The 57,490-nt window shown below is 74.3% G+C and carries 47 protein-coding genes, 1 tRNA gene and 3 pseudogenes (2 of these 51 only partly in view); 32 read left to right on the top strand and 19 right to left on the bottom strand.

The window, feature by feature from the left end:
- Window positions 1–345: the 5' end (the start) of a catalase gene (locus OO47_RS03840; protein WP_030212299.1), read on the bottom strand. It extends 1,929 nt beyond the left edge of the window; 345 of the gene's 2,274 nt are visible here — the first part of the coding sequence; it begins with the start codon at window positions 343–345; its stop codon lies beyond the left edge, outside the window.
- Between the two features lie 854 nt (window positions 346–1,199).
- On the bottom strand, window positions 1,200–2,168 hold the full coding sequence (locus OO47_RS03835; protein WP_030212293.1) for an NAD(P)H-quinone oxidoreductase: 969 nt from the start codon (window positions 2,166–2,168) through the stop codon (window positions 1,200–1,202).
- Between the two features lie 454 nt (window positions 2,169–2,622).
- Between OO47_RS03835 and OO47_RS03830 the strand changes: the two genes are divergently transcribed.
- Window positions 2,623–2,901, top strand: coding sequence for a hypothetical protein (locus tag OO47_RS03830; protein WP_030212290.1), 279 nt, complete (start codon window positions 2,623–2,625; stop codon window positions 2,899–2,901).
- Between the two features lie 135 nt (window positions 2,902–3,036).
- Here OO47_RS03830 and OO47_RS03825 read toward each other — a convergent pair whose 3' ends face one another.
- From OO47_RS03825 to OO47_RS03810, 5 genes and pseudogenes are all read right to left on the bottom strand, one after another.
- Window positions 3,037–3,321, bottom strand: a complete 285-nt coding sequence (locus OO47_RS03825) for a DUF6510 family protein (protein ID WP_030212287.1) — start codon at window positions 3,319–3,321, stop codon at window positions 3,037–3,039.
- A gap of 31 nt (window positions 3,322–3,352) precedes the next feature.
- Complete coding sequence (locus OO47_RS03820; RefSeq protein ID WP_030212284.1) at window positions 3,353–4,081, bottom strand: ferredoxin reductase; 729 nt, start codon at window positions 4,079–4,081, stop codon at window positions 3,353–3,355.
- Window positions 4,081–4,680, bottom strand: coding sequence for a sulfite oxidase-like oxidoreductase (locus tag OO47_RS03815; RefSeq protein WP_030212282.1), 600 nt, complete (start codon window positions 4,678–4,680; stop codon window positions 4,081–4,083). The genes OO47_RS03820 and OO47_RS03815 overlap by 1 nt, the downstream gene beginning before the upstream one ends.
- Window positions 4,681–4,684: 4 nt before the next feature.
- The gene (locus OO47_RS36755) at window positions 4,685–4,852 is read right to left on the bottom strand and encodes a hypothetical protein (RefSeq protein WP_158708626.1); all 168 of its coding nucleotides are present in this window, start codon (window positions 4,850–4,852) and stop codon (window positions 4,685–4,687) included.
- Window positions 4,853–5,083: 231 nt separating this feature from the next.
- Window positions 5,084–5,515, bottom strand: a pseudogene (locus tag OO47_RS03810) (type 1 glutamine amidotransferase domain-containing protein); the annotation flags it as partial.
- 260 nt (window positions 5,516–5,775) lie between these two features.
- On the opposite strand from OO47_RS03810, the gene OO47_RS03805 reads away from it, so the two are divergent.
- Entirely contained in the window at window positions 5,776–6,381 is a 606-nt protein-coding gene (locus OO47_RS03805; RefSeq protein WP_030212275.1) for a TetR/AcrR family transcriptional regulator, read from the top strand.
- Between the two features lie 472 nt (window positions 6,382–6,853).
- Here OO47_RS03805 and OO47_RS03800 read toward each other — a convergent pair whose 3' ends face one another.
- Window positions 6,854–7,963, bottom strand: a complete 1,110-nt coding sequence (locus OO47_RS03800; RefSeq protein ID WP_033208023.1) for a hypothetical protein — start codon at window positions 7,961–7,963, stop codon at window positions 6,854–6,856.
- A 236-nt stretch (window positions 7,964–8,199) separates the two neighbouring features.
- On the opposite strand from OO47_RS03800, the gene OO47_RS03795 reads away from it, so the two are divergent.
- The 3 genes from OO47_RS03795 (at window position 8,200) to crcB (OO47_RS03785) (ending at window position 10,593) form a co-directional block, all read left to right on the top strand.
- Entirely contained in the window at window positions 8,200–9,351 is a 1,152-nt protein-coding gene (locus OO47_RS03795) for a S1 family peptidase (RefSeq protein WP_030212269.1), read from the top strand.
- Between the two features lie 260 nt (window positions 9,352–9,611).
- Complete coding sequence (gene crcB / locus OO47_RS03790; protein WP_033207974.1) at window positions 9,612–10,130, top strand: fluoride efflux transporter CrcB; 519 nt, start codon at window positions 9,612–9,614, stop codon at window positions 10,128–10,130.
- 85 nt (window positions 10,131–10,215) lie between these two features.
- Window positions 10,216–10,593, top strand: a complete 378-nt coding sequence (gene crcB, locus OO47_RS03785; protein ID WP_030212264.1) for a fluoride efflux transporter CrcB — start codon at window positions 10,216–10,218, stop codon at window positions 10,591–10,593.
- 42 nt (window positions 10,594–10,635) lie between these two features.
- On the opposite strand, the gene OO47_RS03780 is transcribed toward crcB (OO47_RS03785), so the two are convergent.
- Window positions 10,636–11,739: a chitinase gene (locus tag OO47_RS03780; protein ID WP_030212262.1), complete on the bottom strand. Its 1,104-nt coding sequence runs from the start codon at window positions 11,737–11,739 to the stop codon at window positions 10,636–10,638.
- A 327-nt stretch (window positions 11,740–12,066) separates the two neighbouring features.
- Between OO47_RS03780 and OO47_RS03775 the strand changes: the two genes are divergently transcribed.
- From OO47_RS03775 to OO47_RS37595, 15 genes and pseudogenes are all read left to right on the top strand, one after another.
- On the top strand, window positions 12,067–14,307 hold the full coding sequence (locus OO47_RS03775; protein ID WP_030212261.1) for an alpha-N-acetylglucosaminidase: 2,241 nt from the start codon (window positions 12,067–12,069) through the stop codon (window positions 14,305–14,307).
- Between the two features lie 135 nt (window positions 14,308–14,442).
- Window positions 14,443–16,554, top strand: coding sequence for a DUF4139 domain-containing protein (locus OO47_RS03770; RefSeq protein WP_051715876.1), 2,112 nt, complete (start codon window positions 14,443–14,445; stop codon window positions 16,552–16,554).
- A gap of 6 nt (window positions 16,555–16,560) precedes the next feature.
- On the top strand, window positions 16,561–18,123 hold the full coding sequence (locus OO47_RS03765; protein WP_030212257.1) for a mucoidy inhibitor MuiA family protein: 1,563 nt from the start codon (window positions 16,561–16,563) through the stop codon (window positions 18,121–18,123).
- A 180-nt stretch (window positions 18,124–18,303) separates the two neighbouring features.
- Window positions 18,304–20,115 (top strand): ATP-binding SpoIIE family protein phosphatase, encoded by a 1,812-nt coding sequence (locus OO47_RS03760; RefSeq protein ID WP_033207971.1) that lies wholly within the window; start codon window positions 18,304–18,306, stop codon window positions 20,113–20,115.
- Window positions 20,116–20,222: 107 nt separating this feature from the next.
- On the top strand, window positions 20,223–21,419 hold the full coding sequence (locus OO47_RS03755) for a nitric oxide synthase oxygenase (RefSeq protein ID WP_030212251.1): 1,197 nt from the start codon (window positions 20,223–20,225) through the stop codon (window positions 21,417–21,419).
- 100 nt (window positions 21,420–21,519) lie between these two features.
- Entirely contained in the window at window positions 21,520–22,200 is a 681-nt protein-coding gene (locus OO47_RS03750; RefSeq protein WP_030212248.1) for a hypothetical protein, read from the top strand.
- Between the two features lie 200 nt (window positions 22,201–22,400).
- Window positions 22,401–24,083, top strand: coding sequence for an ATP-binding protein (locus OO47_RS03745; protein WP_063831875.1), 1,683 nt, complete (start codon window positions 22,401–22,403; stop codon window positions 24,081–24,083).
- Window positions 24,084–24,485, top strand: coding sequence for a roadblock/LC7 domain-containing protein (locus tag OO47_RS03740; protein ID WP_030212242.1), 402 nt, complete (start codon window positions 24,084–24,086; stop codon window positions 24,483–24,485).
- Window positions 24,482–24,835, top strand: coding sequence for a DUF742 domain-containing protein (locus OO47_RS03735; protein WP_030212240.1), 354 nt, complete (start codon window positions 24,482–24,484; stop codon window positions 24,833–24,835). The genes OO47_RS03740 and OO47_RS03735 overlap by 4 nt, the downstream gene beginning before the upstream one ends.
- Window positions 24,816–25,439: a GTP-binding protein gene (locus tag OO47_RS03730; RefSeq protein ID WP_030212237.1), complete on the top strand. Its 624-nt coding sequence runs from the start codon at window positions 24,816–24,818 to the stop codon at window positions 25,437–25,439. Before OO47_RS03735 ends, OO47_RS03730 begins: the two co-directional genes overlap by 20 nt.
- Window positions 25,436–26,677, top strand: a complete 1,242-nt coding sequence (locus tag OO47_RS03725; protein WP_051715874.1) for a cytochrome P450 — start codon at window positions 25,436–25,438, stop codon at window positions 26,675–26,677. Before OO47_RS03730 ends, OO47_RS03725 begins: the two co-directional genes overlap by 4 nt.
- Window positions 26,674–27,918: a cytochrome P450 family protein gene (locus OO47_RS03720; RefSeq protein WP_051715871.1), complete on the top strand. Its 1,245-nt coding sequence runs from the start codon at window positions 26,674–26,676 to the stop codon at window positions 27,916–27,918. Before OO47_RS03725 ends, OO47_RS03720 begins: the two co-directional genes overlap by 4 nt.
- 190 nt (window positions 27,919–28,108) lie before the next feature.
- Window positions 28,109–29,188, top strand: a complete 1,080-nt coding sequence (gene trpS / locus OO47_RS03715) for a tryptophan--tRNA ligase (protein WP_030212226.1) — start codon at window positions 28,109–28,111, stop codon at window positions 29,186–29,188.
- 135 nt (window positions 29,189–29,323) lie between these two features.
- Window positions 29,324–29,446, top strand: a complete 123-nt coding sequence (locus tag OO47_RS38370; protein ID WP_267883672.1) for a hypothetical protein — start codon at window positions 29,324–29,326, stop codon at window positions 29,444–29,446.
- Window positions 29,443–29,571: pseudogene (locus tag OO47_RS37595) on the top strand (substrate-binding domain-containing protein); the annotation flags it as partial. The gene OO47_RS38370 and the pseudogene OO47_RS37595, both read left to right, overlap by 4 nt.
- Window positions 29,572–29,685: 114 nt before the next feature.
- Here OO47_RS37595 and OO47_RS03710 read toward each other — a convergent pair.
- From OO47_RS03710 to OO47_RS03690, 4 genes are all read right to left on the bottom strand, one after another.
- A complete protein-coding gene (locus tag OO47_RS03710) occupies window positions 29,686–31,464 on the bottom strand; it encodes a BCCT family transporter (RefSeq protein ID WP_106969331.1) in 1,779 nt (592 codons plus the stop codon).
- A 132-nt stretch (window positions 31,465–31,596) separates the two neighbouring features.
- On the bottom strand, window positions 31,597–32,628 hold the full coding sequence (locus OO47_RS03705; RefSeq protein WP_030212220.1) for an aminoglycoside phosphotransferase family protein: 1,032 nt from the start codon (window positions 32,626–32,628) through the stop codon (window positions 31,597–31,599).
- A 363-nt stretch (window positions 32,629–32,991) separates the two neighbouring features.
- Window positions 32,992–33,366: a VOC family protein gene (locus OO47_RS03700; RefSeq protein ID WP_030212217.1), complete on the bottom strand. Its 375-nt coding sequence runs from the start codon at window positions 33,364–33,366 to the stop codon at window positions 32,992–32,994.
- A gap of 467 nt (window positions 33,367–33,833) precedes the next feature.
- Window positions 33,834–34,874, bottom strand: coding sequence for an NAD(P)-dependent alcohol dehydrogenase (locus tag OO47_RS03690; RefSeq protein WP_030212211.1), 1,041 nt, complete (start codon window positions 34,872–34,874; stop codon window positions 33,834–33,836).
- Window positions 34,875–35,330: 456 nt separating this feature from the next.
- Here OO47_RS03690 and OO47_RS03685 point away from each other — a divergent pair, with 456 nt between their 5' ends.
- Together OO47_RS03685 and OO47_RS03680 are read left to right on the top strand one after the other, a co-directional pair.
- The gene (locus tag OO47_RS03685; protein ID WP_030212209.1) at window positions 35,331–35,972 is read left to right on the top strand and encodes a LamG domain-containing protein; all 642 of its coding nucleotides are present in this window, start codon (window positions 35,331–35,333) and stop codon (window positions 35,970–35,972) included.
- 156 nt (window positions 35,973–36,128) lie between these two features.
- Complete coding sequence (locus OO47_RS03680) at window positions 36,129–36,860, top strand: hypothetical protein (protein ID WP_030212207.1); 732 nt, start codon at window positions 36,129–36,131, stop codon at window positions 36,858–36,860.
- Window positions 36,861–37,092: 232 nt separating this feature from the next.
- On the opposite strand, the gene OO47_RS03675 is transcribed toward OO47_RS03680, so the two are convergent.
- Complete coding sequence (locus OO47_RS03675) at window positions 37,093–39,081, bottom strand: SpoIIE family protein phosphatase (protein ID WP_051715868.1); 1,989 nt, start codon at window positions 39,079–39,081, stop codon at window positions 37,093–37,095.
- 390 nt (window positions 39,082–39,471) lie between these two features.
- Here OO47_RS03675 and OO47_RS03670 point away from each other — a divergent pair, with 390 nt between their 5' ends.
- From OO47_RS03670 to OO47_RS03660, 3 genes are read left to right on the top strand one after another with little or no spacing between them, the layout of a single operon-like run.
- Window positions 39,472–40,524 (top strand): iron-siderophore ABC transporter substrate-binding protein, encoded by a 1,053-nt coding sequence (locus OO47_RS03670; RefSeq protein ID WP_030212200.1) that lies wholly within the window; start codon window positions 39,472–39,474, stop codon window positions 40,522–40,524.
- Between the two features lie 14 nt (window positions 40,525–40,538).
- Window positions 40,539–41,573: a FecCD family ABC transporter permease gene (locus OO47_RS03665; protein WP_030212192.1), complete on the top strand. Its 1,035-nt coding sequence runs from the start codon at window positions 40,539–40,541 to the stop codon at window positions 41,571–41,573.
- Complete coding sequence (locus OO47_RS03660; RefSeq protein ID WP_033207968.1) at window positions 41,570–42,661, top strand: FecCD family ABC transporter permease; 1,092 nt, start codon at window positions 41,570–41,572, stop codon at window positions 42,659–42,661. Before OO47_RS03665 ends, OO47_RS03660 begins: the two co-directional genes overlap by 4 nt.
- Window positions 42,662–42,716: 55 nt before the next feature.
- On the opposite strand, the gene OO47_RS03655 is transcribed toward OO47_RS03660, so the two are convergent.
- Entirely contained in the window at window positions 42,717–43,286 is a 570-nt protein-coding gene (locus tag OO47_RS03655) for a histidine phosphatase family protein (protein ID WP_030212187.1), read from the bottom strand.
- A gap of 359 nt (window positions 43,287–43,645) precedes the next feature.
- Here OO47_RS03655 and OO47_RS03650 point away from each other — a divergent pair, with 359 nt between their 5' ends.
- Both OO47_RS03650 and OO47_RS03645 read left to right on the top strand, forming a co-directional pair.
- Window positions 43,646–43,873: a CbtB domain-containing protein gene (locus tag OO47_RS03650; protein WP_030212184.1), complete on the top strand. Its 228-nt coding sequence runs from the start codon at window positions 43,646–43,648 to the stop codon at window positions 43,871–43,873.
- Between the two features lie 14 nt (window positions 43,874–43,887).
- A complete protein-coding gene (locus tag OO47_RS03645) occupies window positions 43,888–44,685 on the top strand; it encodes a CbtA family protein (protein WP_030212181.1) in 798 nt (265 codons plus the stop codon).
- Between the two features lie 114 nt (window positions 44,686–44,799).
- Here OO47_RS03645 and OO47_RS33225 read toward each other — a convergent pair whose 3' ends face one another.
- Window positions 44,800–46,971, bottom strand: coding sequence for a hypothetical protein (locus OO47_RS33225; RefSeq protein ID WP_234323070.1), 2,172 nt, complete (start codon window positions 46,969–46,971; stop codon window positions 44,800–44,802).
- A 160-nt stretch (window positions 46,972–47,131) separates the two neighbouring features.
- Window positions 47,132–47,203, bottom strand: a tRNA-Pro gene (locus tag OO47_RS03635).
- 249 nt (window positions 47,204–47,452) lie between these two features.
- Between OO47_RS03635 and OO47_RS34640 the strand changes: the two are divergent.
- Window positions 47,453–48,466 (top strand): annotated as a pseudogene (locus tag OO47_RS34640) (LacI family DNA-binding transcriptional regulator); the annotation flags it as partial.
- 24 nt (window positions 48,467–48,490) lie between these two features.
- Here the strand turns inward: OO47_RS34640 and OO47_RS03620 are convergent.
- Window positions 48,491–51,268: a glycosyl hydrolase gene (locus OO47_RS03620; protein ID WP_033207965.1), complete on the bottom strand. Its 2,778-nt coding sequence runs from the start codon at window positions 51,266–51,268 to the stop codon at window positions 48,491–48,493.
- Window positions 51,269–51,609: 341 nt separating this feature from the next.
- Between OO47_RS03620 and OO47_RS03615 the strand changes: the two genes are divergently transcribed.
- From OO47_RS03615 to OO47_RS03600, 4 genes are all read left to right on the top strand, one after another.
- On the top strand, window positions 51,610–52,914 hold the full coding sequence (locus tag OO47_RS03615; protein ID WP_030212171.1) for an ABC transporter substrate-binding protein: 1,305 nt from the start codon (window positions 51,610–51,612) through the stop codon (window positions 52,912–52,914).
- 92 nt (window positions 52,915–53,006) lie between these two features.
- The gene (locus OO47_RS03610; RefSeq protein ID WP_030212169.1) at window positions 53,007–53,987 is read left to right on the top strand and encodes a carbohydrate ABC transporter permease; all 981 of its coding nucleotides are present in this window, start codon (window positions 53,007–53,009) and stop codon (window positions 53,985–53,987) included.
- Complete coding sequence (locus OO47_RS03605; RefSeq protein ID WP_030212167.1) at window positions 53,984–54,904, top strand: carbohydrate ABC transporter permease; 921 nt, start codon at window positions 53,984–53,986, stop codon at window positions 54,902–54,904. The genes OO47_RS03610 and OO47_RS03605 overlap by 4 nt, the downstream gene beginning before the upstream one ends.
- Before the next feature lie 63 nt (window positions 54,905–54,967).
- On the top strand, window positions 54,968–56,371 hold the full coding sequence (locus tag OO47_RS03600; protein WP_030212166.1) for a GH1 family beta-glucosidase: 1,404 nt from the start codon (window positions 54,968–54,970) through the stop codon (window positions 56,369–56,371).
- An 84-nt stretch (window positions 56,372–56,455) separates the two neighbouring features.
- Here OO47_RS03600 and OO47_RS03595 read toward each other — a convergent pair whose 3' ends face one another.
- Window positions 56,456–57,490, bottom strand: the 3' portion of a protein-coding gene (locus OO47_RS03595; protein WP_030212164.1) for a carbohydrate-binding protein. The gene runs 330 nt beyond the window's last position; the window shows 1,035 of its 1,365 coding nt (coding positions 331–1,365); its start codon lies off the right edge, out of view; its stop codon occupies window positions 56,456–56,458.

Raw genomic sequence — 57,490 nt, 5'->3', positions numbered from 1 at the left:
GATCTTCTCGCGCAGGTGGTGGTCCTGGAGGAGGACCGGCCCGCGGGGGCCCGCCTTGAGCGAGTGGTCGGTGTCGTACAGCCGGGTGCCCTGCGCGGTGGTCAGGTACGCGCCGCTCTGGGCGACCCGCGCCTGGTCCGCGCCGGTCGGCTGGCCGGTGGGGCTCACCGTCTCCGGGCCGGTCTGGTCCGGCTTCGGCGGCAGCGGGCCGTGCGGCTCGGTCGGCTCCTCGACTGTCACCGGCCCCGAGGAGGGGGCCCCGGGAACGCCCTCGGCGGGGCCGTTCTCGCGGAAAGGCTCGGTCAGCTTGTCGACGGCGGCTTTGAGGGGGTTCTCGTGGGACATCGTCTCTCCGAGGTCGGGGCAGGGGGCTCCATAGCCATGACCGGTCACCGGGGCGCCGTAACGGAGGCGCCGCCGATCTCCGCCCAACGGAACAACGCCGGTCGCACCGGCCTGCCGGCGGGCCGCTCGGACGCGACCCCTCCGGTGGCCGGGCACGGACGGGCCCGCCGGGTACGAGCGGAGGTCCCGGTGGCGTCACCCGCGGGGAAGGGAACCGCAGGTGACGGCCCGTACGGGAGCCGCTCGCTCACCCGCCGCCTGCCCCCTCGTCCGCACCCCACACCTGCTTTCCCGCTCCGCGCCCGAAAAGTATTTCCGGGCTCCGAGGCTGCAACGGGTGGACCAGGTGCCGGCCGGCGCCAGTCGTTCTCCGTCGGCCCGCGTGACGACGACTCCGTCCCTTCCGAGGGCGACGCGGTCGCCGGCGGCCAGGAAGAGCGGGCTCGCCAACGCGAAGGCGTATCCGTCGTCCGTCTCGAAGTCGTTCACCAGGACCGACCGGGAGACCGGTGTGGTTCCGTCGGCTGTCAGACGCATGCCGGAAGGGTCCCATGCGGCTCGGGCGGGGCGGTTCCTCAGGAGTGCGGTTTCGGCGTCTCGGCCCGGACGAGCCGGTCGAACGTCTCCTCCGTGGAGTGCTGCGCGGGCCGGTGGCGCACGCCGAGGAGCTTCCGGCTCTTGGTGGTGTCGCCCCGCAGCGCGAAGCCGATGTCGCGTCGCGGGTGGCCGCGTTCGAGCCCGGCCGCCGGCGCGAAGGCGACGGCGGCCCGGGGCGTTCGGGGCCGGGCGTCACGGGGTGTTCGCGCGCCGCGCCGAGCGACGCGGGACGGCCCCTCGGGCGCACGTCCGTCCCGTCACGCGTTCCCGTCGTTCACGAGCAGGATCTTGCCGAGGTGACCGCCCGCCTCCATGAGGCGGTGACCCTCGGCGGCCTCGGCCATGGGTACGGTCCGGTCGACGATCAGCCGCACGGCGCCGCTCTCGATCAGGGGCCAGACGTTCTCGCGGACCTGGGACACGACCTCGGCCTTGTACTCCTCGGAGCGGGTCCGCAGGGTGGTGCCGTGCACGGAGGCCCGCTTGAAGACGATCTCGGCGAGGTTCAGCTGCCCCTCGAGGCCCTTCTGCAGACCGATGACCACCAGCCGCCCGTCGGCCGCCAGGGAGCGGACGTTGCGCTCCAGGTAGTCGCCGCCGACGACGTCGAGGATCACGTCGTAGGGGCCGTGCTCGGTGAAGTCCTCGGTGCGGTGGTCGATCGCCGCGTCGGCCCCCAGCTCCCGGGCGCGCTCGGCCTTCTCGGGGCCGCCGACCGTCGTGACGACCCGGGCGCCCAGGGCCTTGGCGACCTGGATCGCCATCGTGCCGACACCGCCGGCGCCACCGTGCACCAGGAGCGTCTCGCCCGCCTTCAGGCCCGCGGTCATGACGAGGTTGGACCAGACGGTGGCGGTGATCTCGGGCAGGCCCGCCGCCTCCACCAGGCCGATCCCCTTCGGGACCGGCAGGAGCTGCCCGGCGGGGACGGCCACCTTCTGCGCGTAGCCGCCGCCGGTCAGCAGGGCGCAGACCTCGTCGCCCACCTGCCAGCCGGTGACCCCCTCGCCGACGGCGCCGACGCGGCCGGAGACCTCAAGGCCCGGGTACGGCGACCAGCCGGGCTGCAACGGGTAGAGGCCCCGGCGCTGCATGACGTCCGCCCGGTTCAGCGCACTGGCCGCCACGTCCACGACCACCTCGCCGGGGGCGGGCGTCGGGTCCTCGACCTCGATCCACTCCAGGACCTCGGGGCCGCCGTGCTCCCTGATCGACACAGCCTTCATGACAACTCCGTTCCCACAACCGAGGTGAAGGGCTCTCGCGGGGTCTCCGGGACGCGGTGTCCGCGGCGTCCCGCCGGGCCGGCGAACGCCGGGCGCGTGCCGCGCGCGACATCGAGCAGAGAGGAATGCCCGCACACATTCGAGAGCCAAATGTTTACATAACAAACATTACGTCCGGGACGTATGCACTGTCAACATTCGGCTGGCCGTGCTCGGCGCCCCGTCGGCGGACCCGGGCCGTCCGACCGCCCCGCCCCGAGGCGGGCGCACCCACCACTCCCCTGGAGCCGGCGCTGGCGACTCGGCCGCCCCACCGGGTTCAGCCGGCGGACCGCTACCGGTCCCGCACGGGCCTCGACCTCAGGCCGCTCCCTCGGTACCGAACCCTCGCTCTGCGGAAGGCCGCGATCTCCTGCGAGGCGATCCGCACCCGCCAGCGGCGCATCGAACGCCCATGCTGCGGTCGAGGCGCACGCCCCTCTTCTCCGGCACGGTCGGCAATGTCCTCGGGCAGTACGAGTGGAGCGCGTACGCGGTGTTCACACCCTTCGTCGCCACCATCACGTCCGACCCGTCCGAGCGGGTTTCGGCGCTGCTGTCGGCCCTGGCCGTCTTCGCGGCCGGCCTCCTGGTGCGCCCGCCGGGCGGCACCGTCCTCGGGCGGATCGCCGGCCGGCGGGTCCGCGCACTCCGTCTCCGTCGCCGCCTTCGGGGGCACCCGCGCCCCGTCTGAACCAGCTCTTCGCCGAATGGGGCGCGGACCGGCTTTCCGGCCTCTGCATCATGCTGCTGCGCTCCTTCACGGGGCTCGCGTGCCACCTCGTGCGGGAGAACCAGGGGCATCCGCCTGAAGGACGCCCAACGCGGCTCACGGCGCGGCGGGCGGCAGGGTGAAGCGGAAGGCGCCCGCGCCGCCGCCCAGTTGGAGCCAAAGGTACTCGGACTGGGTGACGACGCGCAGGGCGACGGCGGCGCAACCCGGACAGCGGGCGGTCAGGCCGGGCTCGGGGCCGTAGACGTGCAGTTGGGCCACGGTGGCGGGCAGGCGACAGGAGGGGCAGAGCCGCCAGGCCGTGGTCGGGTCGACGGCGAAGACCTCTCCGAGCGGGCCGGCCAGGGCGTTGCCGTCGAGGTACAGGGGGTGCTCGTTCATGGAAGGCTCCTCACCGTGCGGCGCGGGCGTGTCAGCCGAAGCGTTCGGTACGGATGCGGTCGGGCGCGTGTCCGGCGGCCAGGAGCAGAGCGCCGGCGTGCTCGACGAACCCGGTGGGGCCGCAGACGTAGCAGCGGGCCTGCGCCGGGGACGGCAGGACCGGCAGGTCGCGTTCCGTCATGCGCCCCGGGGGGCGTGCGGAGCCGTCCGGGGCGGTACGGGTGTAGAGGCGCCGCACATCGACGGTGCCGCCGACGCTTCCGGCGCTTCCGGCGCTTCCGACGGCGTCGAGTTCCGCGGCGTACCAGACCTCGTCCGGGTCGCGTACGGAGTAGAGGAGCGCGCAGGGGTCGTCCGACTCCGACGCGAGCCGCGCCCGCAGCATCGCCATCAGCGGCACGATGCCGGAGCCCCCGGCGATCAGGAGGAGCGGGCCGGGGTCCCCCGGTGTCCACACGAACCAGCCGCCGAGGGGCCCTTCGACCTCCACTTCGGCGCCCACGGGGAGGTCGTCGGCCAGGTACGGGGAGACCTCGCCGCCGAACGCCGCCTGGACGCCCAGTTCGATCACGTCGGCGTCGGCGGGAGCGGCGAGGGAGTAGCTCCGCACGGCCCGGTAGCCGTCGTCGGCGGTCAGTCGTACGTCGACGTGCTGGCCCGGCAGGTGCCCCGGCCATCGGGGGACCTCGAACCTCAGGGTGCGGCCGGTCGCGGTCTGCTTCGTCCGCTCCGCGAGGCGGGCCCGTCGCCACCCGTGCATCAGTCGCCCCGGTGGCGCTGCTCGCGCCAGGGGTCGCCGTAGTCGTGGTAGCCGGCGGACTCCCAGAATCCGGGTTCGTTCTCCCGGGTGAGGACGAGGCCCTTGACCCACTTGGCCGACTTCCAGAAGTACAGGTGGGGGATGACGAGCCGGGCCGGTCCGCCGTGGTCCGGGGAGAGCGCGTAACCGTCGAAGGAGTGGGCCAGCCAGGCCTTGCCGTCGGTGACGTCCTCCAGCGGGAGGTTGGTGGTGTAGCCGTCGAAGGACTCGGCGACGACGAAGTCGGCGGCGGTCCCGACCCCGTCGAGGAAGGCGTCGAGGGGGACGCCGCGCCAGCGGGTGTCGAACTTCGACCAGCGGGTGACGCAGTGGATGTCGACGGTGGGCTCCTCCTGCGGGAGCGCCATCATCTCCTCCCACGTCCACGTGCGGCTCTCGCCGGTCTCGGCGGTGACGGTGAACGACCACCGGTCGGTGGGGATGTGGGGGGTGGGGCCGGCCGACAGGACGGGGAACGATTCCGTCGGGTACTGCCCCGGCGGCAGCCGGGCCATGAGGTCGCGGGCCTTCCCCCGGAACCCCGGTGACAGGTCGCCCACGGGTTCACTCCTCCCGCTCGAAGTCGGCTTCCGCCCGTTCCTCGTCGCGGTCGGCCCGGGCCGCGGCGTACAGCTCGCGCACGAAGGTGCGGGCGTCCTCGGGAGGGATGCCGGTGCCGAGCCGGAGCGGGCGGTCCGTCCGGGGGGCGAGAGGGTCGCCGGGTTCGTTCACGGGGGCCTCCGCGCGGGAGTGGAGGGATGCGCCTGCCTGCCGGTGACAGGCCCGGCGGGGTGGTCGTCCCTGGGGGCCGCTCCTCGCCCTCCCTCCCATGGTCCCCGCCCCTCGTACGGGTGCAACCCGGCGCCCGGAGGCCCTGCGGTGTGTCCGGCGGCCGGACCACGGTGGGGGCGTGGCGGTGTGCCCCACCGGACAGTGGGGCGTGGCGGTGTGCCGTACCGGACTTCAGCGCGTCGCGGTGGCGTTCACGTCGGCGACGAGGCGTTCGGCGAGGCTCTCGGAGGACGGCGGGTTCTGCCCGGTGTACAGGTTGCGGTCGACCACCACGTACGGCCTGAGCGGGAGGCGGGCCTTGGAGTACTCCGCCCCGCTCTCCCGCAGCCGGTCCTCCAGGAGCCAGATCGCCTTGCGGCCGAAGCTGTTGAACTTCTCCTCCAGGTTCGACAGGCCCGTCATCCGGTAGCCGGTGAACGGCCACGACCCGTCCTCGTTCCTCGCCGCGAACGCGGCCGCCGGAGCGTGGCACAGCAGCGCCAGCGGCCTGCCCGACGCGAGGACCCGGGTCAGCAGCGCGCCGGAGACCGGGTCGACCGACAGGTCCTCCATCGGACCGTGTCCGCCCGGATAGAACACCACGTCGAAGTCGTCCGGGTCGATGCCGTCCGGCGCGGCGGCGAGCGTCTTGTCCGACCAGGTCACCGGCTCCGTCGTGCGCTCCGCCTCGTAGTGGTCCCGTCGGCACGGGGGGGGAGGTCCAGGGTGAGGCCATCCGGTTCCTCAGCACCTGGCCGGAGCAACAGAGAACGGTTCACCGGTCATCCCGAGTTCCCTCTTCCTTTTCGATCCTTTAGGATGTATGCACCATTTACATTTGACGGGCGAGCAAGCAGTGGACTCAGGAAGAGCGAGCGTGGCCCATGGCACAGAACAGTACGTACCATCACGGTGATCTGCGTGCCGCCTGCCTGCGGGCGGCACGGGAACTCCTCGAAGAGGACGGCAGCGCGGGCCTCTCGCTGCGCGCGGTCGCGCGCCGTGCCGGAGTCTCGGCGACCGCCCCCTACCGCCACTACGCGGACCGCGAGGCGCTCGTGTCCGCGGTGGCCGCCGAGGGCTACCGCGAGCTCGCCGAGCACCTGGCGACGGCCCACCCGGTCCCGTCGACGCCGGACGACCTGGCCGCCGTGGCCGTGGCCTACGTCCGGTTCGCCCTGGAGCACCCGGCCCTCTTCCGGGCGATGTTCGCCGAGCCCTGCGACCCCACAAGCGAGGAACGGGTCGCCGCGACCGCCGCCATCTCCGAGTACGTCCGGGGCATCGTCCGCGACGCCTTCCCCGGCGTCGAGGACACCGACGCCCTGGCGACCACGGTCTGGGCCCTCGTCCACGGCCTGGCGTTCCTGCACCTCGACGGCAAGCTCGACACCTCCACCCCCGAGGTCGTCGCCGACCGGGTCCGCGCCTCCGTGTTCGCCCTGTTCGCCGTCGCCCCCGCCCTGAGGGAGGCGATCGCAGCCCGCTGACGCGCGGCGGGCAGCTCGGCCAGCGCGACGCGGGCGCCCCCGGCAGGCTCGGGCCCTCCCTCCACGCCGCCAGGGCGTGGTCGAGCAGGGCCCTGCACGGACCGCTCCCCGTCGGGCGGCGGGGCGTAGCGGGCCGGCAGGGCGAGGTGGTCGCACTCGTTCCGGCGCGCGTCCCGGTGGAGCGGGCCCCGGAATTCGGCCGCCTCGGCGGCGATGCGGGCCGTGTCGCGCCGGCGGTTCGGGGTCTCGGAGACGAGGTGCGGATCGCGCAGGCCCCGTCGGGCGAGTTCCCGGCCGACGGCGGCGGCCGGGGCCGGACAGGACGTCGTCGTCCTCCGCTCCGGAGGAGGCCTGGCCGTGGCGGACGAGACAGATGAGGGGCATGGCGGCACTCAGGCCTGCCCAACCGCCGCGGGTGCGGCGGCTGGTGGTGCGGCAGCGGTGGTCGAGGTGGTGGGCGGCCGGCCAGTCCCTAGCGAGCCGTTCCGTGGGAGCGGACCGTGCCGGTGGCGGAGGCACGGGACAGCTTCACCGCCCTGCCCCGGGCGGTCTCGAAGGCCGCCTTCGGGCCCCCTTCCCTGCGCCAGGGCTCGGCACCGCACCACGGATCGATCAGACGGAACTGCTCCAGGGCGGGCCCGTACATCCTCGACCGGAGCATGTAGTGCGCGAGGAGGTGGCGCAGGGCGGGCAGGCGCTCGTCGGCGGGGTCCACCTCGGCGAACGAGGCCGCGACCCGCTTCAGGTGCCCCCTCACCAGGGGCGTGGAGGAGAACGCGGTGGCCGGGCGGCCGACCAGCTCCTCCAGGGCGTGCAGGTACATGCCGGCGAGCGGGCTGCCCTGCGGTGCCTCGCGGACCGCCCGCCCGGCGAAGCGCATCATCAGCCTGTCGCTGCCGTACCACTTGGCGCACCAGTACTGGAGTGCCTGCCAGTGCCCCTCGTAGTGGTGGGGCGCCCGGGCGACGAGGCCGTCCCAGAGCGGCCGGAACCGGGCACGGCCGTACTGGGCGCCCCGGGCGGCGGTGACCATCACGACCCAGGGGCCCGGGTTCGCGGGGTCGAGCAACGCGGCCCGCCGCGCTTCCTCGATCGCGGCCGGGAGCATCGCGCGGAAGCTCTTCATCCGGTCCTTGGAGACCTCGTGGGCGAAACCGCCGCCCCGGACCGCCCAGGCCCGCTGAACCATGATCCGGGCGCGGAGGGTCGCCGCGTCGCAGTTCCCGGGCTCGGCCGCGCGCCACGCCTCCAGCCAGGCGTCTTCCTCGCGGGCGACCTCCTGGAGGAGTTCGGTCCGGGACCAGCGCTCGTCCCAGTCCTCGCCGGCCGCCCGGACATAGGCCTCGGCGACCCGCCAGTCCCCGTTCCACGCCGCGTCGGCCACGGCCTGCCCTTCCCGGTGCCGGTGCGGCGGCGGGGGCGGGCCGGGGCGGCTGGAATCGAGCTGCCCACGGGGGGCGAGTCCGTAGTCGGAGGCCACGAAGTGCTTGCGAACCCAGCGGTCGGCGAGGTCGGGAACGATGACGCAGGGGTAGAGCCCACAGAGAAGCAGGCCGACCAGGACGGCGAGGAGGATCGTCACGGCCGGGATCATTCCCCACGCGATCACTCTCCGCAACAACCATGGTCGGCGACGAGAGGCGGTCGGGGGCGGGACGCACGGAAGTCGGCGCCCCGCACCGGTCCGCGCTCCTCTCCGTAGTCGCCGCCCCTCGTCTCGTTTTTGGTATGGACCTGCCAAGTCGGTGGCGCTAGCGTAACGGTCGGCGCTCGGTGAGAGCGCTCTCAAGCGTTCGGTCCCCCACACCAGGAGGCTTCGTGAAACGCACCACCCCCCTGGGCGCCGCCGTCGCGGCCCTGTTGCTGACCCTCGGCCTCGGCGCCGCCCACGCCGGGGCCGCGAACGCCGCCCCGCTCCCCGAACCGCCCGCCTCCCCCTCCGCGTCCGCCGGGCTCCTCGACGCCCTGCGGCAGGACCTCGGCCTGACCCCGGCTCAGGCCGAGGAGCGGCTGCGCGCCGAGAAGGCCGCGACCGAGGTCGAGAAGGCCGCCCGGCAGACGGCCGGGGGCGCGTACGGGGGCTCGTGGTTCGACCCCGCCTCGGGACGGCTCGTCGTCGCCCTCACCGACCGCGCCGAGGAGGCCGGGGTGCGGGCGCTCGGCGCCGACACCCGGGTGGTCCGCCACAGCGCCGCCGCCCTCGACCGGGCCAAGTCCCGCCTCGACGCGCTCTCCGCGCCGCGGGGCGTGGCCGGCTGGCACGTCGACCCGAAGGCCAACAGCGTCGTCGTCACGGTCGTACGGGCCGAGCGGGACGCCCCCGCCGTGCGCGCCTTCGTCGAGAAGGCGCGGGCGAACGGGCCCGTCACCGTCGCCGAGGCGGCCACCGCGCCCCGTACGTACGCGGCGGGGACCGTCGGCGGCGACCCGTACTACACCGGCAACGTGCGCTGTTCGATCGGCTTCTCCGTGCACGGCGGGTTCGTGACCGCAGGTCACTGCGGCCGGGCCGGGGCGGCGGTGCGCGGCTGGGACGGCTCCGCCATGGGCACCTTCCAGGGCTCCTCGTTCCCCGGGGACGACTACGCGTACGTGAGCATCCACAGCGGCTGGTGGACCGTGCCCGTCGTCCTCGGCTGGGGCGCCACCCCGGACCGGCTGGTGCGCGGCTCCGCCGAGGCGCCCGTCGGCGCGTCGATCTGCCGCTCGGGCTCCACCACGAAGTGGCACTGCGGCACCGTCCTCGCCAAGAACCAGACGGTCAACTACAGCCAGGGCGCCGTCCACCAGATGACGAAGACCAGCGTCTGCGCGGAGGGCGGCGACTCCGGCGGCGCGTTCATCAGCGGCGACCAGGCCCAGGGCGTCACCTCCGGCGGCTGGGGCAACTGCTCCTCCGGCGGCGAGACCTGGTTCCAGCCCGTGAACGAGATCCTCGGCCGCTACGGCCTCACCCTGCACACCGCCTGACGGAAGCCGGTGCGCGGCCGTTCCCGGCGGCCGCGCACCGGCGCTCCCGCGCGCCCCCACCCCTTCCCGCGTCTCGCTCCCCGTTCCGTGTCGGGCGGTGGTGTCCCGGCGGCGCCCGTTATCCTGGAGGCGCGACCGCCCCCGGGCGGTCGCGCGGCGGTGGGGCCCGCCGTCCCCGAACCGCGGCACGCGACGCCGCCAACGGTCCCTACTCGTGACCCGTCCCCGCCCGCGGCGGGGGACCACGCGTAGGGAGAGGTATGCGTTCCGACGAACCACCGCGGTCCGGGGCCTCCGAGCCGATCGATCCCGACCTGGGCCCCGTCGCCCCCGAGCCCGGCCCGACGGACAGCCGCCGGCGCCGGGAGTCCCCGCGCCACGGCGTCCCCGTGGTGGTCGCCGTCGTCGCGGTGGGCGGTTCGCTCGGCGCCCTGGCCCGTTTCGGGGCGTCGCTGCTGTGGCCCACGCCCGCGGGCGCCTTCCCCTGGACGACGCTGACGGTGAACGCCGCCGGCTGCCTGGCGATCGGCGTCCTCCTGGTCGCCGTCACCGAGGCCCTCACGGCCCATCCGCTCCTGCGCCCGTTCCTCGGGACCGGGTTCCTGGGCGGGTTCACCACCTTCTCCACGTACTGCGTGGACGTCGAACGCCTCGTCGCCGCCGACCGCGCCGCCACCGCGCTCGTCTACCTCGTGGCGACCGTCGCCGCCGCGTTGGCGGCGGTGACCGCCGGCGCCCGCGGCACACGGCGCCTCCTGGCGCACCGGAGCGCGCCATGACCTCCCGTACGCGACCGGCGGTCCGCCCGGCCGCCCCCGCAGACGACCTGCCCGTCCCCGCCGACGACGCCCGGGAGGGCCGGCCGTGAACGACTTCCTCCTGGTGGCCGCGGGCGGCGCCGTCGGCGCGCCCCTGCGTTATCTGGCCGACCGCGCCGTCCAGGCCCGCCACGGCACCGCCTTCCCGTGGGGCACCCTCACCGTGAACGTCGTGGGCTCCCTGGTCCTCGGCCTGCTCACGGGCGCCGCGCTGTCCGGCGCGGCCGGGCACACCGTGCAGCTGCTCCTCGGGACCGGGCTGTGCGGCGCGCTGACGACGTACTCGACGTTCTCCTACGAGACGCTGCGGCTGGCCGAGACCGGCGCGCGGTTCTCCGCCGCGGCCAACGTCGTCGCCTCCGTCCTCGCCGGGCTCGGCGCCGTCTTCGCCGGCCTCGCCCTCGCCAAGGTCCTGTTCCCCTGAGAGCCGCCGGACGGGCCCGGGGCCCGTCCGGCGGGTCGGGTTCTAGCGGCCCTGGAGCGCCTTGACGTTGTCGCCGAAGGTCCAGCCCTTCGAGCCGTCCCAGTTCGCCGACCAGGTCATCAGGCCCTTGAGGGCACCCTTGTAGTGGTTCCACGCCTGGGCCACGGCCGACGGCGCCATGTGGCCGCCGCCCGCGCCCGGCTGGGCGGGCAGGCCGGGGACCTGCTTGTCGTACGGGACCCTGATCGTGGTGCCCTGGATCACCAGGCCCCTGTTCAGGCAGTCGGTCTGGGCGACGAACCCGGCGACGGTGCCGGCGGAGTAGGAGTCGCCCGAGCAGCCGTACATGCTGCCGTTGTAGTACTGCATGTTGAGCCACCACAGGCGCCCGTTGTCCGCGTACTTCTTGATGATCGGCAGGTACGCGCCCCAGATCGAGCCGTAGACCACGCTGCCGCCGGTGACGTACGCGGTCTCCGGGGCCATCGTCAGGCCGAAGCCGGCGGGCATGCGGGCGAGGACGCCGTCGATGATGCGGATCAGGTTGGCCTGGGAGGTGGAGAGGGCGGTGATGGAGCCGCTGCCGACCAGACCGGTCTCGATGTCGATGTCGATGCCGTCGAAGTTGTACTTCTTGAGGATCGGGACGATCGTGTCGACGAAACGGTCGGCGACGGCGGTGGAGTTCAGGTCGATGCCCGCCGTGGCCCCGCCGATCGACATCAGGATCGTCGCCCCGGCCGCCTTGGCGCGGCACATCTCGGCGGGGGTGGCGACGCGGACGGTGCTGTCCATGCCGTCCTCCCACAGCACCGTGCCGTCCGAGCGGATCACGGGGAAGGCGGCGTTGAGGACGTTGTAGCCGTGGGCGGCGAAGCGCGGGTCGTCGATGGGGGCCCAGCCGAAGGGCGGGTGGACGCCGTTGGCCGCGCCGTCCCAGTTCTCCCAGTACCCCTGGAGGACCTTTCCGGCGGGCTTCGGCTTGAGGGCGCAGGTGTCGGCGGCTCCGGTGGTGGAGACGGGGGCGGACACGGCGGTCCTGGTGGGCTCCGCGCCTTCGGCGGCGGCGGGCGCGGCGAGGGCTGCGGCCGCGAGGAGGGCGGCGAGACCCGCTCCGAGGACACGGGGGATCCAGGGGCCTGGCATGCGTGCTCCTTGGGACGTGGGGGGATGGGTCCTGGGGTGGCGCGCGCTCCAGCAGACCGTAGGTTGGTCCAGACCATCCGTCAACCACTCCTACGGACGAGGGAGTTGACTCGTCCTTGCCGGAGCACCGCACGTGACCGGTGGCATCGTGCGCCCCCGGCCTCCCGCACCGGCGGCTTCGTACGCCGGTGGGTGCCGCGTACACCCGTCGGTGTACACCCGTAAGGATGAGACCCCGGCGGACCCCGCTCCGCTTCCCCTCCCCGCAAGGGGGCGCGTAGGAGAGTGGTCGGACGATCCGCCGGCCTCTTTCGAGCAGGGAACCACATGGGCAGTCGCCTGATCCTCCGATGCCGTCACGTCCTCGTCCTCGTGGTGCTCGTCGCCGCGGCGGCGGTGGCCCCCGGCGCGCTGTCCCCCGGGGGCGGGGCCGTCTCCGCCGCCGCGGCCCCCGCCGCGCCCGCCTTCGACGCGGCGCCCGCGCGGGCGAGCCTGGAGCGCCTGCTGTCCTCGCAGGCCCGGCAGTTCACCCTGGTCCCCGTCGCGCGCACGGAGTCCGGCGACCGCTTCGAGGTCTCCGGCACGGCCGGCCGGATCCAGGTGCGGGGCACCTCGCCGGCCACGCTGCTCGCCGGAGCGGGCTGGTACCTGGAGCGGGTCGCCAAGGTGGACATCGGCTGGCCCGGCGACAGCCTCGACCGGCTGCCCGCCGTGCTCCCCGCCGTCCCCGGGACCCTCACCAGGTCGGCGAGCGTGCCGCACCGCTACGCCCTGAACGACACCGACGAGGGCTACTCGGGCGCCTACCGGGACTTCGAGACGTACCGCCGCGACATCGACCTGATGGCGCTGCACGGCGTGAACGAGGTCTTCGTGCCGACCGGGGCCGAGTACCCGTACTACCGGGCCCTCCAGGAGTTCGGCTACAGCGCCGCCGAGCTGCGGGACTGGATCCCCGCCCCCGGCCACCAGGCCTGGTGGCTGCTGCAGAACATCTCCGGGTTCGCGGGCCCGGTCTCCGAGCAGCTGATCGAGGCCCGCGCCGCGCTCGGCGCCCGGATCGCGCGGCAGCTGCGCTCGCTCGGCATGACACCCGTCCTGCCGGGCTACTTCGGCACGGTGCCGCCGGGGTTCGCCGAGCGGAACCCGGGCGCGGTCACGGTCCCGCAGGGCAAGTGGGTGGAGTTCGACCGGCCCGACTGGCTGAACCCGACCGGCCCCGTCTTCGACCGCCTCGCCGCCGCCTACTACCGGGTCCAGCAGGAGCGGTTCGGCGACAGCGACATGTTCAAGATGGACCTGCTGCACGAGGGCGGCGCGGCGGGCGGGGTCGACGTCGCCGCGGCCGCCGGGGCCGTCCAGCGGGCCCTGGAGGCCTCCCGTCCCGGCGCCACCTGGGTCCTGCTCGGCTGGCAGCGGAACCCGACCCCCAAGCTCCTGAGCGGGGTGGACCGCGACCGGGTCCTGATCGTCGACGGCGTCTCCGACCGCTACAACGGCCTCGACCGCGAGAAGCAGTGGAACAGCACCCCCTACGCCTTCGGCACCATCCCCAACTTCGGCGGGCACACCAGCATCGGCGCCAACACCGCGCTGTGGGGCGAGCGCTTCCACACGTGGCTGACCAAGCCGGGCTCCAAGCTGCGCGGCATCGCCTACCTGCCGGAGGCCACCGGCGGCAACCCCGCCGTGTTCGACCTGTTCACCGCGCTCGCCTGGGAGCCGGGCCCGGTCGACCAGCGGGCCTGGTTCGCCGACTACGCCGCCCGCCGCTACGGGGGCGCCGACCCGCACGCCGCCGCCGCGTGGGAGCAGCTGCGCCTCGGTCCGTACAGCACGCCCGCGGGGACCTGGGGCGACCCGCAGGACAGCGTCTTCGCCGCCCGGCCGAGCCTCACGGCGACCACGGCCGCGCTCTGGAGCCCGCCGTTCGCCCGGTACGACGCCGCCACGGTGGAGCGGGCGCTGTCGGAACTGCTCCGGGTCCCGCCCGCGCTGCGGACCACCGACGCGTACCGCTACGACCTCGTGGACGTGGCGCGCCAGGCGCTCACCAACCGCGGCCGGGTGCTGCTGCCGAGGATCAAGGCCGCGTACGACGCCGAGGACCTGGAGCGCTTCCGGGCGCTGGTGCGCGAGTGGAACGCCGACACGGAGCTGCTGGGCCGGCTCGTCGGCTCCGACCGGCGCTTCCTGCTCGGCCCGTGGCTGGAGAGCGCCCGCTCCTGGGGCGCCGATCCGGCCGAGCGCGACCGGCTGGAGTACGACGTGCGCTCGATCCTGACCACCTGGGGCGGCCGGGGGCCGAGCGAGGGAGGGCTGCGCGACTACGCCAACCGCGAGTGGGACGGGCTCGTCCGCGACCTCTACGCGCCGCGCTGGGCCGCGTACTTCGAGGGCCTGGACACCGCCCTGGCCACCGGCGCCGCGCCGGCCGACGTCGACTGGTTCGCGACGGACGACGCCTGGGCCCGTAGCCACCGGCGCTACCCGACCGCGCCGGCCGGCGACCCCTACGCCCTGGCGGCGGAGGTGCGGGACGCCCTCGCGGCGGCGTCCACGGCCTGAGGCCCCCTCCCAGCGGCGTCCACGGCCTGAGGTCCCCCTCCCGGCCCCGGGCCGCGTTCCGGTCTCCGGCACCGGAACGCGGCCCGTCCGCGTAGGCTTCGGCCGGTACGACGGACGGGGCAGGGGGCGAGGCGCATGTCGGAGGAGACGGCCCGGAGGTGGGGGTCTACCCTCGATTCGGTCGTGGTGTACGCGGAGGGCGCGGTCTGCCGCCGCCTGGCCCGGGGCGCCGTGCCCCCGGACGGCCGGGTACGGGTCGCGGGACTGCCCCGCGCCCTGGAACCGGGCTCGCTGCGGGCCCGGGTCCTGGGACCGGCCGGAGTCCGGGTCACCGAGGCCCGGGTGGAGGTCGCGTCCGAGCCGCTCGGCGACGGCGCGCCCGACGCGCTGCGGCGCGAGGTCGAGCGGCTGCGCGACGCGTGCGCGGCGGCCCAGGGGCGCCGGGACCGGCAGCGGACCCTGATCGCGGAGGTCGAGGGCCTGCACCCGGTCTCCCCGGCCCGCAAGCGCGAGGACCCGTACCGCCGCACCGCGGTCGACGCCTGGCTGGAACTCGCCGACTTCGTCGACGAGCGGCTGGCCCGGCTGCACGCGCGCCTCGTCGAGCTGGAAGAGGAGCTGCGCGACGCCGAGCACGCGCTCTCCGTCGCCGCCGACCGGCTCGCCCGAGCCTCCACCGACGCCCCTTCGCCCCACGTCGGGACCACCGTCTCCGCCGTCCTGACCCTGGAGGGCGCGGTCGGCGGGGAGGCTCCGGCGGAAGTGGAACTGGAGCTGGAGCTGGAGTACGGGGTGCCGGGCGCCGTCTGGGTGCCGGCCTACCGCCTCTCGCACCACCGGGGCGACGACGGGGGGCGGTTGGTGCTGCGCGCCTCGGTCGCCCAGCGGACCGGCGAGGACTGGACCGGGGTGCGCCTCGCCCTGGCCACCGCCGACCTGCGGCGCCGCACCGACCTGCCCCGGCTGCGTTCCGTGCGGATCGGGCGCCGGCAGGCGGCCCCCGCGCCGTCCGGCTGGCGCGAGCCCCCGGCGGGCCTCTCCGACCTCTTCGCCGGGTACGAGGCGGCCGGACCCCGGCCCGTTCCGGCCTCCGCCTCCGGCGGTGCCGTGGCGGGCTCCGTCGCCGTGCCGGTCGCGGCCGCCCCCGCCCCGACGCCGCCTCCGGCACCGACGCCCCCGGCCTTCGCCGGGCCGCCGACCCTCACCGGGGCTCCCCCGCCGCCCGGCGGCGGGTACGGCTTCGCGCCCGAGCCCTACGGCGGGCCTCCGGCGCCGGCGCCGCAGGGCTACGGCGGGGCGCCCGGCGCCGCACCGGGCTCCGTCTCCCGGTCCCCCCGCCGTGCCATGGCGCCCGCCGCTCCCGGCGCTCCCGCCCCCGCCGCGGCGGCCCCGCCACCGCTCCCGGCACCGTCCGGTCCGCCGCGGCCGAGCGGCGACGAGCTGGACTACGCCTCCCTCGTCCTGTCCGGCCCCGACGACCGGGGCCCGCGCCGGGGACGCCTGTTCCCGGACTCCTCCTCCGACGCCGTGACGACCGAGTACCGCCGCCGCGCCGAGGGGGTGGCCGCGCTGCCGCTGCCCCGGCACGCCGTGCGCCCCCGGGAGTCGGCGGGCTCCTTCGACCACCGCTTCGACGCCGCCGCCCGCGCCGACGTCCCTTCGGACGGCACCTGGCACACCGTCACCGTCGGCGAGATCCCGGTCGGCCTGCGCACCGAGTACCTCTGCGTCCCGTCCGTGGAGGAGACCGTGTACACGACGCTCGTGGTCTCCAACGCCACCGGGCAGGCCCTCCTCGCGGGCCCGGTGGAGGTCACCGTCGACGACGAGTTCCTGCTGACGGCCGCGCTCCCCACGCTCGCCCCCGGCGGTGTCCGGCGGCTGGGCCTGGGCCCGGCCGAGGCGATCCGCGTGACCCGCCGCACCCACCTGCGGGAGTCGACCGCGGGCCTGCGCAACAACGTCACCGTCCTCGACCACCAGGTCCACGTGGAGCTGGTGAACCGCCTCGCGGCGCCCGCCGTCGTGGAGGTCCGCGAGCGGGTGCCGGTCACCTCCGAGCCCGACGTGCGGATCGAGGAACGGGCCGGCTGGGCGGTGCCCGAGGACGGGCCCGAGGAGCACGCGGCGGGCACCCGCGTCCGGCGGGTCGAACTCCCCGCCGGCGGCACCGCCGTCCTCGAAGGCGGCTACGAGATCCGCATCCCGGCCGGCAAGGCCCTGGTCGACGGCAACCGCAGGAGCTGACCCACCATGACCACGGAATCCCGGCCGATCCCCCTTCCCGTCACCGCCGTCACCTGTCTGGAGGACCGCGCCCACGTCGAGCGCGCCGCCGTCGTCGACCTCGCGGCCGGTGTCCAGCGGCTGCGCCTCGGCCCGGTCAGCGCCCTGGCCGTCGACCGCACCCTCCACGCCGAGCCGGCCTCCGACGCCCCGGTGACCGTGCTCGCCGCGCGGATCGTCCGCACCTGGACGCCGCGCGGTCCGGTCCCCTCCTCCGAGGACGGTTCCGCCCTGCGGCTGCGCGCGCACGCCCTCGAAAAGGAACGGCGCACCGCGGAGCAGGAGCGCGACCGGTTGCGCGTCCGGCTCGACCTGCTCGGCAGGCTCGCCGCCGACCTGCTGCGCGAGATCCGCGAGGGCAGCGGCTCCGGCGAGAGCGAGGGCGAGCGCTGGGGCCGGGAGCTGGACCGCGTGGACGCCGAGCGCGACGCGTACGCCGAACGGCTCCGGGCCGTCGAGGCCCGGCTGACCGGGCTCGACGCCGAGGACGACGCGATCCTGCGGGCCCTGGCCGAGGGCGAGCGGGAGCCCGCCGAGCTGGTCGCCCACGTGGAGCTGACCGTGGAGGCGGCGGAGGCGGGTCCGGCCCGGCTGCGGATCGGCCACCTCACCCCGTGCGCGCTGTGGCGGCCCGCCTACCGGGCCGTGCTCGACGGCGGTTCGCTGACCCTGGAGACCGAGGCCGTGGTCTGGCAGCGCACCGGCGAGGACTGGTCGGACGTGCGGCTGACGCTGTCGACGGCCCGCTCGGCGCTCGCCACCGAGCCGCCGGGCCTGGTCGAGGACCGGCTGACGCTCAGGGACCGCTCCGCCGCCGAGCGCCGCACGGTCGACGTCGAGGTGCGCGAGGAGCTGATCGGGGACCTCGGGCCGGCGCCGGTGCTCGGCCTGCCGGGGGTCGACGACGGCGGCGAGGCGCGCATCCTGCACGCCCCCGCGCCGGTCTCCGTCTCCTCCGACGGCCGGGCGCACCGGGTGCCGCTCTCGGTGTTCACGACCGGCGCGGGCGACGAGTACGCCTGCTCCCCCGAGTTGTCCCCGCTGGTCACGCAGGTGGTGCGGTTCGACAACCGGTCCGGGCACGCCCTGCTGGCCGGACCGGTGGACCTGGTGCGCGGCAGCGGTTTCATCGGCCGCGGCGCGCTGGAGTTCACCGCTCCCGGCGCCGCCGCGGAGCTGGCCTACGGCAGTCGCGACGACATCCGGGTCGTCCGGTACGCCGAGGAGTCCCACGGCGCCGCCGGGCTCACCCAGCGGACCGTGGTCACCCATACGGTCCGACTGCACCTGTCCCGGTTCTCCGCCCCCGGCGAGGACGGGGAGCGGGTGGTCGTCCTGCGGGAGCGGATCCCCGTCTCCGAGGTCTCGGCGGTGGAGGTGCGCCTGCGCGAGGAGTCCTGCTCCCCCGCGCCGGCCTCGGTCGACGCGGAGGGCATCGTCCGCTGGGACGTCTCCCTGCCGCCGGGCGGCCGCCGGACGGTCACCCTGGTGTACGAGGTGTCGGCGTCCGCCAAGGTCGTGGGGATCTGAGGGCGGGGCGCCCGGGCCGCCCCTCCTCCGGTCCCGTGTCGCGGAGGGTCGCCCCCGGGTGACTCCTCGTGGCCGTGGACGTACTTGCGCGGATTGCTTCCGCATGCCTGATGCACTGTGGCCTCTTCCGGTGCAGACTGTGCAACAGATGGCGTCACATCCTGTCTGGAGGCCGAAAGAGTGAACGGCGGGAGCGACAGGCGGCGCCTGACCGGCCGCGCCTCGGCCGGGAGCGGTCCGTCGGCCCGCCGGTCGGCCGGCGCGGGCGCGCGGTTCCGCAGGAGCAGGGGTCTGTTGCCGCCCGACCGGTTCACCACCCGCAGTCAGCTGGCGTGGCTGAATTCCGCCACCTCCAGGATCGGTACGACCCTGGACCTGGAGCGCACCGCGCAGGAGCTGGCCGAGTTCACGGTGCCCCGGTTCGCCGACGGCGCCGCCGTGGACGTCCTGGAGAGCGTGCTGCGCGGCGAGGAGGGGGCGCGGTGGACCGGGGAGGGCCTTCCTCCGCTGCGGGCCACGGCGCTGTGCGCCATCGAGGAGCTCGCCTCCCTGGAGCCGACCCCGGTGGGCGAGACCTACGTCCAGTCCGAGGAGCGGCACGAGACGCTGCTGCACCGGTACTGCCTCCGGCAGGGCAAGCCGGTCCTGCTGAGCCGGATGCGGGGCGACGACTTCGCCCGGGTGGCGCCGTCGGCGAGCGCGGCGGCGCAGATGCGGGCCGCCGGGGTGCACAGCTACCTGGCCGTTCCGCTGATCGCGCGCGGGCTGCTGCTCGGGAGCGCCGACTTCGTGCGCGGCCCGGGGACGCCGCCGTTCTCCTCCACGGACCTCGCGCTCGCGGAGCAGCTCGCCTCGAAGGCCGCCGTCTTCATCGACAACGCGCGCCTGTACGGGCGTGAGCGCGAGCACGTGGTGTCGTTGCAGCGCAGTCTGCTGCCGCGCGCGACGCCGGTGACGCCGGGGCTGCGGCTGCACTCGGAGTACGCGCCCTCGACGGCCGGCCACGGGGTGGGCGGGGACTGGTACGACGTGATGGCGCTGCCCGGCGGGCGGACGGCCCTGGTGGTGGGGGACGTGATGGGGCACGGGCTGCCCGCCGCCGCCACGATGGGGCGGCTGCGGGCCGTCGCCCGTACGCTGATGACCCTGGACATGGCTCCGGAACGGGTCCTGGCGCGGCTCGACCTGGCCACCCGCGACCTGGAGGACGAGCAGGTCGCCACGTGTCTGTGCGCGGTGTACGACCCGGCGGACTCCAGCTACACGCTGGCCAGTGCGGGGCACCTGCCGCCGCTGCTGCTCGACGGGCGGGGCGCGGCCGACTTCGCGGACGTGCCGGCCGGCGCTCCCCTGGGCGCGGGGGTGATCCCGTACGATCCGATCCGGCTGAAGGTGCCCGACGGCGGTCATCTGGTGATGTACACGGACGGGCTCATCAAGACCCGGACCGAGGATCTGGACGAGCAGTTGGAGCGGCTGCGGTCGGCCGCGCTCGGCCTCACCCCCGGGGCGCTGGAGGCGGGCGGTCTGGTGGAGCGCGCTCCGGCCGGGGCCGAGCGGTTCGACGAGGCGGTGCTGCTCGTCGCGACGGACGCGCCGTCCCCGCGCGACGACCTGCGGGTGTGGGAGCTGCCGAAGGACGGGCGGGCGGCCTCCGCCGCCCGGAAGCTGGTCACGGAGCAGCTCTCCGCGTGGGGTCTCGCGGAGCTCGCGGACGTCTGCGAGCTGGTCGTCTCCGAACTCGTGGGCAACGCGCTGCGGTACGGCAACGGGCCGGGCGAGCTGCGGCTCTGGCGCGGCGAGCGGCTGGTCGTGGAGGTCTCGGACACGGGCCCCGACCTGCCGCAGATCCAGCACGCGGACCTCAGCGACGAGGGCGGGCGGGGGCTCCAGCTCATCAACATGCTCTGCCGCCGCTGGGGTTCCTGCCGCACCGTCACCGGCAAGGCGGTCTGGGCGGAGCAGAACATGCCGGGCGCCCAGGAGTTGTAGCGGAACGGGGCAGAGTACCAGCGAGCCGCCGTTCCCGTACGCAGTACGCAGACTCTCCACACACGCGCGAACACACGGGGTAGTCATGGAGGCCAGGAGGGAACACCTTGGTCTTCAGTCTGCGTCTCCGACGGAAGTCGGCCCCCGTCGGCGTCTGTCCGTTCACGTCCGACGCCACCCCCGGCCCGCAAGGGCCCCCACGAACGCCGGAGGCGCCGCCGCGCGCCACCGACCGGCGGGAGGCGGAGCGCTTCGTCCGGCAGTTCCACCAGGAGGAGCCGCGGACGGGTGACGCGGAGCGCCGGGTCCGCGAGGTGCTCGCCGAGATCGACCGGACGGGCACGTACGCGCACACCCCGGAGGAGCTGGCGTTCGGCGCCCGTGTCGCGTGGCGCAACGCGGCCCGCTGCATCGGCAGGCTCTACTGGCGCAGCCTCGTGGTGCGCGACCTGCGGCACGTCGCCTCGGCCGACGGGGTCGCCGGGGCCTGCTTCGAGCATCTGCGCCTCGCGGGGAACGACGGCCGGATCCGGCCGGTGATCTCGGTCTTCGCACCGGACCGGCCGGGCCGTCCCGGGCCCCGGATCGTCAACGACCAGTTGGTGCGCTACGCGGGGCACCGCACCCCGGAGGGGGACTGGGTCGGCGATCCGCGCGGTGCGGAGCCGACCGCGCTCGCCCGCGAGCTGGGCTGGAAGCGGACCGACGACCCCTTCCAGGTACTGCCGTTGATGGTGCGGGAGCGTCCGGACGCGCGGCCGGAGTGGTACGAGCTGCCGGAGGGCTGCGTCATGGAGGTGCCGCTGCGGCACCCGGACCACCCGTGGTTCGCGGAGCTCGGCCTGCGCTGGTACGCGGTGCCGGCTATCAGCGACATGCCGCTGGAGATCGGCGGGGTGCGCTATCCGGCGGCGCCGTTCAACGGCTGGTACATGGGGGTGGAGATCGGCGCGCGGAACCTCGCCGACACCGACCGCTACGACCTGCTGCCGGTGGTCGCGGACCGGCTGGGCCTGGACCGCTCGTCGGAGCGGACGCTGTGGCGGGACCGGGCGCTGGTCGAGCTGAACGTGGCGGTGCTGCACTCCTTCGAGGAGGCCGGGGTGATGATGGCCGACCACCACACCGAGTCCGAGCGGTTCCTCCGGCACATCGACCGGGAGGCCCGCCACGGCAGGCCGACCCCGGCCGACTGGAGCTGGATCGTCCCGCCGGTCTCCGGCTCGGCCACCCCGGTCTTCCACCGCTACTACGACCCGGTCGACGACTCCCTGCGGCCCGCGTTCGTCGAGCGCGAGCGATAAGGGCTGCCGGCCCGCGGCGCCCGGCGCCCGGCGTGAACCCGGAGGCCGCGGCCCGGCGGCTCCGCCCAGGGCGGGCGGGACGACAGGGCGAAGGGGTCACGTGGAACAGCGGGTGCGGGTGCACAGGGTGCGACTCGGCGGGAGCGAGGTCCGGGTGGTGCGGTCGGCCCCCGGGCCCGGCGCGACGGGTCTGGCGCTCCGCGACGACGGGCACTGGCTGTCCATGTACGCCGACCGGGAGGGCGCCGACCGGCTCGCCGCCCTGTGGGCACTGGCGGCCAGGTCCCCCCGGTCGCTGGTCCACCTGCCCCTCCGGAACGGTCCGGCCCCCCGCGACGGCGCCGGTGACGGCGAGCCGGTCGCGCTCGACCTGGTCCTCCTCCACCACAGCCTGCAGTTTCCGACCTCGTCGTGGAAGGAGGTCCGGGCGCGGCTCGGCGCCGGCACGCCCCACACCGTCTCCCTGCCGGACGACGACCTCCCGGACGCGGACGCCGTCGACCACGAGCGGCGGCACCACCGGACGTACCGCGACCGCCTCGGCTTCGACGTCGCCGCGCACACCCTGTTCGTCGTCGGCAGCTCCACCGCCTTCCGCGAAGAGGGCGCCGCGCTGCGGGACTTCGCCGGCCGTGCCGCGGCCCACCGGCGGCGGTATCCGGCCTCCCCGCACTTCTGCGTGGAGCTCTTCCCCGGTCCGGGGGGCCGGGGGCGGACGCGCCGCCATGTGCCCGGGTCCTTGCACATCGAGTACCGCGACGACCGGGAACGGACGGCCTGAGCGCCCGCCAGGGGACGGACGCGCGCTGGCACTTCGGTGAACTCCGAGTAAATTCGATCACTTCTGATCGCATAAATAGGGCAGTTAAACCTTTACCTGGATGCCGATCCGATCAAGCCAGTTCCTAACTGATCAACAACGCATCTATAGTGCCGTCGTTACGACTCCCTTCCCGCGTGCCCGTTCTGAGAGTCTGGTTGATGTCGGCGCCGTCCACCCCCTTCCGCCCCGCCCTGCTCGCCTCGTTGCTGACAGCCGCCGCAGGTGGTGCGCTCGCCGCGGCGGCGACCGCCGCGGCGCCGGCCGGGGTCCGCCCCGCGCTCGCCTGGTTCGCCGTCTGCTGCGTCCTGCTGCTCGCCGCCTCGGCCTTCGCCGTCATCTGGTATGGACGCACCTCGCGCGCCCTCGGCCGCCGGGTCGAGACGCTGACCGCCGAACTCGCCTCCCGTGAGGCGTACGCCACCGCGGCCGCGGCCTCCGCCGAGCGGGAGACCGCGGCCCTGAGGGAGCGGTACGCGGCGGACACCGCGGCCGCCGAGGCGGCCCGCGCGGCGCGGACCGAGGAGCTGGTGCGCGCCCACGCGGCCGAGACGGCGGAGCTGACCCGGGCCCGGGCCGCCGACGTCGCGCGCCTGGAGGAGAGGCTGCGCCGCGCCGAGTCCGGCCGGTCCGCCGCCATGGCCGCCGCCGCCAACGCGGCCGGCCGCATGCAGGCGCTCGCCACGAGCATGCTGGCCGACCTGCGGGAGATGGAGCACCGGCACGCCGACGAGGACGTCCTGACCGACCTCCTCCACCTCGACCACCGCACCGCCCAGGCGGGCCGGCTCGCCGACTCCGTCGCCGTGCTGACCGGGGCGCGGTCCGGCCGCCGCTGGGCCCGCCCGATCGTCATGGAGTCGATCCTGCGCGGCGCCATGGGCCGGATCAGCGGCTACCAGCGGGTGCGGCTGCACTCCAGCAGCGACGCGGCCGTGGCGGGCCACGCCGCCGAGGGCGTCATGCACGCCCTGGCCGAACTCATGGACAACGCCGCCAACTTCTCCCCGCCCACCGCCGAGGTCCACGTCTACGTGGAGGAGGTCCCCGCCGGCGTCATCATCGCGGTGGAGGACAGCGGCCTGGTGATGAGCGACGTCCAGCTGCGCCGCGCCGAGGCGGCCGTGAGCGGGGAGAACCAGGACCTGGCCGGTCTGTCCGGGACCCGGCTCGGCCTGGCCGTCGTCGGCCGGCTGGCCCGCAAGCACGGCCTGACCGTGTCGTTCCGCCCCTCGGCGCGCGGCGGCACCGGCGCCCTGCTCATGCTGCCGCAGGAGCTGATCAGCCACGTGCCCGCGGAGACGCCGGCCGCGCCCGCCGCCGTACTGCCCCCCGTCTCCGGCCGCGGCCTGTCCGCCCCCGACCGCGCGCCGGCCGGGACCCCGGCGCCCGCCCCCGCCGCGGCACGGGCCGGGGAGCCCGAGACCGTGCACGAGCCCGACACCGACCGGGGCACCACCGGCGAGGGCACCGGTGAGCACCCGCAGTTCGGCGAGAGCGGCCTACCGCGCCGCCGCCGCGGCCGGGCGCTCGCCGCCGCCCACCCGGAGGGGCCCGACGCCGCCCCGAAGCCCCGCGCGGCCGGCCCGCGCAGCGGCGCGGCGGCCGGGGCCGCGTCCCGCTTCGGCACCTTCCGGCAGGCCGTCCGCGCCGCCGAACGGTCCGACGCCGGCACCGGAGCCGACGCCTCCCCGGCATCCGACGTCCCCCCGGCGTCCGAGACCTCCCCGGCGGCGGACGGCTCCCCCGCCGCCCCGCCCGTCCCGTCCGACCAGGCCGGCCGGACGTCCACCCCCCGGACGTCGCCGTCCTCGAACTCCCCGCACCCGGAAGGCACCCCGTAAATGACCGGCACCACCACCGACGAGAAGCTCAGCTGGCTCCTTGAGGGCCTGCTCGAACGCACCCCGGGCACCCGGCACGCCCTGGTGCTCTCCCGTGACGGCCTCAAGCTCTGCCGTACCCCCGAGCTCTCCGTCGACCAGGCGGACCAGCTCGCCGCGATCGCCGCCGGCATCCAGAGCCTGTCGCACGGGGCGTCCGTGGAGTTCGGCGACGGCACGGGCGGCGTCCGTTCCGCGATGGCCGAGTTCTACGGCGGCATCCTGTTCATCGTGGAGGCCGGCGAGGGCGCCCACCTCGCGCTCGTCGCCGACGAGGACGCCGACGCCGGGCTCGTCGGCCACAACATGTCCGAGCTGGTCGAGCAGCTCGGCGAGCATCTGGTCGCGAGGCCCCGGGGATGAGCCGACCCAGGCCGGGCCGGGACGACTCCCCCGACCGGCTCTACACCCTGACCGGCGGCCGCAGCCGTGCCGGGTCCGACGCCTTCGACCTGGTGACCCTCGTGGTCGCCGAGAGCGACCCGGTCCCCGGCATGCAGTCCGAGCACGCCTCGATCCTGCGCATGTGCCGCTTCCCCACGGCGGTGGTGGAGGTGGCGGCCGGACTCGGCCTGCCGGTGTCGATCACGCGGATCCTGCTGGCCGACCTCCACGACACCGGCCGGATCAGCGCACGGCACCCCCGCGCGTCGTACCGCCTTCCCGATCACGACATCCTGGAGCAGGTGCTCGTTGGACTCCGTAACCTCTGAACAGCGCCAGACCCTGCACAGCACCGCCGACAACGGACTGAAGATCGTCGTCGTCGGCGGTTTCGGCGTCGGCAAGACCACCCTGGTGCGCTCGGTCAGCGAGATCCGCCCGCTGAACACCGAGGAGACCATGACGCAGGCGGGCGAGGGCGTCGACGACACCGGCGGCGTCGCCGCGAAGACGGCCACCACCGTGGCCTTCGACTTCGGCCGGATCTCGCTGGACGCCCACAACGTCCTCTACCTGTTCGGGGCGCCGGGCCAGGAGCGGTTCTGGTTCCTCTGGGACCGGCTGTTCTCCGGGACGCTCGGCGCGGTCGTGCTCGTCGACACGCGCCGGCTCGCCGACTCCTGGTACGCGATCGACCGCCTGGAGCACCACGGCACGCCGTTCGTCGTCGCCTGCAACGACTTCGGCGGTCCCGTCCACACCGCCGGGCAGATCCGCGAGGCCCTCGACCTCGCCGACGAGGTCCCGCTGGTCTTCTGCGACGCCCGGTCGCGCGAGTCCAGCAAGCAGGTCCTGATCACGCTCGTCGAGCACCTGCAGTCCGTCGTCGCCCAGGACCCGACGCCGCAGCCCATTCCGGAGCCCGCCCCGTGACCTGCCCCGTGCCCCACTCCGAGCCCCGGCCCGTCCCGCTGGGCGGGCCCCGGTTCCAGACCGACCCCACCGAGCTGTACCGGCAGATGCGCCGGGAGCACGGGACGGTCGCCCCGGTCGTCCTGGACGGGGACATACCCGCCTGGCTGGTCCTCGGCTACCGCGAGCTGCACCAGGTCACCAGCGATCCGGTGCTCTTCTCGCGCGACTCCGACCTGTGGAACCAGTGGGACCGCATCCCGGCGGACTGGCCGCTGCTGCCCATGATCGGGCGCAAGCAGCCGTCCATCCTCTACACCGTCGGCGAACGGCACCGCGAGCGCGCGGACGTCGTCTCGGGCGCCCTGGAGGCGATCGACCCGTTCGTCCTGCGGGCGCGCGCCGAGCGGTTCGCCGACGAGCTGATCGACGCGCTGTGCGGCAAGGGCTCCTGCGACATCATCGCCGAGTACGCGATGCTGCTGCCGGTCCGGGTCCTCGCCAGCGTCTACGGCTTCGCCGACGAGCAGGGCCCCGGCCTCGTCAAGGCCATGAACGACATGATCAACGGCCAGGAGGGCGCCCTGGAGGGCCAGCGCCACCTGGGCGAGTCGATGTTCGGGCTGCTGGCCGCCAAGGCGGAGGCGCCGGGCGACGACGTCGCCTCGCGGATGCTCGCCAACACGGCCGGCTTCACGGTCGAGGAGGTCGCCCAGGACCTCATGGTGATGATGGCCGCCGGCCACCAGCCCACCGCCGACTGGATCGGCAACTCGCTGCGCCTGATGCTCACCGACGAACGGTTCGCGGCCTCGCTGTCCGGCGGCCGGCACAGCGTCGGCGAGGCGATGAACGAGGTCCTGTGGGAGGACACCCCCACCCAGAACGTCGCCGGGCGGTGGGCCTCGCGCGACACCCGCCTCGGCGGGCGCCGGATCGGCGCCGGGGACCTGCTGCTGCTCGGCCTGGCCGCCGCCAACTCCGACCCGCACGTACGGACCGACTCCGGCGCGCTCACCGGCGGCAACAACGCCTACCTGTCCTTCGGGCACGGCGAGCACCGCTGCCCGTTCCCCGCGCAGGAGGTCGCCGAGACCATCGCCCGGACGGGCATCGAGGTGCTGCTCGACCGGCTGCCGGACGTGGACCTCGCGGTGGCCCCGCAGGACCTCGCCCGCCGCCCCTCCCCCTGGCTGCGCGGTCTGACCGCGCTCCCCGTGACCTACACACCGACCCCCGCCCTTGGAGCCCTCGGATGAGCTGCCCGTACGACCACACCGCCGCGTCCGGCGCCGGCGTCATCGAACTCGACCCGTTCGTCACCGACCTCGACGGCGAGAGCGCCCGGCTGCGCGCCGCCGGTCCGCTCGCCCGGGTCGTCCTGCCGGGCGGGGTGCCCTGCTTCGCCGTCACCCACCACGCGGAGGCCCGGAAGCTGCTCACGGACCCGCGCCTGGTCAAGGACATCGATGTCTGGGGCGCCTGGCAGCGCGGCGAGATACCGCTGGACTGGCCGCTGATCGGCCTGGCCAACCCCGGGAAGTCGATGCTGACCGCGGACGGCGAGGAGCACCGGCGGCTGCGCGGTCTGGTCGCGCAGGCGCTGACCGCGCGCCGGGTGGAGCGGCTGCGCTCCGGCATCGAGGCCCTGACCACGGAGATGCTGGACCGGCTCGCCGAGCGCCCGGCGGGCGAGACCGTGGACCTGAAGGCGGAGTTCGCGTACCCGCTGCCGATGAACGTGGTCTGCGAGCTGATGGGCGTCGAGCGGGCCGACCAGCCGCGGATGAAGGAGCTGTTCGACAAGTTCTTCTCGACGCAGACCCCGCCCGAGGAGGTGCCGCAGATGATGGCGGACCTGGGCGCCCTGTTCTCGCGGATCGTGGCGGGCAAGAAGGAGGCGCCCGGCGACGACCTCACGAGCGCGCTGATCGAGGCGTCGGAGGACGGCGACCGGCTCACCACGGAGGAGATCACCAACACCCTCCAGCTGATGGTGGCCGCCGGTCACGAGACGACCATCAGCCTGATCGTGAACGCCGTGGTCGCCCTGAGCACCCACCCCGAGCAGCGCGACCTGGTGCTCAAGGGCGAGGTGCCGTGGGAGAACGTGATCGAGGAGACCCTGCGCTGGTCGACGCCCACCTCGCACGTCCTGATCCGGTTCGCCGCCGAGGACATCGAGGTCGGTGACCGGGTCCTGCCCAAGGGCGAGGGGCTGATCGTGTCGTTCGGCGCGATCGGCCGGGACGAGGCCCAGTTCGGCCCGACGGCGGGCGACTTCGACGTGACCCGCACGCCGAACCGGCACATCTCCTTCGGCCACGGCCCGCACGTCTGCCCGGGCGCGGCGCTGTCCCGCCTGGAGGCGTCGGTGGCGCTGCCCGCGCTGTACGCGCGCTTCCCCGAGCTGCGTCTCGCGGTGCCGCGCGAGGAACTGCGCAACAAGCCGGTCGTCACCCAGAACGACCTGTTCGACCTGCCGGTCGTCCTGGCCTGAGGATCGCACGGACCGGAAGGCTGTACGGTGGGCGCATGCGTTCTTCGTCGTGTCTGAGCCGGTGGCGCTCCTTTTAGGAGCGGCCACCCCTCACGCATGACCCAAGGGCCGTTCGGACGAACGGCCCTTTTCGCGTTTCCCGGACCGGGTCCTGTCGTTCGGCGGCGTCCTCGACCCACCAGGAGACCCCGTGAACACGACCGTCCTTCCCGACACCGCCCCCGCCGCCGTGACGACCGACGCGCGGGCCCGCAGCGCCGCCCTGGAGGAGGAGGTCCTCCGGAGTCCGGGGCGGTTCCGCGTCCTCACCGGCGACCGTCCCACCGGGCGGCTGCACCTGGGGCACTACTTCGGCACGCTCCACAACCGGGTCCGGCTCCAGGACCTCGGGGCGGAGCTGTTCGTGATCGTCGCGGACTACCAGGTCCTGACCGACCGGGACGTGGCGGACGACCTGCCCGGACACGTCGAGGAGCTGGTCCTGGACCACCTCGCGATCGGGGTGGACCCGGCGCGGAGCACGATCTTCGCCCACAGCGCGGTCCCCGCCCTCCACCAGTTGATGCTGCCCTTCCTCAGCCTGGTGTCCGTGGCCGAGCTGAACCGCAACCCCACGGTCAAGGACGAGATCGCCCACTCCCGGCAGTCCGCGGTCAGCGGCCTGATGTTCACCTATCCCGTCCACCAAGCGGCCGACATCCTCTTCTGCAAGGCGAACCTGGTCCCGGTCGGCCAGGACCAGCTGCCGCACCTGGAGGTCACGCGGACGGTCGCCCGCCGCTTCAACGCCCGTTACGGGGAGGGCGTGTTCCCCGAGCCCGAGGCGCTGCTCTCCCACGCGCCGCTGCTGCTCGGCACCGACGGCACCAAGATGAGCAAGAGCCGGGGCAACGCCGTCACCCTGGCGGCGAGCGCGGACGAGACCGCCCGGCTGCTGCGGGGCGCGAAGACCGACTCCGAGCGCCACATCGCGTACGACCCGGTCCACCGCCCCGAGGTGTCCTCCCTGCTGCTCCTGGCGGCCCTCTGCCAGGGCCGCACGCCCGAGGAGGTCGCCGCCGGGATCGGCTCCGGCGGGGCCGCCGCGCTGAAGGGGACCGTGACGGAGGCGGTCAACGAGCACCTGGCGCCGATCAGGGCCCGTCGCGCCGCGTACGCGCGGGACCGGACGTACCTGCGCGAGGTGCTGCGGGAGGGGAACGAGCGCGCCCGGGCGGTGGCCGACGCCACGCTCGCGGAGGTGCGCACGGTCATGAACAGCCGCTACTGAGGGGCGGGCGGGAGCCGTGTCCGAGGGGCACGCCCGGCCCCCTTCCGGGTCCGGTACTCATGCCGGGGCCGGTTCCGGCGGGACCACGACCACGAGGGCGCACCGGTCCGGAGGGGGAACGGCACGGGCAGGGTCGTGGGCGCGTTCGTGGTGGCGGGTCTCGCCGTCGGGGCGCTGGTCCTGGCGTACGCGGTGGGGGCGCCGCCCGGGGCGGTGCTCGCCGGCGGGTCCTCGTCCTGGACGCCGGGGAGGCCGTGAGCGCCGAGTCGATCCGGCCCTCCGTGCAGAAGGCCCGCGACGCGGGCGTCGAGGTCGTGGCGTACGACCGCCTCGCGCAGGGTCCGGTCGACGCGTACGTCTCGTACGACAACCGCAAGGTGGGCGAGCTCCAGGGCCGGGCGCTGCCCGATGCACTCGGCGACGAGGCGGGCAGCGGGCAGCGGGCAGCGGGCAGCGGGCAGCGGGCAGCGGGCAGCGGGCAGCGGGCAGATCGTGCCTCAGGCGCTTCCCCGGCCCGGCGCCCCGGGGCCGTCCTGCCCCGGTTCGCCGGGACCGATCCGCAGCTCGAAGTCCCCGGCGTACTTCTCGTGCCCGGCGATCACGGCGAGTTCGACGGCCTCCTCGCCCATCTCGCCGCGGACGATGAGCGGGTCCCTGCGCAGGTCCCGCATGAGCGCCACGCACATCCCGATCATGACGAGCACGAACGGCGCGGCGACCAGGATGGTGAGGTTCTGCAGGCCCGCGAGCGCGTCGCCCTGACCGTCGCCGATGAGGAGCATGATCGCGGCGACCGCGCCGGTCACCACGCCCCAGAAGACCACCACGGGCCGGGTGGGTTCGAAGGAGCCGCGCTGCGAGAGCGTCCCCATGACGATGGAGGCGGCGTCCGCGCCGGAGACGAAGAAGATGCCGACCAGGATCATCACGAGCAGGCTCATGGCGCCGGCGACCGGGAACTCCTGGAGGACGCCGAAGAGCTGCCCCTCGGGGGTGTCCTCCCCGGCCAGCGCGCCCTGCTCCCTGAGCTTCATCGCCGTGCCGCCGAAGATGGCGAACCAGATCAGGCTGACGGTGCTGGGGACCAGGATGACCCCGCCGACGAACTGCCGGATGGTGCGGCCCCGGCTGATGCGGGCGATGAACATGCCGACGAAGGGCGTCCAGGAGATCCACCACGCCCAGTAGAAGACGGTCCAGCTGCCCAGCCAGTCGTGGATGTTCTCGCCGCTGGTCGCCTCGGTGCGGCCGGCGAGCTGCGGCAGGTCTCCGATGTAGGCGGCGATCGAGGTGGGCAGCAGGTCGAGCACGATGATGGTGGGGCCCGCCACGAAGACGAAGACGGCGAGGATCGCCGCGAGCACCATGTTGGTGTTGGAGAGCCACTGGATGCCCTTCTCCACGCCGGAGACGGCGGAGAGGACGAAGGCCACGGTGAGGACCGCGATGATGGCGACGAGCAGGCCGGTGCCGGTCTTCTCCATCCAGTTCAGCTCCTCGAAGCCGCTGCCGATCTGGAGCGCGCCGAGGCCGAGGGAGGCGGCGGAGCCGAAGAGGGTGGCGAAGATGGCCAGGATGTCGATGACCCGGCCGGGACCGCCGTACGCCCGCTTCTCGCCCATCAGCGGGACGAAGACGGCGCTGATGGTCTGGCGGCGGCCGCGCCGGAAGCTGGAGTAGGCGATGGCGAGGCCGACGACGGCGTAGATCGCCCACGGGTGGAGCGTCCAGTGGAAGAGCGTGGTGGCCATGGCGGTCTGCATCCGCTCGGCCGAGTCGACGGGATGGGTGCCGGGCGGCGGGGTGCCGTAGTGGGCGAGCGGTTCGCTCACTCCGTAGAACATCAGGCCGATGCCCATGCCGGCGCTGAACATCATGGCGATCCAGGACACGGTCCGGAACTCGGGGCCCTCCTCCTCCCGGCCGAGGGTGATCCGGCCGTAGCGGCTGACGGCGAGCCACAGCGCGAAGACGACGAACCCGGAGGCGGCGAGCATGAACGCCCAGCCGCCGTCGCGGATCAGCCCGTCGAGGAGGGAGCTGGAGACGTCCTCCAGGCTCTCGGTGGCCGTGGCTCCCCAGACGACGAAGGCCAGGGTGAGGACGGCGGCGACCCCGAACACGATCCGGTCGGTACGGGCGTGGTGGCGGCGGTCGGAGCGGACGAGGAGCGTCGGCAGCACCGGCAGCCCCCGGCTCCTCGCCCGTGCGGCGCCCTTCCGGCGTCCTTCCGGCCTCTCTTCTTCCTGCGACACGGGCGGCACCTTTCGCGGCATTGCGCTGCATTACGGGGCAAACTTCACAACGTCTCCGTAAGGCAGTACCACAGGCGCGGCCCGTTCCGGTGGACCAACGGGCCTTCGCGTCCCCTCCGTCTTCCCCCCCTCCCTCCGCGGTCGGACCGCCGGTCAGACCGCCGCGTCCTCGAACGGCGTCGTCGGGACGAAGAGTTCCCGCAGCCAGTGGGCGCTCGCCTCGGCGCAGCCGGTGGTCGGGGTGCCGGGAAAGAGGCGGAACCACGAGGCCGCCCGGCCGAGGGCGGCGAGGCGGGTGGCGAGGGCCGCGGCCCGGCGCAGCTCCGGGAGGGTGGGGCCCAGGTCGGTCCAGGGCCCCAGATAGGCGTCGCGCAGCCGGCCCGCGTGCTCGGGTCCGTACCGTTCGAGGACGGCGCGGGCGGGGACGAGGAGGCTGCCGAAGGGATGGCCGACGGCGGCGTCGCCCCAGTCGAAGAAGGTGAAGCGGTCGGGGGCGGGGGCGAGCACCTGCCCGTCGTGCAGGTCGCAGTGGTCGAGCGAGTCCGGGACGCCGTACGCGTCGAGCTCCGCGCACCAGTCGAGCAGGCGGGGCCGGCCGGCCGCGAGGGCGCGGCGGGCGTCCGGGTCCAGGGTGGGGTTCTCCGCGACCAGGCCGTCGAAGAGGGCGGGCAGCCGGGCGGTGCGGGCGTCGGGCACGCCGAGGGCCGTCATGCGGTCCGTGTACGGGGCGAGCGCCCGCTGCATGCGCGCGTACTGGGCGAGGGCCCGGACCCAGGAGTCGGGGCCCGCGTCGCCGGCGTCCAGGACGTCCCGGAAGAGGGGGCCTCCGTCGGGGAGCAGCGACCAGGCCCGTGCGGCGTCGACCGCCAGCGGGGTCATGACGTGGCCGGGCACCCATCGCGCGAGGGCGTCGCCGAGCGGGGCCTCGAAGCCGTTGTCCGGCGCGCCGGCCTTGAACCAGACGGCGTCGCGCTCCCCGGGCCCGGTGCGGAAGCGCACGAGGACCGACCAGGGGCGGACCCTGACCTCGCGGGTCCCGGTCTCGCGCAGCCCGTGCCGGGCGAGGGCGCGCTCCGCCCACGCGAGGGCGGCCGCGCGCCAGTCCTCCTCCTCCCAGGGGGTGACCGCGTCCGCGAACTGCCCGCGGTCGACCGTCATGGGGATCGTGGATGTCTCTCGTCGCATCGGTCGATCCCATCATCGGGGTGGGCGGGGCGCACGCGAATATCCGGGACCGCCCGGGGCCCGGCGCATCCTCGCCCCGGACGCGCTCTCCCGCCGCACGACGCCGGCAGGGGCCGCCGCTCCGGCCGGGACGGCCGTGGTCTTCCGCGATGTGCGCCCGTCCGGCACGGCGAAGCCCGTGGACCCGGTGGTGGTCGACGGCCGGATCGCGGCCGGTCAGGCGCCCCGGCCGACCTCGTCCTCGTGCGGGGCGAGTGTCTGCCGCAGGTGGTGGTCGACGTGCCCCGCCGGGACGTGGTGGCCCACGGCGGGGTCGTCGTGGCGCGCGACGGGGAGCTCCTCGACCGACCCCGCCCGCGCGGACTACAGGTACGGGCGGGTGATCAGTTCCATCGCGTGGCCCGCGGGGTCCTTGAAGTAGACCCCGCGGCCGCCGTGCTCGGTGTTGGTCTCGCCGGGCCGCCGCATCTGCGGGTCGGCCCAGTGCTCGATCCCCCGCTCGCACAGGCGCCCGTAGGCGCGCTCGAACAGCTCGTCGTCGACGAGGAAGGCGTAGTGCTGCATCTGGATCTCCACCGGGGGCTCGGCGAACTGGATCAGTACGCCGTCGGGGAGCTGGACGTTGACGAACGGCCCCCAGGAGGGCGCTTCGGGGAGTTCCAGCAGCTCCCGGAGGAAACGGGCCGACTCGTGCCGGTCCTTGGCCGCGACGATGGTGTGGTTGAAGGTGACTGCCATGGGGATGACCTCGCTCTTGTTCGACAGGGAAGGGACTCGTCAGCGCGTGTGCACTGGGGGTCCTCGTGTCGAACGGCAGGGGTGCGCCCTGCGCACCCGCCGAGCCGTCAGTCGTCCACCGGGTCGCCCGTCCGTGTGTGGCGTATAGCCGGTCCGGTGTTCACGTCGCAGGACGTTACGTGATCGGCACGGGCCACGGCAAGGCCGCCGGAGGAGCCCGGTCGCTCGGACCCACGGCGTGCGCGGACGAGGAGCGGACCGGGACGGGGCGGGGCGGTCGACGGCTCTTCACGGATACGGACGGGGTTCTCCCCACGGACGGAGTCTCCCCTCCCCGGCAGGGACCTCCTCCCGGACAGGGCTTCTCCCGGCGCACCCCGTGGGTGCACCCGCCGGTGGGCGTCCTGCCGTACGCGGCCTCGCTCCCCGGCGCCTGGACGATCACGGTCTCGTGAGGGCGCGGGCGGTCAGCCGTTGGGCAGGATGACCGCGCGTCCGTCGACGCGCCCCTCGTGCAGCCGCTCGTAGGCCTTCGGGGCGTCGTCCAGGGCGTACGTCTCCACGTGGACGTCGACGGCTCCGGTGCGGGCCAGGTCGAGCACCTCGATCAGCTCGGCGCGGGTGCCCCAGTACGGGGAGGCCACGGAGACCTCGTACGCCGGGGAGCCGAAGCCGACGGGCAGGGCGCCGCCGCCGAGGCCGACGATCGTGACGTCGCCCTCGGCCGCGGCCATGGCGCCCGCCGAGCTCACCGTGGGCGGGGCTCCCACGAAGTCGAGGACGACCTCGGCGCCGCGGCCGCCGGTCAGTTCGCGGACCTCGGCGGCCGCCGACGCGTCGGAGAGCACGGCCTCGTGCGCGCCGACGGCACGGGCGAGGGCCAGCTTCTCCTCGGTGACGTCCAGGGCGACGACCCTGGCCGCGGTCATGGCGCGCAGCAGCTGGATGGCGACGTGGCCGAGCCCGCCCGTGCCGATGACGACGGCGGTGCTGCCGGGGACGAGCTTCGGCAGGGAGCGTTTGACGGCGTGGTACGGGGTGAGGCCCGCGTCCGTGAGCGGTGCGGCCCGCACGGGATCGAGGCCGCCGAGCGGGACGAGGTGGCGGGGGCTGTCGACGACCATGTACTCGGCGATGGCGCCGGGGGCGCCGAGGCCGGGCGGCCTGATGCCCAGCTCGTCGGCCCGCAGACAGTAGTTCTCCTTGCCCTGGGCGCACATGAAGCAGGCGCCGCAGCCCCAGGGGCCGTACACGGCGACCGCGTCGCCGACGGCGAACCCCTCGGCGCCCGCGCCGAGCGCCTCGACGGTGCCGACGCCCTCGTGCCCGAGGGTCAGGGGCAGCGGAAAGGGCAGCTGGTCGGCGGGCCGACTCATGACGGCGATGTCGGAGTGGCAGACGCCGGCGGCGGTGACCCTGAGGAGGACCTGGCCGGGGCCGGGCTCCGGGTCGGGAACGGTGACGACCTCGGGCGGGGCGCCCACCGTGCGGTACTGGAGTGCCTTCATGACGGTGCGTCCCCTGCTCTCTCGCTCTTTCCTGCGCCTCCCGACCGATTCCGGCGAAGAGGAGGTGTCGGTGCAGCCGGGTCCGACGCCGTTGATACGTACCCCCCGGGCGGCGTGTTCGAGTGCCGCCGTCCCGGTGAGGCCGACGAGGCCGTGCTCGGCCGCGGCGGGGGCGGTCCGGCCGCCCCCGCCTGCCGGGACGCGGTGAAACGCGGCGGAGCCAGGTGACGAGTTGTCGCCATCTGGTCACCCTCCGTGTCATCCCTGGTGGGGCGGGGCAGATCGTCGGTGGGCCGATGGACGCCCGTGTGACGAGAGGAGCGAGCCGTGCTGTCCGACTTCTTCGAACGACTGCTGCGCCGCGGCGCGGGTTCCGGTTCCGGCTCGGGGCCGCCCCCGGGGGCCGGGGCGCCGACGGGGACGGGGGTGCCCGGACAGGCGCGGCCCCCTCGGAACCTGGTCCTCGACGCCGACTTCTCCTCCGCCGAGCAGTGGGTCGCCGGTCGCTCCTGGGCCTATCCCCACGGCGGTCCGACCAACCCCGGCGACAACAAGCTCGACCACCTCACGGACGATCCCGCGTACAGCAGGAGCGGGGTCTTCCGGGCGACCCCCCGGCCCGACGGCCGCTGGACCGCCGGACTGCTCACCACCGAGGGCAGTGCCGAGGGGTTCCTCGTGCGCACGGGCGACGTCCTGGAGGCCCGGGTGCGGCTGCCGGTGGAGATCGGCGCCTGGCCGGCGATCTGGACCTGGCGCGACGGCGGCCAGGAGATCGACGTCTTCGAGTACCACCCCGACAACCCGGACCTCCTGGAGCTGTCGAACCGGGTCAGGGGACGCCACCACTACTTCCGGGACCCGGCGGTCCGCCCGGGGGCGTGGATCGACTTCCGGGTCGAGTTCGGCGCGCGCTCGGTGGTGTGGTGGGTGAACGGCGCGCGGGCCTTCGACGACCGCAGGGGGGTGGGCCGTTCCTGGCGCGCCTATCTGATCGTGAACCTCTCGGTGTGCGCGGGCCGCTACCACCCGGCGCCCGAGCCGGGCACGGCGGAGATGTCGTACGAGGTGACGGAGCTGCGCGTGTACCGGGGCTGAGCCGGGGCCGGTCCGCGTGCTCCTCCGCACGGCGAGCGGTGCGCCGACGCGCGCGAACGACGGGGGAAGCGTCGTCGGGGCAACGGGTGTTGCGTAGGCTCGAACGGAGCGTTCCGCGCACCCGCACCGTGCCGCCCGTACGACGAGGAGGACCCCATGACCACCGCCGAAGAGGGACGGCAGCGGCTCGACGCGGCCAGTGTGCTCAACGCGAAGAGGACGCTGCTCCAGCTCCTCGCCCGGGCCGGCGTCTGGTCCGGCGACGCGGAGGAGCTGATCGGGTTCGTCGAGGCGGGCGCCCTGGCCCTCGCGTACGAGGAGATCGGCGGGGCCGGGCGGAGCGCCCCGGACGGCAAGGGCGGGGAGTACGCGGCCGGTTGGCTCGACGGCGCCCGCGCCGTGGCCGACGAGCTCGGCGGGGTCGCCGAGCGGGCCCTGCGGCAGGCCCTCGCCGCCGATCCCACGGCCGACTCCCCCGACGACCGCCCTCCCGTGGGGCGCACGGAGATGGAGCGGACCAAGGTGGCGGTCACCCCGATCTACCTCTCGTTCACCGACGTCTCCGATCTGGACCCGGAGGTCACCGAGCAGGTGCTCGGCGCCGTCCTGCGCACGATGAGCTCCCGTCAGCGCTCGCGGTACGCGGGGCGGTTGGCGGAGTTCGCGACGACCCACCGGGAGCGCCTGGAGCGCCTGTACGCGGAGTACGGGCCGGGCAGCGCCATCGCGATCCACGGCCGCTACACCCTCGTCCACTCCCCCACCAGCGTCGCCGTCCTGGAGCGGCTCGCGGCGGCGTCCTCCGCCCTGCACGAGGAGTGGGACGCCGCCGAGCTGCCGCCCGCCTGGCTGGACGGTCTGACGAAGGCCTGGGGCGCGCCGTCCTGACCTCCTGCCGCCCGCCGTTCCCGAAGGGGCGGACGGGTAGGAGGGTGAACGTTTCTTCACAGGCTGTCGTCAGTCGGGGAAGGGGCGTTCCCCCGCCCCCGGCGGGCGTCGGTCCAGACGGCCTCGATGCCGAGGGGCCGGGGAAGCTCGCCGGAGCGCCAGGAGGAGGACGGGAAGGCCGCCGTCTCCTGCGCGTGCGCGGGGTGCGGGGACTCCGGCGGGACATCGCGCGTCAGCCGGCCGGTTCCGCGCGGAAGGCGATCATGGCGGTGTCGTCGCGGTGGTCGGAGAGGTCCTGCAGGAGGCGGAGCAGGTCGGGCAGGTCCTCGTCGCGGTGGAGCGCGGCCGCCTCCAGGAGGCGCCGCTGCCCGGTGTCGAGAGAGGTGCCGGGGGTCTCGATGAGCCCGTCGGTGTACTGCAGGAGGGTGTCGCCGGGGGCGAGGGCGTGCGTGTGGCTGATCCTGGGGAGCCCCGGGGCGACGCCGAGCGGCGGGTCCTCGCCGTTGCCGTCGAGGAAGCGGGGTTCGCCCCGCGCGGGGATCAGCAGGGGCGGCGGGTGCCCGGCGTTGGACCAGGTCATCCGCCAGGTGCCGTCGGGGCGCCGGCGCAGATGGGTGTGGACGACGGTGGTGAAGGAGCCGACGTCGAGCCCTTCGGCGGCGTCGTCCAGCATGCCGAGGACGGCCGCGGGCGTGCACGCGGACCCCTTGTTCCAGGCGAGGGCGCGGAGCATGCTGCGCATCTGGCCCATGACGGTGGCGGCGCCGAGGTCGTGGCCGGCGACGTCCCCGATGTCGAGGACGAGGGTGCCGTCGGGGAGCGTGATGGCGTCGTACCAGTCGCCGCCGATCTCGTTGGCCGGGCTGGCCGGCTGGTAGCGGGCGGCCAGGCGCGCGCCGGGGACCGCGGGCGGGCGGGTGAGCTGGGCGCGCTGGAGGCGGAGGGCGGTGCGGCGGGCCTGCTGGAGGTCGAGCACCTTGCGGATGGGCCGCTGCGCGTGGTGCAGGACGTCGCGCAGCAGCTCGACGTCGACGGCTTCGGGGACGGGGGTGTCCCCGCTGGTGGCGGTGGTGGCGTAGCCGAGGACGATGTCGTCGACAACCAGGGGGAGGAGGGTCATGCTCGTGGCGCCGGACGCCGTGAGCCACCGTTCGGTGACCTCCGGCACCAGGCCGGACGGGACCCGGCCGTCCGGGGACAGCCGGAACGTCCGCGGTTCGCGGCTTTCGAGGACCTCCCGCATGACCGGGGTGACCGTGACGGTCTGCCCCATCTCCTCGGGCGCGGGCGGGAGTCCGGGGCGGGTGGCGGAGGCGACCCGCCGGGCCGTGACCGTCGCGTGCTCCGGCAGCGGCCACTCCTCGTGGGTGAGGAGCAGGATCACGCAGGCGTCGGCGAGTTCGGGGACGACCGACTCCACCACCGCGGCGAACGCCGCGTCCAGGCCGCCGCCTGACGCCTGCGCCACCCGGGCGAGGAGGTGTTCGCGCAGTTCCGCGTTCCAGGTGTCCTCGGCGTCGACGGTGGCGGCGATCCACTCCTCGGCGCGTCCGTCCCGGACGACGGGGACGCAGCGGGTGGTCATGTGGCGGTAGGAGCCGTCGGCCGTGCGGAGCCGGAAGGTGTTCTGGTAGATCTCGGGGGGACGCCGGGCGAGCGCCCGGTGCCAGGCGTCGACGAGCGCCTGCCGGTCCCGGGGGTGGACGTGGTCGTACATCTCCTGGCCCTCCCGGTCGGGCAGGGGGGTGCCGGTCAGCTTCTCCCAGCCGGGGACGATCTCCTCGACGCGTCCGTCCGCGCGCACCGCCCACACCATCTGGGAGACGGCCGTCACCAGGGCCTCGAAGCGCTGGAGCGCGCGGGTCTCGGCGGTGGTCTCCAGGGTCACGACCAGGACCCCGTCGCCGAGCGGGGTGGTGACGGGGGTGCAGGAGGAGACGAAGTGGCGGACCTCGTCCGGGCCGTCGGGGGCGGGGAGCAGGGAGTCGTTGAGCTGGTGGGGGCGCCCGGTGGCGAGGACGTCGTCCAGGACGGAGAGGAACCGCTCGGCGGCCGGTTCCGGGTAGGCCTCCCGGGCGGGCCTGCGGAGGGGGCGGGCGCCGAGCATCCTCCTGTACGCGGCGTTGACGTAGACCAGCAGGTGCTCGGGTCCCGCGAAGAGGGCGACCGCCGCCACGGTCGCGTCGAACAGCTTGGGATCGAGGGCCCTCGCCGGACTCATCGCCCGTCCGCCCCGGTCCGGGCCGGCGGGGGGTCCGGCCGCCCGTCGGTCCGGCGGCGATCCGGTGCGATCATCCCGTGAGCCTTTCGTCCTTCCGGCACATGAACCCCTGCATCCTCCAGGGGACCGTGTCGCGGGGGCCCGCGCCACACGGGCGGCTACCCCGTTCGTGTGCGCCCCGAACGCCGCCCGCCTCGCCTTGCGGCCCTTCCGCCCCGCCCCCCTCCCGGCCTCGTCCCGAAGATCGGCACCCCTGGCGTTCGAGCCGACGAACGAATAGGTTAGGCTCACCTAACAATCGTTCGCGATGACCCGTGTCCCTCCGTGATCATGTCCGGAGGGGCGCGGGCGCGGCGCGTGCACACCTCTGCCCGGAGACAAGGAACCGTCATGCCTTCTGTGTTCACCCCTCTTCGCCGCCGCGTCCTCGTGGCGGGGGCCGCCGCGGTCTCGCTCGGCCTCCTGGTGACCGGGTGCGGCTCGGACGAGAAAAAGGACGACGCGGCCGGTTCGGCGTCCAAGGCTCCGGCGGGCGCGTTCCCCGTCACCATCAAGAGCGCCCTCGGCGAGGCGGTCATCAAGGACAGGCCCAAGCGCGTCGTCACCCTCGGCCAGGGCTCCGCGGAGACCGCCATCGCGCTCGGCAACGTCCCGGTCGGCATCGAGGAGTACCCCTGGGGCAGCGACAAGACCGGTTACCTCCCCTGGATCCACGAGGCCGTGACCAAGTCCGGCGCCGCGCTCCCCAAGCAGTTCAAGGGCGGCGAGGAGCTCGACATCGAGGCCATCACCGAGCTGGAGCCCGACGTCATCCTGGCCCCCTGGTCCGGCATCACGCAGAAGCAGTACGACGTCCTCAAGGACATCGCGCCCACCGTCGCCTACCCCGAGAAGGCGTGGAGCACGAACTGGGACCAGCAGATCGAGATCGTCGCCAAGGCGCTCGGCCAGCCGGAGAAGGCCAAGGAGCTGGAGGCGAAGATCGACAAGCAGCTCGCCGACGCCGCCGCCAGCCGCCCGAACTACAAGAACGTCACCTTCTCGTACATCTACAACACCGGCCCCGGCACCCTCGGCGTCTTCAAGCCCGAGGAGCAGCGCGTCGCGATGGTCTCCAAGCTCGGCCTCAAGGTCGACCCGGTGGTGAACACCTTCAAGGAGACCGAGGGCACCGACTCCGCCCTGATCGGCCTGGAGAACGCCAACAAGCTGGCGAACAGCGACATCGCCTTCACCTTCTACATGGACGAGAAGTCCCGCAAGACGGTCGAGGCCCAGCCCCTGTACGCGGCCATCCCCGCCGTGAAGAAGGGCGCGCTCGTCTACAGCCACGACACCCCGTTCGTCACCGCCTCCTCGATGATCAACCCGCTGACGGTGCCGTACAGCATCGAGCGCTACCTGCCGATGATCGACAAGGCCGTCGCCAAGGCCGGGAAGTAACGACGGACTCCGGCGTGACCACACTCTCCCGAACCACCCAGGGCCCCGCCGTCGCACGGCGGGGCCCTGCCCGGTACCTGGCATCCGCCGTCCTGTGCCTGGTCCTGCTCGCCCTGGCGCTGCTCGCCAGCGTGATGTTCGGCAGCAAGGCGACGTCCCTGTCCGACGTCCTGCGGGTCGTCACGGGCGGCGGCGACGAATACCTCCGCACCGTCGTCGAGAGCCGCTACCCGCGCACCGCCCTCGGCGTGCTCGCGGGTCTCTGCCTGGGGATCGCCGGCACGCTGATGCAGGGCATCACCCGCAACCCGCTCGCCGAGCCGGGGCTCCTCGGCATCAACGCGGGCGCGTCGGCGAGCATCGTCGCCGCCACCGCGTTCCTCGGCGCGTCCGGGCAGCGCGAGACCATCTGGTGGGCCCTGGTCGGCGCCCTGGCGACCGGCGTCCTCGTGCATCTGGTCGGCACGGCCGGCGGGGGCGGCAGCCCGGTGCGGCTCGTGCTCGCCGGCGCGGTGCTCTCCGCGATCCTCGCCGCGTTCATCCAGGCCGTCGCACTGTCCCGCCCGAAGGTCTTCGACACGTACCGCTACTGGGTGGTGGGGTCGCTCGGCGGGCGCGGTTTCGACGCCCTCTGGGCCGTGCTGCCGTTCGCCGCGGCCGGGCTCCTCCTCGCCGTCGTCCTCGCGCCCGGGCTCAACGCCATGGCGATGGGCGACGACAAGGCCGCCTCGCTCGGCATCAGTCCCGCCCGCGTCAAGGGCGCCGGGCTGCTCGCCGCGACGCTGCTCAGCGCGGCTGCCACGGCGGCGGTGGGCCCCATCGCCTTCGTCGGGCTCGCCGTCCCGCACCTGGTCCGGGCCCTGGTGGGCGCGGACTTCCGGATGCAGATCCTGTTCACCGCGCTCGCGGGTCCCACGCTGCTGCTCTTCGCGGACGTCGTCGGCCGGGTCCTGCTGCGTCCCGAGGAGCTGATGGTCGGCGTCGTCACCGCGTTCGTGGGCGCGCCGGCGCTGCTCTTCGCCGTCCGTCGCATGAGGGGGGCGTCATGAAGACCGCCGAACGGACCGAGGTCCGGACCGGGACCACGGCCGCGGTGCCGGCGCGTCCGGCGGGGCGCGTCCTCGTACGGGTCGGCCCCCGGGTCGCGATCCCCGTGCGCCGCTCCTCCCTGATCGCCGCCGCGCTGTCGGTGCTGCTGCTCCTGGGGGCGGGCGTGGCGACCCTCACGATGGGCAGGCTGGGCATCGACCCCGCCGACCTGCCGTCGGCGCTCATGGGCGAGGCCACGGGCAAGAACGCCTTCGTCCTGAACCGGCTGCGGGGCCCGCGGCTCGTGGTGGCCATCGCCACCGGCGCGGCCTTCGGCCTGTCCGGGGCCCTGTTCCAGTCGGTCACCCGCAATCCGCTGGGCAGCCCCGACGTGATCGGGCTGAGTGCCGGCTCCGGCGCGGGGGCCGCGGCCGCCGCGCTCTTCCTCCCGGGTGTCGTCCCGGTCTCCGTCGGCGCCCTGGTCGGCGCGGTCGGCGCCATGGGGCTGGTGTACGTCTCCACCGGGACCGGGTTCCGCAACCCGGGGCGCCTGGTGGTGGCGGGCATCGGCGTGGCCGCGATGTCGACGGCCCTGACCCAGTACGTGGTGTACGCCGTCGAGCGCGACAAGGCGAGCGCCCTGACCGCGTACATCAACGGCAGTCTCTCGGCCCGCTCCTGGGACGACGCGACGGTCATCTGGGCGGTGCTGCTCGTCTGCCTGCCGCTCGCGGCGCTCCTCGCGCGGCCGCTGGGCATCGGCGAGATGGGCGACGACCTCTCCACCGGTCTGGGCGCCCGCCCGGACCGGACTGCGACGGCGGCGGTCCTCCTGTCGATCGTGCTGTCCGCGGGCGCGGTCAGCGTGGCCGGCCCGATCGCCTTCATCTCCCTGACGGCACCGCAGATCGCCAAGCGGGTCACCCGGAGCGGCGGGCCGCAGCTGGTCATGTCGGCCCTGCTGGGCGCTCTGCTCCTGGTCCTCGCGGACCTCGCGGCCCAGCAACTGCCGCTCTTCGACGACCTGCCGGTCGGCCTCTACACGATGGCCGTCGGAGGGGCGTACCTGGGCTATCTGCTGCTGAAGGAATGGAAGCGTCCCCTCTAGGGGCGCGTACGGAGAGAGGGGGCCGCCCGGTGGGCGGCCCCCTCTCTCCGTTCCGTCACCCGGTGAGCGGTTCGCCGATCCGCAGGTTCCAGCGCCCGCCGCGTCCGCTGAGGTGGACGGCCGTCAGGGGGCGGACGTCCAGGCGCCGGGCGGTCGCGTCCGGCACCCCGAGGGCGTGGACCGTCGCGGCCCGTACGACGTCGGGTTCGACCACGGCCGTGACGCGCCCCGTTTCCTCCCGGAGGGCGTCGAGCCAGGCGCCGACCCGGACGCGCAGGTCGCGGAGGGACTCCCCGCCGTGCGGCGCGGCCTCCGGGTCGGACAGCCAGGCGGCGAGCCCTGCCCCCTCGGTGGCGGCGACGTCCTCCAGGGCCCTCCCCCGCCACCGTCCCATGGCGCAGCCCGCCAGGCCGGGAGCCGGCTCGGCGCTCAGACCGAGGGCCCGCGCGGTGCCGAGGCAGCGCGCGGACGGCGAGGCGTACGCGCGCGTGGCGGGGCCGAAGGCGGGTGCGAGGGCCTCGGCGCGGGCGAGTCCCGCCGGGTCGAGGGGGCCGTCGGCGTCGAACCGGACCTCGCGCAGCGACGCGTTCACGGCGGGCGGGACGAGCGTCAGCCGGACTGTCATCGGGGTTCCCTCTCGGTCGGAGGCGGCGGGGGCGACCCCTCTCCGGCGGCCCGTACCGTACGGGGGTGGCGGGGTGCCTCCCGTACGGTACGGGCCGCCGGAGGGCGTCGATCCGGCCGGGGGCGCACGGAAGGTGATCCAGGCCTCACGCTCTTAACAATGTCCACGTCACGCGGTACCGTCAGTCGACATTTGAACAGCGTGACGACGGCGAGACGGAAGTCCGGTGGGAACCCGGCACGGTCGCGCCACTGTGTGCCGAGGCCTTCTCCGTACGGGGGAGGTCCCGGCGAGTCAGACCCGTGGACCGTCGTCCTGCACCACCGTTCGGGACGCGCGTTCCCGCAGGAGGTTTCATCATGGCCGAGGCTGCCGTCTCCGCTGCCGTTTCCACCCCGTCCGCGGCCGTACCGGCTCCGCTGCCCGTCCGGGCCGTGCTGCCCTGGGCCTTCTTCGTCGGTCTTCTCGCGCTGATCGCGCTGTACTTCGTGGGCGCGGAGCAGGGTGCCACCTCCCTCTTCGCGGGTTCCGACGTGCACGAGTGGGTGCACGACGGGCGCCACCTGCTCGGCTTCCCCTGCCACTGAGGGGCGAAGAGCACATGCACGCCTCGACCGTGAGAACCCTGCTGGTCCGCGGCATGCTCGCGGGTCTGATAGCCGGTCTGTTCGCCTTCGCCGTGGCCTACGTGGGCGGCGAGCCCTCCGTGGACGGCTCCATCGCCGTGGAGGAGGCCCAGGCCGCCCAGGAGGCCGCCCACGCCGGACACGGCGGCGAGGAGGCCGAAGAGGAGGAGGTGGTCAGCCGCTCCGCGCAGTCCACCTTCGGCCTGGCCACCGGCGTCCTGGTCTACGGGGTGGCGCTGGGCGGCGTCGCCGCGCTCGCCTTCTCGTTCGCGCTCGGCCGCGTCGGCCGGTTCAGCCCCCGGGCCACTGCGGCGCTGACCGCGGCCGCGGCCTTCACCACCGTCTACCTGGTGCCGTTCCTGAAGTACCCGGCGACCCCGCCGGCCGTCGGCAACCCCGACACCATCGGGAAGCGCACCACCCTGTTCTTCCTGATGATCCTGCTCAGCGTGCTGCTCGGCGTCGCCGCGGTGATCCTCGGCCGCCGTCTGGCGCCGCGTCTGGGCAACTGGAACGCGAGCCTGGTGGCCGGGTTCGGCTTCGTCCTCGTGACGGGCGTCGCCTTCGCGGTCCTCCCGGCGAACGACGACGCGGTCAAGGCGGGCTTCCCCGCCAAGCTGCTGTGGGAGTTCCGCCTGGCCTCGCTCGGCGTCCAGGTCGTCCTGTGGGTGGTGTTCGCCGTGGTCTTCGGCTTCCTCGCCCAGAAGGCGCTGGCCGCCCGGACGGCCGGGGCGGAGCCCCCGGCCCGGGTCGAGGTCCCGGCCGCGGGCTGACCACCGACGCGTACGACGCCGCCCCGCGTGCTCCTGGCACGCGGGGCGGTGTCGTGTCACGCGCGGGGGGTCTGGCCCCGGAAGTGCGGTGGATCGCCCCGGGGGCCCGGTGGATCATGCCCGCGTGGACCGGTCCCGGTCCCCGCACAGCCAGTGCTCGCCCGTCGTGGTCCACCCGGTCAGCCGTCGGGCGCGTCCGGCGTCCGCCGTGCCGTCGGCGGCGAAGGAGCCGCCGTCGGCGACCAGCCGGAGACCGGCCAGGGCCGGCGCCAGGCGGGCGGCCACCGGGGCGGGGTGGCGGACGGCCACCTCCGGCAGCCGGGCCAGTACCCCGGCCGCCGTCGCCGCGTCGCACAGCGACAGGTGGAACAGCATCTGCCGCCAGGCGTACGCCGCGTCCTTCACCGTGCCGAGCGGGCGCCGCTCGTGCCGGGCCCGGTCCGTCAGGCGGCACACCGCGGCGAAGCAGCGGAGGGCGAGTTCCGCCCAGCCGGAGGCGGGTGCGGCACCGACGCGGTGGACCAGGACGGCGAGGTTGTGGGTGGTGAGGATCTGGGCCTGCTCGATCACCGCGCCGTCCTCCGCCACGCCCCCGGAGCCGCCGGAGGCGCGCACCCCGGCCCGCTCGTGGCAGAGCGCGGCGAAGTCCGGCGCGTGCCGGGCGCCGCTCCCCCGGAACGACGATCGCCGGGAGCCCTGTTCGGACAGGACGTGGACGGCCGCGTAGTCGATGCCGTAGTACCTCTCGTACAGCGAGCCTTCGAGCAGTTCCCCCGCCACGGCGGCCGCGGCCGCGAACTTGGGGCTGAAGGTGCCCATGAAGATGTCGGCGGCCAGCTCCTCGACCAGGGGCGCGTCCAGACCGGCCCGGCGGGCGAGCACGGCGAGTTCGCGGACGAGCGGGTTGGGCAGCAGGGTGCCGGGGAAGCCGTCCACGGCGACCTCGGCGAGGTGCCGCAGCGTCGCGTGGGCGGAGTCGCGGACGCGCGCGTCGGAGCGGTGCTGCGCGGACACCGCGCGGACCCAGGGCAGTTCCTCGGGCCGGACCTGCCGCTCCAGGCCGAGCAGGAGCAGCGAGCGGCGGTTGCGGAACGCCCGGTGGTGCGCGGCCATGAGCGCGCGCAGCGGCGCGTCCCGGTAGGCCCCGGCCGTCTCGGCGGCGACGAGCTGGGGCACCAGCTCGGCCAGCACCTCGGCGGAGGGGACCACGCCGAGCTCCACCAGGACGGGCAGGGGCGCGCTCCGCGTCCGTTCGACCACGCGGCGGACCGCGGGCGGCACGGCCGTCCCGGCGGGCAGGCCGGAGCGCCGCTCCTCGGCCCCGGTCACCGGGGTGAGGAGCGCGTCCGGGTCGGCGGCGCCGGCGTCCTGCGGGAGGGCGGACAGGCGGCCGGCGACGAGGCGGGCGAGGTCGTGGTGGGAGGGCAGCGCGGCCTGGGCCGCCTGGGCGCTCCGTACCGCCGTGTGCCGCTCCGAGCCGGGCAGGCCCCGCTTGCGCACCATCGAGGCGACGGCGTGCCGCAGGAGTCCGAGGCGCCGCGCGTCGAGCGGGCGGCCGGCGGCGGTCTCCTCCAGGGCTCCGCGCAGGATCCCGAGGTTGCCCTTGGGGTCGCGGTGGCCCCGGCAGCGGGTGTGCTCGCGGGCCAGGAGCCGGTAGCGGTCGAGGAGGGCGGCGCCGCGCGCGTGCCACCCGTCGCCGGGCTCGCGGTCGAGGGCCCGGTGGTCGGGTCCGGCCGTCTCCAGCCAGTGCCGGAGCAGGTCGTCGGCGAAGGGCCGCCAGACGCGGAGCGCCTCGCGCTGGGTCTCGACGGCGTCGTTCGGGCCCCGGCGGGCGAGGGCGGCTCCGGCCTGTGCGACGGTGCGCCGGTGTACGGCGTCGGTGGCGGGCGCCGGGGACGCGGACGGGCGCGGGGTGAACCGCAGCGTGCCCGCGAACGGGCGTATGTCCCGGACGAGTTCGAGGGCCGCGCCGGTCTCCCCGGCGCGCACCAGCCAGGCCACCGTGAGCAGCGCGGCCTCCTCGGGGACGGTGACCTCGTAGCGGGTGCCGTCGAGCAGCGCCCACAGCTCCGCGAGGCCCTTCTCGGTGAGGCAGTGGGCGAAGAGGGCCTCCCGGTCCTCCGGGACCCCGGCCCCGCGCGCCGCCTCGGCCTCGTACGGCAGGAGGGGGCCGCCGGCCCGGGCGGTGCCCGTGGCGAAGCCGCCGTGCAGCACCTCCGGGGTCACCCAGGCGGGCAGACCGCGGACGGGGGTGCGCGAGCCGACCCGCAGCGTTCCGTCGGCCATTCCGGCGAGCACCTGGCGCCAGCCGCGGACCCGTTCCCCGGCACGCGCGCGTGGCGGGGTCCGCGTGGGTGAGCGCGGTGGTGAAGGCACGGGCCAGCCGACCCTCGGCGTAGGAGGCGGACGGCATCCGGGGCTGCTTGTCAGCGTGGGTGTCCATAAGCCGACGTGGCGGGTTCCGCCCCCGCGCCCTCCGGGTCCCGAGCCCGGCGCTCTGCTGCTGAGCTACACGTCGCAGGGCCCGTCCGGCGGATGCACGTCCGGGCGGGCGCCAGGGCCCTGACGGTAGCGAGGAGCGCCGGAGAGGGGCAACGGGGTTTCCGGGGGGCGGTGTCCGCGGGGACGGGTTCCTCTTGGGAGCGCTCTCAGAAGGTGGGGGTTACAGATATCCTGAACCGTACGAGAACGCGCACCGCACCCGTTGCGCGCCTCCGTACGACCGACCGGTACACCGCCCAGCCGACGCAGTCGAGGAGCGCCCGCCTTGTCCGAGCAGACCACGGGGTCCCGCCCCACGCTGGAAGCCGTCGCCGCGCGCGCCGGCGTGTCCCGCGCCACGGCCTCCCGTGTCGTCAACGGGGGCGCCGGCGTGCGCGCCCCCCTGGTCGAGAAGGTGCGCAGGGCCGTCGAGGAGCTCGGTTACGTCCCCAACCACGCGGCCCGCACCCTGGTGACCCGGCGCAACGGCGCCGTGGCCGTGATCATCGCGGAGCCTGAGTTCCGGATCTTCTCGGACCCGTTCTTCGAGCAGCAGGTGCGCGGCATCAGCCGGGAACTGACGGCGCACGACGCCCAGTTGGTGCTGCTGTGGGTGGAGGGCCCGGGGGACCACGAGCGGATCGCCCGCTATCTCGGCGGGGGCCACGTCGACGGCGCGCTCGCGTTCTCGCTGCACAGCGACGACGCCCTGCCGGCCGTGATCGAGGGGGCGCGGATCCCGGTGGTCGTCGGCGGGCGGCCCGCTCCCGGCACCGATCCGGCCGTGCCCTTCGTGGACTGCGACAACCGGGGCGGCGCCCGGGAGGCGGTGCGGCACCTGGTGGACCTCGGGCGCCGGAACATCGCCCACATCTCGGGCCCCGCCGACCAGACCTCGGCGATCGACCGGCTGCACGGCTACCGGGACGTCCTCCTCGACGCCGACCCGGAGCTGCTGTGCGCGGGCGACTTCACCGAGGAGAGCGGCGCGCGGGCCATGGCGGAGCTGCTCGACCGGCGGCCGGACGTGGACGGGGTGTTCGTCGCCAACGATCTGATGGCGTCGGGCGCGCTGCGCACCCTGCGGGAGCGCGGGGTGCGGGTGCCGGAGGACGTGGCGGTCGTCGGCTTCGACGACATGGCCTCGGTGGTCGGGCGGACCTCCCCCGCCCTGACCACCGTGCACCAGGACATCGAGGGCATGGGCCGTCTGATGGTGAAGCTGCTGATGCGGCTGCTGGACGGGACCGGGCCGGAGATCCCCGGCTCCGTGGTCACCCCGACCTCGCTGGTCCGCCGCCCCGTTCCCCGCTCCCCTGCGGGGTCAGTCGTACGGGATGACGACCACGGACCCGTCCGTGCCCGTCCGGAGCCGCGCGTCGCCGTTGCCGATCGCGCTCCAGACCTCCAGGCGGACCGTTCCGTTCCGGAGGTTGCCGAGGGTGCCGGTGGCGGACTTCAGGCCGCGGGACTGGGCGTACTCCTCCCAGCCCGTCACCGGGTCCGTGGCGAAGTAGTGGTACGTCTCCGTGCGGTCGAAGGTGCCGTCGCCGGTGAGGTCGTAGCTGATCCGGGCCTGCTGGCCGAGGCCGACCGACGTGCCGGCGTCGACCTGGAGCCGGAAGGCGGTCGAACCGCCCGCCCGGAGCGTGCCGTTGACGTTCTTGGCGACGTAGACGAGCGGCTTGTTCGGGGTGCCGTCGTGGTTGGCGCCCTGCGCCGAGGCGAGGGTGTCGGCGCCCGCCGCGGCGCCGGTGGCCGTGGTGAGCGTGCCGCCGGTGCGGAGCTGGAAGGTGTCGCCGGTGCCCGGCTCCGGGTCGGGGTCGGGGCCGGGACCCGCCGTGCCGTTGCCGGAGGCGGTGGAACGGGCCGGCACGGAGAGGGACTTGCCGTCGGAGAAGGTGACCGTGCGGGCGGTCGAGCCGTGGTTGTGGGCCACGTAGGTGCGCGTGGTGCCCTTGGTGAAGACGGCGGAGGTGGGGATCGAGCCGGTGACGGTGGCGTCGGGGGCGCCGAGCGCGTCGAGCGCGGTGAGCCAGTGGTAGGTGTGGGCCTTGGACTCGCCGGCCTCCGGGGTGTATCCGGCGTGTCCGGCGTCCCACTTGGCCTTGGCGGCGGCGGGGTCGGCGAGGGACTGGAACTCCCAGAGGATGTCGCGCCATTCGACGGCCGGGCCGCCGTTCTCGCGCTCCATCTCGGCGATGTTGCGCCGGATCGCGTCCTTGCGGCCGCCGAGGTGGAGCGAGCCGCCGCTGGTCACGGGCAGGACGTTGATGCCGTGGATCTCCTCCGGGTTGGCGGTCCACCAGGTGGAGTAGGCGCCGCCGCTGCCCCAGACCATGCCGACGGTGTCGTGCTGGAAGGAGCCGGGGAAGACCTGCTGGTCGGCGTCGAACCAGTACTGGGCGATGGCCTCGCCCTCGGTGGTCAGGAGGTAGGTGCCGAGGTCGCGCAGGGAGGTGTCGCCGGTGGCCGCGCCCCACAGGACGAGGGCGGCGCTGAGGTTGGTCGACTCGGAGGACGACTCCTGGTTGTTTCCGGCGGCGAAGCCCTGGTGGCCGCTGGCCCAGCTGTGTCCGGCGTAGACGTCGAAGCCGCGCAGGAAGGGGAAGGCGCTGTCGGTGCGGCTGGGGTTGGCGGTGTCGCGGACCAGGGTCTTGACCATGGTGCCCCAGGCGGAGTCGGCGGCCCAGTTCGGGTCGTACTGGGCGACGATCGCGGCGGCGTACACGTAGTAGCCGTAGTGGAAGTGGTGGTCGTTGAGCTCGGTGTCGCTGCCGTAGGAGGCCGGGTAGCCGGTGAGGGTCTTCCAGGCCTTGTCGTACGAGAACTCGGTGGCGCCGCCGGCCGTGAACCACTCCTGGAGGCGGCCCTTGACGAGGCCGAGGAGCTTGTCGCGGACCGCGCCCTCGCCGATCTGGTCGGCGAGCGGCACGAGCTGGGCGAGCTTGCCGAGGGCCTTGCCGGTCCAGTAGGTGTCGACGGCTCCGGAGAACGGGTCGGAGGAGTTCGCGACCTCGTTGAGGTAGCCGCGCAGGCGGGCCGGGTCGACGCCGGCGCCGGGCAGGCCCGGGAGGGTGGCGGCGGCCTTCTGGGCGGTGGTGAAGGAGGCCCCTTCGCGCACCTTCATGGTGCCCCGGGGCGAGACGTAGGTGTAGGGGGTCAGCGGGTCGGTGGTGTGCAGCCACTGGTGGCGGTAGAGCGCCTGGAGGGTGCCGCGCTCGGTGCCCTCCCTGGCCTCGGTGGTGAGGCTGTAGGTCGCGCGGACGGTGCCGGCGTCGTAGCTCCAGTTCACCGTGGAGCCGGTGACGAAGCTGTAGGCGTACGTGCGGTAGGTGGCGAGCGCGTCGGTGGAGGGCAGGACGGCGACGGAGAAGTAGTCCTTGCCGCCGAGTCCGGCGGTGATCGTGGAGCCGGAGACGTTCCAGTCGGTGCCGCTCGGCGAGAAGAGGGCGTAGTGGTGGCCGGCGACGGTGATGCCGAGGACGTTGCCCTGGTCGGCGAAGACGGCCGGCGCGGTGGCGGTGGTGATCCGGGCGTCGCCGCCGGTTCCTCTGGCGTACACGAAGGGCAGGCCGTGGCCGATGGTGGTGCGCAGGGTGCGGGCGCCGTCGGACCAGTAGGGGGTGACGGTCCAGTCGGACCAGGCGTCGGCCTTGGTGTCGGGCGAGTTCAGACCGGTGAGGCCGAGGGTGAGGTCGCGCTTGTGGGCGAACTCGTACTGGCGCCCGTCGCCCACGATCGCGGGGCTGGTGGGGTAGCCGACCTCCAGGCCGCCGGAGACGGCCTGGTAGGTGAGCGGGTGGCCGTACATGGGGGTGGAGTAGGGGTTGTCCCCGTAGCGCTGGAAGGCGAGGGAGGACCACCAGTCGTTGGTGGGGACGGGCTTGCCCTGGGCGGCGGCGGTGACCTTGGGGGTGACGGGGGCGCCGGTGTTGGTGGTGGGGCCCGAGGTACCGGCGGGGCGGGTGTCGGAGTAGCTTCCGGCGCCCGCCGGGACGGTGGCCGCGGCCGCGGGGACGGCGGCGGGGCCGAGTCCCACGGCGGCGAGGGCGGAGACCAGGACCAGCGCTGCGGCGGGCCGGGTGCGGGGGGATGGCATGAAGGGGCACCTCATGTCGTCTGCGGCGGATGGAGCTCGGGTGGGTGGAGCTCGGGGTGCGGAGCCCGGAGGCGGGGACGCGAGTGGGGGCCGGGGCCTGCGTTCGGGAGTCCGGAAGTCCGGCCTCCAGAATGGCTGAGAGCGCTCTCAGAGTGACGGAAACGTAAAACCCGCGAAACGAGCGTGTCAAGAGGTTGAACACGGACGGGAGTCGGGATCTCTTCTCGTCCGTTACGCCTTCGAGCCTTGACGGATGCACCACCGCACGGGCACGCTCCCCACGCACGCTTGAGAGCGCTCTCAACCGCTCTCGCTCGTTCCGGAGCCAAGGGAGGCTTCCCATGCCCATCGCCCGAGCCGCCAAGAGAGCCGTCGTCCGCCTGGGTGCGGTCACGCTCGCCGGGGCCCTGCTCGCCGCCTGCGGCGGGTCGTCGGACGACTCGTCCTCGGACAGCGCGGGAGGGAAGGTCACGATCACCGTCGACCTCTTCGGCTCCTTCGGATACAAGGAGGCCGGGCTCTACGCGGAGTACGAGAAGCTCCACCCCGGCGTCACCATCAAGCAGACCGACACCGAGGACGAGGCCGACTACTGGAAGTCCCTCCAGACCCGGCTCGCGGGCGGCGCCGGCCTCGCCGACGTGCAGGGCATCGAGGTGGGCCGCATCGCCTCCGTCGCCCAGCAGCAGGCCGACCGCTTCGAGGACCTGAAGAAGTACGGCGCGGACTCCCTGAAGGACCAGTTCGCCCCCGCCAAGTGGGCCGCCGCCACCGGCAGGGGCGGCGAGGTCCTCGGCCTCGGCACCGACGTCGGCCCCGAGGCCATGTGCTACCGCACGGACCTCTTCGAGCAGGCCGGGCTGCCCACCGACCGCGAGGAGCTCGCGAAGAAGTGGGCCACCTGGGACGGCTACCTGGACCTCGGCAAGCAGTACAAGGCGAAGGCCCCCGCCAAGAGCGCCTGGCTCGACAGCGTCGGCAGCCTCTACTCGATCATGATCGGCCAGGAGAAGGAGCGCTACTACGACGCCTCCGGGAAGCTGATCTGGGAGCAGAACCCGGCCCTGCGCTCCGCCTGGGACCACGCCGTCCAGGCCGCGGACGCCGGTCTGAGCGCCAAGCTCGACCAGTGGTCCCCGCAGTGGAACCAGGCCTTCTCCGCCGGGTCCTTCGCCACCATCCCGTGCCCCGCCTGGATGCTCGGCTACATCAAGGGCCAGGCCGGCGAGGCCGGCAAGGGCAAGTGGGACGTGGCCGAGCTGCCCGGCGGCGCCGGCAACTGGGGCGGCTCCTACCTGGCCGTGCCCAAGGCCGCGAAGCACAAGAAGGAGGCGTACGAGCTGATCAAGTGGCTCACCGCCCCCGAGCAGCAGACCACGCTCTTCCAGAAGCAGGGCAACTTCCCCTCCGCCACCGGCGCCATCGAGAAGGTCGCCGACGCGAAGGACCCGTTCTTCTCGAACGCCCCCATCGGCAAGATCTTCGGTGAGGCGGCCAAGGAGGCCCCGGTCCAGGTCCTCGGCGTCCACGACCAGAACATCGCCCAGCAGATCACCAACGCCCTGAGCGAGGTCGAGCGCAAGGGCACGGCACCCGAGAAGGCCTGGTCGAACGCCAAGAAGGGCGTCGAGAACACCATCGGCTGACCCGCGCCGCCGGACGGACGCCCCCCGACGTCACCGAGGGGGTCCGTCCGCCCCGCCTCCCCCGCTCCGACCCCACACCGAAGGGCCGCACCGTGACCCTCACCGCACCCGAGACACCGGCCGGTCCCCGGCAGGCCCGGCCGAAGCCGGCCGCGCCGCCCCGGCGGCCCGGACCCGCCCGGCGGACCTGGCAGAAGGTCTCCCCGTACGCCTACGTCGCCCCGTTCTTCACCCTGTTCGCCGCCTTCGGCCTCTTCCCGCTGATCTACACGGCCTTCGTCTCGCTGTACCGGGTGGAGCTCCAGACGCCCGGCGACATGGAGTGGCGCGGCCTCGGCAACTACACCGCGCTCTTCGGTGACGAGTACTTCTGGACCTCGCTGCGCAACACCTTCACCATCGGCGTGCTCTCCACCGTGCCGCAGCTGGTCATGGCCCTCGGCCTCGCGCACCTCCTGAACTACCGGATGCGCGGCCGCACCTTCCTGCGCACGGCCGTGCTGCTGCCGTACGCCACCTCGGTCGCCGCCGCCACCCTCGTCTTCGCCCAGCTCTTCGGGCGGGACTTCGGCCTCATCAACTACGCGCTCGGGCTCGTCGGCGTCGACCCGGTCGACTGGCAGAACGGCACGGTGGCCTCGCAGATCGCCGTGTCGACGGTCGTCGTCTGGCGCTGGACCGGCTACAACGCGCTGATCTACCTGGCCGGCATGCAGTCGATCCCGAACGAGCTGTACGAGGCGGCCGCGATGGACGGGGCCTCGCGCTGGCGCCAGTTCTTCCACGTCACGCTGCCCGGGCTGCGGCCCACCATCCTCTTCACCGTCATCGTCTCCACGATCGGGGCGACCCAGCTGTTCGGCGAGCCGCTGCTGCTCGAAGGGTCGATCTCGGGCGGCATCTCGCACCAGTACCAGACGCTCGGGCTCTACATGTACGAGCAGGGCTGGGGCTTCTTCCACCTGGGCCGGGCCGCCGCCATCGCCTGGGTGATGTTCCTGCTCATCGTGGTGCTGGTCGGGGTCAACGCCCTGATCGCGCGCCGCCGTTCCCGCAAGGAGGCCGGCCGATGACCGCGCCGATCGCCCCGGCGGCGCCCGCCGCTCCCCCGGCCGCCCCGCCCGCCCCGGAGCCGGGCCGGGCGCCGCGCCGGGGGGCCTCCCGGGCGGGCCGCACCCTGCACGCGGGCCCGCTCGCGTACGGCATCCTGATCGTCGCCGTGCTGTTCTCGGCGTTCCCGTTCTACTGGACGATCGTCGCCGCCAGCCGCTCCAACGCCGATCTGGCGAAGGTCCCGCCGACGCTGCTCCCGGGGCCGAACCTGATCAAGAACTTCGAGGCGGTCCTCGAAGAGGCCGACATCGGCAAGGCGCTGCTCAACTCGTTCCTCGTCTCCGGCTCGATCACCCTCGGCACCGTCCTGTGCTGCACCCTGGCCGGCTTCGCCTTCGCCAAGCTGCGCTTCAAGGGCCGGGGCGCGCTGCTCGCGGTCACCGTCGGCACCATGATGATCCCGCCGCAGCTGGGCGTGATCCCGCTGTTCATGCTGATCGCCGAGCTGGGCTGGGTGAACCAGCTCCAGTCGGTGATCCTGCCGGGCCTGGTCTCCGCGTTCGGGGTGTTCTTCATGCGCCAGTACCTGGTGCAGTCGCTGCCCGACGAGCTGATCGAGGCGGCCCGGGTGGACGGCGCGTCCACCGCCAGGATCTTCTGGTCGATCGTCGTGCCGATCGCCCGGCCCGGCATGGCCGTGCTCGGTCTGCTGACCTTCATGGCCTCGTGGAACGACTTCTTCTGGCCCGTCGTCGCCCTGACCTCCTCCGAGCCCACCGTCCAGGTCGCCCTGCGCCAGCTCGGCGGCGGGTACGTCCACGACCAGTCCGTGATCATGGCGGGCACGCTGCTCGGCACCCTGCCGGTGCTGCTCGTCTTCGGCCTGCTCGGCCGGCAGATCGTCGGCGGCATCATGCAGGGCGCCGTCAAGGGCTGACCGCCCCCCCCTCTCCTCCCACCCCTCCCCGCCGAACGTCTCACCCCAGGGAGTTCCCACCCCATGACCGCGCTCGACGCCCGCACCGACCCGGCGACCACGCTCCGCTTCCCCGAGGGCTTCCGCTGGGGCACCGCCACCGCCGCCTACCAGATCGAGGGGGCGGCGGCCGAGGACGGCCGCACGCCGTCCATCTGGGACACCTTCAGCCGTACGCCGGGCAAGGTCCGCAACGGCGACACCGGCGACATCGCCGCCGACCACTACCACCGGCTCGACGAGGACGTCGCCCTGATGCGCCGGCTCGGCGTGACCGACTACCGCTTCTCGATCGCCTGGCCCCGGGTCCAGCCCACCGGGCGCGGTCCGGCCGTCCGCAAGGGCCTGGACTTCTACCGGCGCCTGGCCGACTCCCTCCTGGAGGCCGGGATCCGGCCCGTGGCGACGCTCTACCACTGGGACCTGCCGCAGGAGCTGGAGGACGCGGGCGGCTGGCCGCACCGGGAGACCGCACACCGCTTCGCCGAGTACGCGGGCATCATGGCGGACGCGCTCGGGGACCGGGTGGCGACCTGGACCACGCTCAACGAGCCGTGGTGCGCCGCCTTCCTCGGCTACGGCAACGGCGTGCACGCGCCGGGCCGCACCGACGACCTGGCCGCGCTGCGCGCCGCCCACCACCTCAACCTGGCGCACGGCCTGGGGGCGCGGGCGCTGCGCGGCGCGCTGCCCGCCTCCGCCGAGGTCTCCCTGACCCTCAACCTGCACGCCGTACGGGCCCTCACGCAGGCTCCCGAGGACCTGGACGCGGCCCGCCGGATCGACGCCGTCGGCAACCGGATCTTCCTGGACCCGGTCTTCCACGGGCGGCTCCCGGAGGACCTGGTCCGCGACACCGCGCCGGTCACGGACTGGGCGTTCGTCCGGGACGGCGACCTGGAGGCGGCCGCCGCGCCGATCGACTCGCTCGGCATCAACTACTACTCCCCGTCCGTGGTCGCGGCGGGCTCCTCGGAGTCGCCGTCGCCGTGGGCGGGCGCGGAGCGGCACGTGCGGTTCGTGCCGGCGCCGGGGCCGCGCACGGCCATGGACTGGCCGGTGGACGCGGACGGCCTGCACGAGCTGCTGATCCGGCTGCGGGACGAGCTGCCGGGCGTACCGCTGGTGATCACGGAGAACGGGGCGGCGTACGACGACTACGCCGACCCGTCGGGGAACGTGAAGGACCCGGAGCGGGTGGCCTATCTGCACGCGCACCTGGCGGCGGTGCACCGGGCCCTGGAGGACGGGGCGGACGTGCGGGGCTACTTCCTGTGGTCGCTCCTGGACAACTTCGAGTGGGCGTACGGCTACAGCAAGCGGTTCGGCATCGTCCACGTGGACTTCGCGACGCAGCGGCGGACGCTGAAGGACAGCGCCCGCTGGTACGCGGAGGTGATCGCCCGGGGCGGCCTCGCGGAGGAGTGACGGCCCCGGGAACGCGAGGAGGGGGTGCCTCGGCACCCCCTCGGAGCCGCGGCACCCCCGGTCACCGCGAGGACGGACCCCGTGTCAGACGCGCTGCCACAGGGCGGGGACGTTGGACGGTTCCCAGCCGGTCTGGGCCTGGTGGCCCTGGAGGCAGCGGTAGGTGGAGCCGCCGTAGGTGACGGTGTCACCGGCCTTGTAGACCTTGCCGGCCGCCCAGGTGCCGCCCGGCTCCGGCTCGGGGCCGGGACCCGGGCCCGGGTCGGTGGTGGTCTTCAGGGTCAGGCCGTAGTTCTGGAGGATCGGGTTCAGCGGCTGGAAGAAGGTCGTGCCGCCGCTGGAGCAGTTGCCGGAGCCGCCCGAGGTCACGCCCTGGGCCTGGCTGCCGGAGATGTACGAGCCGCCGGAGTCGCCGGGCTCGGCGCAGACCGTCGTGCGGGTGACGCCCGAGATGGTGCCCTCGGGGTAGGTGACGCTGGTGTTGTGCTGCTGCACGGTGCCGCAGTGCCAGCCGGTGGTCGAGCCGGAGCGGCAGACGGAGGAGCCGACGGGCTGCAGGACCGAGCCGGTCACCTGGACGTTGGCGCCGCCCGCGCCCTTCACGTACGGGGTGGCGGTCCAGTTGGAGTTGGTGGCGACCCAGGCCATGTCGCTGCCGGGGAAGACCGAGGCCTGGAAGCTGCCCTGGGCGACCTGGTTGTAGCCGCTGGTGGAGGTGCCGGCGCGACCGCAGTGGCCGGCCGTGGCGAAGCCCTGCGTGGTGCCCTTGGTGATCGGGAAGCCGACGGAGCAGCGCCCGCTGCCGTTCATGTAGTACGCGTCGCCGCCCCGGAGGTCGTACAGCGGGCGGGGCGCCTCGGCGGTGCGGACCACCTTCACGAGGTCACGGGGGACGCCGGTGGCGGCGACGAGCCGCGCGCCGGCCCCGGCGCGCGCCTCCTCGACGACGAGGACGTTGGCCCGGACGTCGACGTAGCGGACGGGCACGTCGGCGGTGGCGGCCCGGTCCAGGGCCTCCTTGGCCCGCTCCAGGGCGCTCAGACCGTGCGTCACGACCTCGGCGTGCGCGCCCGCGGCGCGGATCGCGGCGGCGTCAGCGGCGCGGGTGGTGGCCACGGT

The sequence above is a fragment of the Streptomyces bikiniensis genome (assembly GCF_000716625.1).
Classification (GTDB): domain Bacteria; phylum Actinomycetota; class Actinomycetes; order Streptomycetales; family Streptomycetaceae; genus Streptomyces; species Streptomyces bikiniensis.
Note: the sequence above shows the minus strand (reverse complement) of the source record. Positions and strands in the feature narration are given on the sequence as shown.

Coding starts and splice junctions, on each gene's coding strand:
- crcB (WP_033207974.1), top strand. CDS start 9,612: ATGCGTTCCGACGAACCACCGCGGTCCGGGGCCTCCGAGCCGATCGAT.
- OO47_RS03770 (WP_051715876.1), top strand. CDS start 14,443: ATGTCGGAGGAGACGGCCCGGAGGTGGGGGTCTACCCTCGATTCGGTC.
- OO47_RS03830 (WP_030212290.1), top strand. CDS start 2,623: ATGCTGCGGTCGAGGCGCACGCCCCTCTTCTCCGGCACGGTCGGCAAT.
- OO47_RS03740 (WP_030212242.1), top strand. CDS start 24,084: ATGACCGGCACCACCACCGACGAGAAGCTCAGCTGGCTCCTTGAGGGC.
- OO47_RS03705 (WP_030212220.1), bottom strand. CDS start 32,628: ATGCGACGAGAGACATCCACGATCCCCATGACGGTCGACCGCGGGCAG.
- OO47_RS03700 (WP_030212217.1), bottom strand. CDS start 33,366: ATGGCAGTCACCTTCAACCACACCATCGTCGCGGCCAAGGACCGGCAC.
- OO47_RS03780 (WP_030212262.1), bottom strand. CDS start 11,739: ATGCCAGGCCCCTGGATCCCCCGTGTCCTCGGAGCGGGTCTCGCCGCC.
- OO47_RS03825 (WP_030212287.1), bottom strand. CDS start 3,321: ATGAACGAGCACCCCCTGTACCTCGACGGCAACGCCCTGGCCGGCCCG.
- OO47_RS03645 (WP_030212181.1), top strand. CDS start 43,888: ATGCACGCCTCGACCGTGAGAACCCTGCTGGTCCGCGGCATGCTCGCG.
- OO47_RS03720 (WP_051715871.1), top strand. CDS start 26,674: ATGAGCTGCCCGTACGACCACACCGCCGCGTCCGGCGCCGGCGTCATC.
- OO47_RS03680 (WP_030212207.1), top strand. CDS start 36,129: ATGACCACCGCCGAAGAGGGACGGCAGCGGCTCGACGCGGCCAGTGTG.
- OO47_RS03735 (WP_030212240.1), top strand. CDS start 24,482: ATGAGCCGACCCAGGCCGGGCCGGGACGACTCCCCCGACCGGCTCTAC.
- OO47_RS03820 (WP_030212284.1), bottom strand. CDS start 4,081: ATGCACGGGTGGCGACGGGCCCGCCTCGCGGAGCGGACGAAGCAGACC.
- OO47_RS03745 (WP_063831875.1), top strand. CDS start 22,401: ATGTCGGCGCCGTCCACCCCCTTCCGCCCCGCCCTGCTCGCCTCGTTG.
- OO47_RS33225 (WP_234323070.1), bottom strand. CDS start 46,971: ATGGCCGACGGAACGCTGCGGGTCGGCTCGCGCACCCCCGTCCGCGGT.
- OO47_RS03655 (WP_030212187.1), bottom strand. CDS start 43,286: ATGACAGTCCGGCTGACGCTCGTCCCGCCCGCCGTGAACGCGTCGCTG.
- OO47_RS03660 (WP_033207968.1), top strand. CDS start 41,570: ATGAAGACCGCCGAACGGACCGAGGTCCGGACCGGGACCACGGCCGCG.
- OO47_RS03600 (WP_030212166.1), top strand. CDS start 54,968: ATGACCGCGCTCGACGCCCGCACCGACCCGGCGACCACGCTCCGCTTC.
- OO47_RS03805 (WP_030212275.1), top strand. CDS start 5,776: ATGGCACAGAACAGTACGTACCATCACGGTGATCTGCGTGCCGCCTGC.
- OO47_RS03620 (WP_033207965.1), bottom strand. CDS start 51,268: ATGCCATCCCCCCGCACCCGGCCCGCCGCAGCGCTGGTCCTGGTCTCC.
- OO47_RS03835 (WP_030212293.1), bottom strand. CDS start 2,168: ATGAAGGCTGTGTCGATCAGGGAGCACGGCGGCCCCGAGGTCCTGGAG.
- OO47_RS03615 (WP_030212171.1), top strand. CDS start 51,610: ATGCCCATCGCCCGAGCCGCCAAGAGAGCCGTCGTCCGCCTGGGTGCG.
- OO47_RS03690 (WP_030212211.1), bottom strand. CDS start 34,874: ATGAAGGCACTCCAGTACCGCACGGTGGGCGCCCCGCCCGAGGTCGTC.
- OO47_RS03670 (WP_030212200.1), top strand. CDS start 39,472: ATGCCTTCTGTGTTCACCCCTCTTCGCCGCCGCGTCCTCGTGGCGGGG.
- OO47_RS03775 (WP_030212261.1), top strand. CDS start 12,067: ATGGGCAGTCGCCTGATCCTCCGATGCCGTCACGTCCTCGTCCTCGTG.
- OO47_RS03765 (WP_030212257.1), top strand. CDS start 16,561: ATGACCACGGAATCCCGGCCGATCCCCCTTCCCGTCACCGCCGTCACC.
- OO47_RS03605 (WP_030212167.1), top strand. CDS start 53,984: ATGACCGCGCCGATCGCCCCGGCGGCGCCCGCCGCTCCCCCGGCCGCC.
- OO47_RS03710 (WP_106969331.1), bottom strand. CDS start 31,464: ATGCCGCGAAAGGTGCCGCCCGTGTCGCAGGAAGAAGAGAGGCCGGAA.
- OO47_RS03650 (WP_030212184.1), top strand. CDS start 43,646: ATGGCCGAGGCTGCCGTCTCCGCTGCCGTTTCCACCCCGTCCGCGGCC.
- OO47_RS03675 (WP_051715868.1), bottom strand. CDS start 39,081: ATGAGTCCGGCGAGGGCCCTCGATCCCAAGCTGTTCGACGCGACCGTG.